Below are 57,671 nucleotides of genomic sequence, written 5' to 3' on the forward strand. Positions count from 1 at the left end.
AGCTATATCGTATACTTTGACTAAAATAAAAGAAGATGATAAAATAGAATTAGAAAAAATACTTAAATCACATTTAAATCCTAAATTAGGAGCAAATATTATGGGAAGTTTAGCACATCACTGGGAGCAACAAGGTATTGAAAAAGAAAGAGCCAAAAGTAAAATAAAGTTAGAAGCTAAATTAAAAAAAGAAAAATTTACTATAGCTAAAAAGATGCTAATAGATAAAGAACCTATAGCAAAAATTATAAAATACACTGATTTAAAAAAAGAAGAAATTGAGAAGTTAAAGTAAATTTAAAAGTCAATGATATGGTGCGGTCGAGAAGACTTGAACTTCCAATCTTTTTACAGAACAGCACCCTCAATGCTGCGCGTCTACCAATTTCGCCACGACCGCTTAAAGCTTCTTATATAACAGATTATTAGTATAACATCAATAGTATTTGTTATGACCGTCATTGCGAGGAGATTCGCAGAATCGACTTGGCAATCTCAGGAGTATCATACTATTTTACGAGATTGCCGCACTCGCTTTGCTCGCTCGCAATGACGTCATCAAGACAAACTTACTACAAAACTTGGCATAACCGATTGTTTTTCAGCTGCTTTTCTTAAATTAGATAGCTTATCATCAATATTATCAAACTCGAGGTGATAATCTCTAGAATTACCTGTTAAAACTAAACATGAATCTATGCCAAGCCAATTAGCTGCAAGTATATCAGTATAAAAAGTATCGCCTATCATTAATATACGATTCTTAGTTACACTAGGACATTCTTGTAAAACTTTGCTATATATCTCTTCGTAAGGTTTACCGCTATAGATTACTTTACCGCCTAGCTGTATTATTTTCTGAGCATAATAACCGCTACAATATCTATAAATTCCGTGTTGATTTATCCCAAGGTCAGGATTAGCACAAATATTGACTATCTTGCGTTCTACGACAATTTTAAATAGCTCATCAAATTCGTTTAAATCTAAATTTTTACTTTCATCTCTATAAATTGTCATTAGGAGAATATTAGCTTTTTGAATATCATCAGTGATAGGGCACTGTATGCCGTTTATGATATCATTTTCTAGATGACCTAAATGATATATTATCGGCTTTTCAATACCAAAACGCTCTTTACTCTCTAAAATCATCTGTACAGCTACTTCACCAGAGCTAATAATCATTTCTGGCTTAGCATTTAATCCCCAAGATTTGAGTGTCTGATGTAGAGAGAAAATATTTCGTGGAGCATTAGTAACAAAATATACTTTTTTCTGCTCAATAATTTTATTAATATTCTGCACAACATTAGGGTAGGTGTGACCGCCTTCGACTATTACGCCCCAAAGATCAAACAAAAATACGTCATAATCATCCATCACATCAAAAATATTTTTTAACTTTAATTTATCCATTGTTATCTCATCATATTTACATTTACTAATCTGATAAGTTCCGTTATAGTTATTTTTATTGTCTCTAGCAACAAATAAAAGTATACTCGTTTTATTTGAAAAATTGGCTACGTTGTCTTTTGCTGATAATCCTCACGTATTAAGTATACGCTGCGGTTATCAGCTTCAAGCCGCCTTGCTCTTTTCCAAATAAAACTTCGTCTACTAGCTTTTTATTTATCTTAATAATATAATATGTCGGAATTTGAAGAAAAGTTGAATGAATCATCATATGGTGCTGATTCTATTAAGGTTTTAAAGGGTCTTGAAGCTGTAAGAAAAAGACCAGGAATGTATATCGGTGATGTCGGTGACGGATCTGGTTTACATCATATGATTTATGAGGTAGTCGATAATGCTATCGATGAAGCATTAGCCGGTTATTGTGATTTAGTAAGAGTCGTTTTAAATAAAAACGGCTCGGTAACCGTATCTGATAATGGGCGAGGTATACCTGTTGAGATTCATGAGGAAGAAGGTATATCGGCAGCTGAAGTAATTATGACGCAGCTACATGCCGGTGGTAAGTTTGATCAGAATTCTTATAAGGTTTCTGGTGGTTTGCACGGTGTTGGTGTGTCGGTCGTAAATGCTCTTTCTGATTGGCTTGAGCTACGTATTTGGCGTAATAATACAGAGCATCTTATTAGATTTAATAACGGGATAACAGAAGCACCGCTTGCAGTTATTAAAGAAAATGTAGACAAAAAAGGTACAGAAGTTACTTTCTTCCCATCAGTAGAAACCTTTACTAATATAGAATTCGATTTCAATATAATAGAACATCGTCTTCGTGAGCTTGCTTTCCTAAATTCTGGAGTAAAGATTTTACTAACAGATAATAGATTTGAAGAGGTAAAAGAAGTAGAATTTTATTATACAGGCGGAATTGAAGCTTACGTAAAATATTTAGATCGTGCAAAACACGCTGTTCATTCATGTATCGTAGTTAATGCAGATAATACTGAATCTGGTATAAGCCTTGAGCTTGCTATGCATTGGAATGATTCTTATCATGAGAATATATTGTGTTTTACCAATAATATTAGACAACGTGATGGCGGAACTCACCTTAGTGCATTTAAATCAGGGATAACACGTGTTATTACCGCTTATCTTGAAAATACCGGTCTTAATAAAAAAGCGAAAAATGCTTTTAGTGGAGAAGATACTAGGGAAGGGTTATGCTGCATACTTTCTGTTAAAGTGCCTGATCCTAAATTTTCCTCCCAAACTAAAGATAAGCTGGTAAGTTCTGAAGTAAGACCGATTGTTGAAAATGCTGTTTATACGAAAGTTCTTGAGTGGTTTGAAGAACATCCAGCCGACGCAAAGCTCATTATAAACAAAATTATGGAGGCAGCTAATGCTCGTGAAGCTGCTAGAAAAGCAAGAGAATTAACTAGAAGAAAATCAGTATTAGAAGTATCGAACTTGCCAGGTAAGCTTGCAGATTGTCATGCCAAAGATCCGGCAGTTTCTGAATTATTTATAGTAGAGGGAGACTCAGCGGGTGGTACAGCAAAGCAGGGTAGGGATAGCAAAATTCAAGCTATATTGCCTCTGCGTGGTAAAATCCTAAACGTTGAACGTGCAAGGTTTGATAAAATGCTTGGCTCGGATCAAATTGGTACATTAATTACAGCTCTTGGAACAGGTGTTGATAACCGAGAATTCTCTCTTGAAAAACTAAGATATCATAAAGTTATTATTATGACTGATGCTGACGTTGACGGGTCACATATTAGAACTTTATTACTTACGTTCTTTTACCGCCATATGCCAGAGCTAATAAATAAGGGATATTTATACATAGCACAGCCACCTCTTTATAAGGTAAAGAAAGGAGCAAGTGAGCTTTACTTAAAAAATGAGCAAGCACTGCAAGATTATTTAGTAAAATCAGCAATTAGCGATGCTACTTTAACTTTAGATAATAAAGAGCAGCTGGCAAACGAAAATCTAGAAGAACTAATGAGTAAAGTCATAAAGTTCAATAGCTTACTTGATCATGCTAGCAAAAAATTTAACCGCTCTATCACTGAAATTTTGGCAATTAATGATCTACTTAACAATAAAATATTTAATGATGAAAGTGATTCAAGACTTAAAAAAGCTTTAAATGCATTAAATAGTTTAGAGCAATCACCCGATAAAACAGATTGGGAAGTTTTAAAACATGAAAATAAAATAGAATTTTTCCGTTTTAGTAGAGGCTTAAAAGAGCGTAAAATTTTGCTAAGAGAGCAGTTAGAATCATTCGAATTTATAAATATATCAAAACTTGCTCTAACAATTTTTGATATATTTAATAAGCAATTAAAGCTAGTAGTAAAAAACCAAGAATTTGATATTTTAACTCCTAGCATATTGCTAAATACTATTATAGATTGCGGAAAAAAAGGCATCAGCGTTCAACGCTTTAAAGGACTCGGTGAGATGAATTCAGATCAGTTATGGGATACTACCCTTAACCCTGAAAGAAGAACTTTATTGCAAGTAAGAGTTGCAGAAATCGATGAAGCTGAAGGTATATTCTCCACGCTAATGGGTGATGTAGTCGAACCTCGTAGGCAGTTCATACAATCGAATGCATTGAACGTTGTAAACCTGGACGTATAGTATACTCGTTTTATTTGAAAAGTTGGCTACGTTGTCTTTTGCTGATAATCCTCACGTATTAAGTATACGCTGCGGTTATCAGCTTCAAGACGCCTTGCTCTTTTCCAAATAAAACTTCGTCTACTTACTCTTCATGTTAAGAATATGTATATTTTTCTTGCGGTTTACTATGTCATTCCCGCGGAGGCGGGAATCCAGAAAAAAGTCTGTCATACCGCGGCTTGACCGCAGTATCTCAGGACACATTCTATGGCACAAGATCCCGTGATCAAGTCACGGGATGACAATATAATTGACTGGACTCCTGCCTCCGCGGGAATGACATTATAAATATTTATGCAAAAATTAATTATTCACGGCGGTAAACCTCTCAAAGGTATTATCAATATTAGCGGTGCTAAAAACGCTGTGCTTCCTATTATGGCAGCTTCTATACTGACTGATAAACTACATATTACTAATGTTCCAAAATTAACGGATGTTAGTACTATGAAAGAATTACTAAAAAGTCATGGAGCAGGCATTGAAATAATAGAACATGAAAATGAGTTCGAATTAGTAATTAATGCTGCAAATATCAACAACTTAACGGCAGATTACGAGATAGTTCGTAAGATGAGAGCATCTATTTGGGTGCTTGGTCCTCTGCTTAGCCGTTATGGTAAAGCAAAAGTATCTCTACCTGGTGGTTGTGCCATTGGAGCTAGACAAGTAGATCTGCATATTGCAGTTTTAAAGGCTATGGGAGCTGAAATTACAATTGAAGATGGTTATATTAACGCTTCAACGGCAGGGCGTTTAAAAGGTACTCATTTCATTTTTGATAAAATTTCGGTTGGAGCTACTATCAATGCCGTACTTGCAGCTGTTCTAGCAGATGGTGAAACATTGCTATTTAACTGTGCTAGAGAGCCTGAAATAGTGGATTTATGTAACTGTCTTAATAAGATGGGTGCAGATATTTCCGGAATTGGTACAAGCAAAATAAGAATAAACGGCAAAGATTCTTTAAGTGAAGCAAGTTACAGAGTTCTACCTGATCGTATAGAGGCAGGGACTTATATGTTTGCCGCAGCTATTACTAAAGGTGATTTAAAACTTTACGGCATTGATTATCATATCATAGAAAATATTGCTTTAAAACTCATTGAAACAGGTATAAAAGTTATGCCTATAGATAATGGAGTGCAGGTAACTTATGCAGATAAGTTAAATGCCGTAAATTTAGAAACTAATCCATATCCAGGCTTTGCTACAGATTTACAAGCACAATTTATGAGTCTTATGACTATTAGCCAAGGTTCTTCAATAATTACTGAAAATATTTTTGAAAATCGTTTTATGCACGTACCTGAATTATGTAGAATGGGTGCGGATATAACAGTACGGGGTAATCAAGCAATAGTACAAGGCGTTAAAAGCTTAAAAGGTGCGGAAGTTATGGCAAGTGACCTTAGAGCTTCGGTATCGCTGATACTAGCAGGTCTAAGTACTGATAGTGAAACAGTATTGCACCGTATATATCATTTAGATCGCGGATTTCAAAATTTAGAGAAGAAATTAAATAATTGCGGTGCGGATATAAAAAGAGTATAATACAAATTATTTATTGTTATAGGTTAATGTAATGCCGTGACTTATGCTTAGGTTGTTGCATGGCTTGAAAAATTGTATTTTTATTACTGGATGCCGCAGGTACAAGCAACTAAATGACACAAGAACTTAATAACATAAAAAATTTATTATTTTAACGGAGAGAATAATGGCAAGAATTACAACAGAAGATTGTAGTAAAGTTATACCTGATAGGTTTCAGCTAGTTATTTATGCAACTAGATATGCTAAGTTATTAAACTATAAAGTAGAAACTAATCAAAGCAAGAAAGAAAAGCGTGATAAACCTCCGGTTATCGCATTACGCAGAATTGCTTCTGGAAAAGTATCAGTAGCTCAGTTAGAACAAGATTTTATTAATAGCCTACGTACAAGAAGTAGAATAGAGCCTATTGTTAAACAAGACGAATCAGAAGATTTAGAAGAAAAATTTGAATATTTACCAGAAGTTTATATTGGAGAAGATTATTCTGATTTAGACGATCAAATTTTTACTGAAGAAACCGGTGAAGACTTTGAAGATAAATAAATGATTATAGGTGTTGGTACGGATATAGTACAGATTCCTAGAATTGAAAAGATAATAAAATTATATCCAGAAATTTTTCCTAAAAGAATTTTAAATACCGAAGAATTAAAAAAATTTGCTTTGCTAAAGAAAGAAAGTCATGCTACTTTTTTGGCAAAGCGTTTTGCTGCTAAAGAAGCAATTAGTAAAGCTTTCAGTGTTGGTATAGGGCGTGGTATTAATTTTAAAGATGTCACGGTGCTTAATGATGAATTAGGCAAGCCAATAGTAAAGATAGATTCAGTTTATACTCAAAAACTTCCTCCTTTTAATATCCATCTTTCCCTCTCTGATGATTACCCCATTTGTGTAGCTTTTGTAGTTATTGAGAAAATTATTTTATAAGTACAGCACATTCCATAAAGGTCGATACAAGCGAATTTTGTAGGATTTGCCTGTGCTCACGTAGTTTATCTACGCTGTGCAGGCTCACCTTTAAATTCATCTTGTCTAGACCTTTTTGAAACATGCTGTACCAACATCCATAATATAAGTCAATAAGAATTAAGTTTAATAATAGCATGAATAAAAGCTAAGAATGACAGCTAAAGCAAGTTTAGGCAGTTTACGATGATTTTTAATTTATTTATTATCAATCATATTAAGATTTGATATTTTTTTGTTCATAATTATGAAATTTATATATTAATTAGTTCAGAATGTAATTTTAAGACGTGTTTGTCATTATCTCCTTTAATATAATAAGCTGGATTTTGCTCACTAGCGTTACGTTTAATTTCTTTATCCTTAATCTTTTTAATTATAGGATCATAATAAACTTTTTGAACTGTACCCTTGAGCTTTTTTCCGTACCATTTCCAAAAAACTATAGAACCTTCTTTATGAAAATTTGACATCGTATTATTTATAATATGTTTTTTGCATGTATGTATTATAATAGTATTGGACAGTTTTTATTCTATGTCATTCCTGCGGAGGTGCAGTAGTGTCCGGAAAAAAATAAACGTTGTTATTATTAGGTTTTTTCGTCATTGCGAGAAGAATTACAAAGTAATTCGACGAAGCAAGGAAGTAAAAAAATGCTAAAATTAGTTATTTTTTACTATTTTTCTGGATTGCCACGCGGTCTACGACCGCTCGCAATGACGGTTTTAATAATACTCCAATTTTCTCCGGACACTACTGTAGCAACGGCGGGAATCCAGCATAAATCGAGCTTTTATATTCTAAAAAATTGCTGTATTTAGACTTTTTTTCCTGGATTCCCGCTTCCGCGGGAAAGTATTGTTGCGTGGATCGAAAAACGCCCTAAGGTATTCATCTAGTTGCTTGGGAACTAGATCCAGAAAATAAAAAGAATACTAATTTTATTAGTATTTTTAACTGGATCCCGTGATTTATTCACGGGATGACAGGGGGGAGAATGATCCACGCAGGTAATGCCGCCACGGGATGACACTGATGGTGCTTTTTAATCCATGCAACAGAATGAAAATGTTTTTAACGTTTTACTAGCTTGTTATAATATTCTGCTAAGACTTTTACGCCATATAGCCATATTAAACATACTATAATAAAACTGAACATTAATAAGCCTGCTATATCATTATGCACAGCATTTGGGAAGATGCTAAAGGATACGAATTGAATAATAGCACCTATCGATTTACCGATCTTAGTTCCCATAACATCAACGGCAGCTTTACCTTTGGTTTTCATTTCGCTATCTAGCGGAATATACACCATTTCTTTAGTAGCGTCAAAAAGTGAGTATTTTACTGATTTAGCAAGCACATGCCACAAACCGCCAATAAAAACTATTACAATAAGCGGTGAGCTATAACCCAGCGTATCTATAATATTTTTTAAGTGATTTTCGAACACTGTAAAGGAGAAAAACATCACGCCCGCTCCAAACATCATAATAGGTGTAATAATTGCTCCCCAGAACCAACCGCATAATCTAATTAAACTGCTTCCTAAAAATGCACTAACTAAAGTAAGTACCCCTGTCCAAAAAAATACCTTACCGTGATATGAAATAAAATCTTTTGTATCAGGATATAGTTGTTTTACTTTGGACATCCATAATCCTTCAATTAAGCTAATGCTCATCGAATAAGAGATTAAAAGAATACAAATAAAACCAAGATATTTAGAAGTTAATATTATTTTTGTACTTTCAATTAAGCTTAATTTTAATATATCTGTTCTTTGATTTTTAAATTTGATGTTTTTATCGGCTTCTACAATTTTTTTATCGATAAATTTATGCAGAGCTAAACAAATTAATCCTGAGACTAAAATAACGCTAACAAATGATTTTAAAAGAATTTCATTGGTGTCGCTTAAATGAGAAAATAATGGCAATAGGAAATGTTCGCTTTTAGCAAAATAGATAATTATTGTTCCGGAAATTAGTAGATTGGTTTGTCCAAATAAAGTAAAAAATGAGTAAAACCTAGGTGCTTCTTCGACCTTAGTAATTTTATTTGCTAGCTGCCAATATAAGAGAGTAAAAACTATTACAGGCCATAACTCGCCCATTATATAAAATAATACTAAGCTCCATTGTCCCCAAATTATTATAAACCATTTTAAATGTGGAAGTAATGTTATGTAATGTTTGACTAATTCAGGATCAGGATGAAAAAATTCTCTATATGGAAATAGAACAAAACCGAAAATAGCAAAAAAAAGCAAAAAAGTACCGGTAATTATTCTAAAAACCTGTTCCGTGGTCATTATATTACAGAGTTTAAAATAGAGAATAACGAATAAAACACCCATTGGCATTTCACCCCAAAGCTTGATAAAACTAAGTACCTCCGTACTAATTAAAGTAACAACAAAACTATCCTTAATACTGCGAACTAAGTTCTGATTAAGTAAAATAAAAAACATTAATAAAGCCATAGGTATGAATTTGGTTAATTCATATGATCTAATCGGCCAAACTATATGCCTAAATTTACTATTTCTTGCTCTATTCCAAAAGGTGAAGTTAGAATTCACGGCGTTCATTAATTTACCTATGAGCTTATTTTATAGAGTGTTAAAGAACTCTAATGCAACCTAGACTATAATAAAAATTATGTCAAGATTTTTAAATAAGGTCATAGTATATTGTTATATTTAATCGCTGCTTCAACAAATCCAATAAATAAAGGATGAGCTTCAAAAGGTTTTGATTTAAACTCCGGATGAAATTGTACTCCCACAAACCATAATAATTTTGGTAATTCAATTGCTTCCACAATCTTTTTATCTTCTGAAAATCCGCTAAACTTTACGCCATTTTTTTCAAAAATATCTTGAAAATCATTGTTGAATTTGTATCTATGACGATGTCGTTCACTTATTTTAAGTTCTCCATATGCATTAGCAGTAATACTATCCGATACTAAATTACATGTATAAGAACCAAGACGCATAGTCTTTTTTACATTTTCTATTGTGATATCTGATGGATTAAAATCCTCATCATTTTTGCTTATTCTTTCAATAATTTTTGTACCAGCTGTTTTAAACTCTTCCGTTACAGCATCTTTAAGACCTACTAAATTACAAGCTATTTCAATAGCAGCAAGCTGCATCCCAAGACATATGCCAAAAAAAGGTATATTATTAGTTCGAGCATAATTTACTGCTAAGATCTTTCCTTCTGTTGCTCGCTCACTAAATCCACCTGGAACTAATATTCCGTCAACACCTAATAATTTTTTAGAAATATTTTCATTGGTTACATTTTCTGCATTTATCCATACTAAATTAACTTTATATTTATGATATATGCCAGCATGGTCAAGAGCTTCGATTACTGATTTATAAGCATCTTTTAATTTATGATATTTAGCTATAATAGCGATTCGTACTTTTGAATGAGATTCTTTTAATCTTTCAATTATCTCATGCCATCTATTTAATTTAGAAGGTGCAATAGTAAGATTAAAAAATTTTAATACTTTATTGTCAAGCCCATAATCATGGTAAGCAAGAGGTACTAAATATATATTTTTCTGATCTATTGCCGGAATAACATACTCAGAGTCTACATTACAAAATAGAGCTATTTTTTCTATTTCGCTTTTAGCAATTTTGCGTTCTGCTCGGCACACTAAAATATTCGGCGAAATACCGATAGTGCGGAGTTCTTTTACAGAATGTTGAGTAGGTTTAGTTTTTAGCTCACGAGCAGTTTTAACATATGGTAATAAAGTTAGATGAATAAATAAACATTGTTTGCTTTTTAATTCATTTCCGATTTGTCTTATAGCTTCAAAAAAAGGCAACCCTTCAATATCACCTACTGTACCGCCTATTTCGCAAAGTACAAAATCAAAACCTTTGGTATTAGAAAGTATAAAATCTTTTATTATATTTGTAACATGTGGAATAACCTGTACAGTAAGACCGGTATAATTTCCTAATCTTTCCTCCTTAAGTAGTTTTGAGTATACAGCACCTGTTGTGATATTATCAAACTTACAAGCAGGCACCCCTGTAAAACGCTCATAATGCCCAAGATCAAGATCAGTTTCAGCCCCGTCATCGGTAACATATACTTCACCATGTTGATGAGGATTCATTGTTCCAGGGTCGACATTTAAATAAGGATCTAGTTTCCGTAAACAAACTTTAAAACCTTTTGCTTGCAAAAGCATTGCAAGAGAGGCGGCAGTTAGACCTTTACCTAAAGATGAAACTACTCCGCCTGTAATAAAGATAAAACGCACCATTCTTTAAACTAATTGATTCTTTTCATAAAATTTTACTGCTTTACTTAAATCTTCAGGTGTATCAACCGAAATAGGGACATTATTAACTAAACATGTGCCGATTGTCATGCCATTTTCAAGAAGTCGTAATTGCTCTAAGCGTTCTGTTTTCTCTAAAAATGTTGGTTCAAGAGCCACAAATTTTTCCAAAGCACTTTTACGAAATCCGTACATCCCCACGTGATATAAAAATTCTTCCGCACCATTTGGAATAAGACTACGTGAAAAATATATGGCTTTTCCCTGAGAGTCAATAGCTACAGTAACATTACTTGCAGCTTCTACTGAATCTTTCTCTACTTTTACTACAGGAGTTACAATATCATATTTGCTATTTTTTAAATCTTCTATTACTTTTAAAATTGATTCCGGTTCAATGAAAGGCATATCACCTTGCACATTAACTATATAATTAATATTTTGATTATTTGGAATTAACTTAAAAGCTTCATAAGTACGATCAGTACCAGTTGGAATATTACTATCGGTAAATATAACTTTCCCTCCGAGCTTTTCAATTACGCTTGCTATCTCCTGTGAATCAGTCGCAACATAAATATGTTCAAGATTAGTTTGATTTACTTGTTTAAATACACGTTCGATTAGAGTAGATGTGCCGATTAGCTGTAGAGGTTTACGTGTAAGTCTAGTTGAGCTAAGACGGGAAGGGATGATTATAGCAACGTCTTGATGCTTCATGAATTTACCTTATTTAAATTAAATCCGAAAATAATTGTTGACAGATTAGCCTTTTTCAGCGATAAAGTAAAACATAATTTTAAATATTATTTATTATACTAAGTATAAAACTTTAACGTATAAATTTAAAAAGTAATATAGACGAAGTTTTATTTGGAAAAGAGCAAGGAGTTCATAAGACGAGGAACGAAGCGTATACTTAATATAGTTTCGTACCGCAGTACTTATAGAACATTGTCGCCAATTTTTCAAATAAAGCGAGTATATAAATATATTTAAGAGCTCGTAGCTCAGTTGGTAGAGCATTTGACTTTTAATCAAAGGGTCCCGGGTTCGAATCCCGGCGAGCTCACCATATTATTTAACCGTTTTACCGAAGTTAAAATAATTTCTTATCCTAACTTCGCATTCTATAGTTAATTCAGCCCTATTTGGTGACAATTGTGAGAAAAACCTAATAAGTAATAGGTAAAAAGATAAACAGCAAAACACCAAAAATATTAATTAACTATGGGTTTGTAGCTCAGCTGGTTAGAGCACACGCCTGATAAGCGTGAGGTCGGAAGTTCAAGTCTTCTCAAACCCACCATTCTCCAGTTCTTGGTATTTTTTTATAACACATCAAACGTCAAACATAGCTTAAAATCAAGCTTTTTGGTATTTAAAGAAAAGTTAAAGAATACTAGGTTTACTAAATTCCTTTTTTCTGCAATTTTCGAACTACTTTAAAAATCATGAATGTATTCCGGATAAATCTGATATTTAAGCGTTATATTCCTAATATAACTTTATAATTTCCATCCTATCACACTTTAAAGATATAAGAACCTAAGTACTTAAAACATTGTAACAGTTTATTATTCAGGGTGATTATCAAGGAAATTATTAATATCCCCTATCAAAATGTTTATAACAGATAATTTTAGTTGGGCTTCTGAATCTTGTTCATACTTATTATCAGCTTTATGTAATAATCCTGTGTGAATACTATAAAGCTCTAAAAGAACGTTGCTAAGTCCCTCACGCTTAGCGTTTTCAAATCCAAATATTTTTTTAACCCCTCTAAAGTTTTAAGAGTCATATTATTACTTTCTATCTTATTTTCGATGTTTTTTAAAATTTGTTTATACATAGCAATACTCTTATCAAATAATTAATCCGCATATAAATAATTTAAGAGCTTAAAACAATCAATATATTATGGAATAATATAGAAGTTAATTTATAGTTGCAATGAGAATCAATTAGAAATGTCCACAAAACCTAATATTTTAGTATTTTCTTTTTCTTTATAATTATGCCAGTCTAAGGTTATATCGAGAGTATCTTTATTATAGTTTATATCTAATAAGTTAATATCAGGGTCATAGGTTAAAATGTTATTTAACATGTAAATAGTATAAGTTTTATTAAAGCTATTTAATATTATATAATTAAAATCTACTAAATGCCTCAAGGTTTTTATTTCTTTTAAATTAGCAAATCTCATATCTAGGTAACCTGCTTCATTTAATTCTAGCTTATCTGAATTTAAATAAATATTTTCATTTGTAGTTTTGCCCATTTGAAATAAGTATAAACATAGATATTTACCACCCATTATATGAGGAAAAAATCTATCACCCAATAGTCCAAATACAAATTCATTATTAAATATATTGTCTCTGTTTTTGCCATAATAAAAGCTTTTAGGCTTAAGTGCTACAATTGCACCCATAAATACTTCTGCATCTTCAGCTTTTTCTATCCTTAGCATATGTATAAGCTAGTTTGTTTTAAATCCTTATAACAAATTTCATAAAAAAATCTATAAATTTTTAATACTTTATTTAAGCTTAAATTCTAAGTAGAAAATCTTATATTAATATTATTGCAAATAAAACACAAAAAGGTTACGCAATAAGATAAAATAAATTATAATATCGCCAATCTAAAGTTTAATTATCAAAAACATGAAAACAATATATAAAACTGCTTTCTTAAGTAATTAATGTAAATCATTAATTAAATTTCTGTTGCATTTTCAAACTTATTTTTATAACCTTAATTATTACCAATTTTTAATAAAGAAATAGTTATGGTTAAAACACTTGTTCAAACAATGATAGAATTATGGTACGGACCATATGAAAATTTTATAAACGCAATAAAAGAACAAAATGAAGAAAAAGCACTTAGATATATTAACGAAATAGACCCCAAAGAATTTAACAAAGCTAGTGATAATGGCTACACAATTTTAATGTCGGTTGCTAATAAGGGGTTATATACAGTTTGTGAAAGGCTTGCTTTTAAAATGACATATGAAGCTATCAATCAAGTTAATAATAGGGGTGATACGGCATTAAGTTTAGCTGAAAATAAAAAATTTAAAGATATATGTAATTTATTATGTGAAATAAGTTTTCAAAAACTTAAAGATAAATTAAATGATAAAATTAAGAAAATAGCTATAGATCAGGAGCAAATAAAAGAAGCTGCGGATAATATATGGGATGCTGCTAATTCTATTAGTTGCAGCGAAGATAAAAGAGAAATAGAAAATCTTATAAAACCACTCTTAAATAATTTTACCAAAAAAGATATTTTTGGTGTGGAGATAAAAGTCAAAAGAGTGATAGAGCAGCAGAAGATAGAACATAATCAATTAAAAGAGCAATTAAAAGCACAAGAGGTTATTGGTAAACAAGTATTATCAGCAAAAATTGCAACATTTGAAGAATTAATAAATAAGCTAAATTGTGAAATAAGTAATAAGGAGAGCTCTTCAATAAAAACAATGTTAGGGGGTATATCAACTAACATTAATAAACTTAATAATATTGTCACTAAAAAAACAGCCAATACGGAGGAAATAACTGATGATGCAAGAAATGCAAATAATAACCTGCAAGCTCTTGTAAAAGATATAAATGAAATAACTGAACTTATAGAAACAGTAAATAAATATTTAAAATTTCTTCCAGCTAATGAAATTACCAAATATAATATTGCAACCTTGGAAGAAAAATTTCTAAAAGAAATAGAACACTTTAAGATAGATAATGATTCAAAAGTTTTAGGTGTTACCATTGAGGGATATTAGAATGAGATAAAGCTTAGTCGTCATTACGAGGAGATTTGTAGAAGAGGGCGAAAGCAATCTCGTTAAGCCCCCTGAGATTGCTTCGCCGAAACTTAAAGTTTCTTCTCGCAATGACGATTCTTAAGTCTTGTATGCATTGCTGCGTGGATCATTCCCTCCTGTCATCCCGTGATTTATTCTATAGTATCGGACAGTTATTATTCTATGTCATTCCTGCGTAGGCACAGTAGTGTCCGGAAAAAAATAAACGTTGTTATTATTGGGTTTTTTCGTCATTGCCACGCGGTCTACGACCGCTCGCAATGACGGTTTTAATAATACTCCAATTTTCTCCGGACACTACTGCACTTTCGTGGGAATGACATACAAAGTCACCTACATCTGAATAAAATATAACATTTTTTTAATAATTGTCCGGTACTATAGGCTTGTCCACGGGATCCAGCTAAAAAATACTAATAAAATTAGTATTTTTTATTATTTTCTGGATGCCGCAGGTACAAGCAACTAGATGACACCGAGGGCGTTTTTCGATCCACGCAACAATGCCGCCACGGGAACAACATAGAATAAAAAATGTACTTAGATACATATCTTAAATGCTTGCACTGTGTTTTTGAGCAAAAAAGCAATAGTCATAGGTCCGATGCCGCCCGGGACAGGGGTAATATATTTGACTTTAGATTTAACATTTTCAAAATCGACGTCGCCAATAATTTTATTACCGCCGATTCTATTAATTCCTACGTCAATTACTATCGCATTTGGCTTAAAATATTCAGAAGTTAATTTTAGAGGTGAGCCGATAGCTGCAACAACAATATCGGCTTTGGAGGTAATAGAACTTAAATTCTGTGATTTAGAGTGGCAAATAGTTACACTGTAATCCTCTTTTAAGAGTAATGCACTCAAAGGTTTGCCAACGATATTTGAGCGGCCAACAATTACGGCATTTTTACCGCTTAAATTTGGTTCATGTTTCTTAATTACTTCAAGGCAGCCAAGAGCAGTGCAGGGTACAAATCCGTTATCAATCCCGCTATGTAAATAACCAACATTTAAAGGATGAAAACCATCAACATCTTTAGAAGGCGAGATAGCAGATAAGATTTTATTTTTATCTATAGAGTCGGGTAAAGGAAGCTGAACTATGATTCCTGAAACATTTTGATCAAGATTTAATTCACTGATTTTTGCTATTAAATCTTCTGTTTTTATAGTAATAGGAAGATTTAATAACAGCGTATCAATACCTATTTTATTGGCATGTTTTATTTTATTTTTGACATAAATAATACTTGCAGGATTGTCACCAACTAAGACTATTGCTAGTTTTGGTGATTCTCCTGTTTTGTCTTTAAGTTTTTGAATTTCATGCTTTAACTCATTTAATATTTCACTTGCTAAAGCTTTACCGTCAATTACGTTATTCACTCTTATTTGCTTCTCCGAATTTGGTGGTTGAGTACTCAAAATGTAAAGCTTTGCCATCAAATACTTTACCATAAGCGTGATGAAGGCTGCTTGCTGCTTCAGCAAAACCGGTAAGAATTAGTTTAAGCTTACCGCTATAATGAGCAACGTCACCAATAGCATATATACCTGAAATATTAGTTTGGTAATGTACAGGATCAACTTCAATATGATGAAGTTTTATATCAAGTCCCCAATTTACTAAATTACCTAACTCCTGCTTTAAACCAAAAAACGGTAATAATATATTAGCATCTAGCTTTCGTGTGTTATTTTGTAAGTCTCTAACTATAACAGTTTGAAGTTTGCTATTATTTCCATCTAATGAATCTAGTTGATAGCCGGTAACTAACTCAATTTTTCCACTTTCTGCTATATCTTTTAATTGTCTTAAACTCTCATTTGCTGCTCTAAATTTATCACGTCTGTGAACTAGATATATTTTATTAGCAATTTCAGAAAGAGAAATAGCCCAATCAACAGCAGAATCACCGCCACCTGCTATAACTATATTTTTACCTGTAAACTTACTGCGGTTATTAATAAAGTAAAAAACTGATTCATTCTCAAATTCTTCAATATTTGCAAGAGGAGGCTTATTAGGACCAAATGAGCCAGATCCAGCTGCAATAATGATTACTTTGCTTTTAATAACAATATCTTTTGAGGTTTTTACTTCAAAAAATTCACCTTCTTTTTTTAATTCTACCGCTTGTTGGTTTAAGTGATAAACCGGATTAAACGGAGCTGCTTGTAATTCCAGTTGTTTTATTAGCTCTGCTGCGGCAATTTTAGGGTAGGCTGGTATATCGTAAATAGGCTTTTCAGGATAAAGTGTAATACACTGACCACCTATAACCTCTTGTGCATCGATTAAATGGCACTTCATTCCTAACATTCCTGCTTGAAAAATGGCAAATAACCCACTAGGTCCTGCACCTATTATTAAAACATCAGTATTGTGCATTATTATTTTATATTTGATTTTAAAACAGGATTTTATTGGATATTAGGGAAATAATCAATTGTTATTAATTACAATGTTTAAATAGATATTGATTTAATATGCCCTAACTTAGCCCAAGTAAGAATTTTTTGATCTCTAGTAAGTAATGTAGCCCCAAGACATTTTGCTGTTGCTACAATAATTCTATCGGCTGGATCGCCATGAAAATCATCCATAAGGGAAATGCTTTCTGCTGCAATCTCTGAAGAAATATCTTTAATAGCTAATCCATTAATATCTGTTATAGAGTTCAGAAAATCTTTTATAGGTTCATAGATATTAATACGCTTTTTAAAACTAAGCATGGCTATTTCCCATAAAGAAATAGAACTTAAAAATAATTGTGAATTTTCTTGAGCTAGATTAATCTTATGTTTTATATCATCTGATAATTCTTTAGGTTGTAATAATGACCACAGTAGAACATGTGTATCTAATACTAAAGTATTATTCATGTTCCACGTTCCATTTTTCTTCTATTGGTTCTAATATATTACCCTTTATCTCAGCTTTATTTTTTAGCATACCAAATAATGAGATTTTTTTATTATCCATAGGTAATATTTGAGCTACAGCTTTATCTCTTTTAGTAATTATAATAGATTCTTTATCGGTTTGTAATTTATCTATTATTTCAAGACAATGAGATTTAAAGTAACTAATTGCTATTTTAGTAGACATTTTATATCGCACAAAAAGTAAAATTATCTTTATATTATAATGGTCAGATGTAATAGTCAATTATATTTTTATCTAGTCATAATTACTTGTATCATTTTGGCTTTTAAATCTTTTTCTTATATCTTACATTAACTTCTCAACTTCTTCTTTGGTTAAACCTGTAAAATATATTATTCCACCCAAAGGTTTATTCTTTTCTAGCATTTTTTTTACCATAGTAGCTTTTTCTTCTTCTCTTGCTTCTGCTTTTCCTTGTTGCATCCAGTGGTAAGCTATACTTTTCATAATATTTATTTTTCTAAATCTTCTTTAGATAATTTGGTAATTTTTATAACAGAATCTAATGATATACCTTCTTTTAGCATCTTCTTTGCCATAATCACTTTTTCTTTTTGTATTTTCTTTGCCATAATAGCTTTTTCTTCTTCTCTACCTTGTTGCATCCAATGGTGAGCTATACTTTTCATAACGTTTTCTCTTTTTTTGGAGTTTAATTTTGACTAATATAAAACGCACTATATACATTTTCTACTAATAGTACAACAATAATATTATTTTTTTAATTAATAATAAAAATAGATATAAAATAAAACAAGTTTATTCCTTTAAAAACTCTGTGAGAAAAATATCATAAAAATCATTTAAAATGTAATTGTTTTTTAAACTATCCTTGTAAAATCGTTAAGATTTGTAAAAGATTAATAATAGAAATTAATTATTTTTAATTTAATACAGGATATTTATGAAGAATAACCTTAAGGTCCTACGTAATATTATTGTTGTTAGTATTTTAATATTAAACAGCAATAAAATTTTTGCTACTTCTGTAAATTTTTCAGTTACTGCAACAGTTCAGCCTTATTGCTCAATTGCAGCAACTAATTTAAGTTTTGATCCCTATACCTCTCAAAATAATAGCGATAAAACATCCGTTATTACCGTAACTTGTACTGCTGGCACAGGTTATCATGTAAAATTAGATTCGGGTCAAAACAGTAGCTCTACTAGTACTCGTAAGATGAAAGGTGCTGCAAGTGCTAGTAATTTACTTCAGTATTTTCTCTATTCTGATTCTGCTAGAACTGTTATTTGGGGAAATAACGCAAATAATAGTGATTCACCACCAGGAGCAGGTACTGGTCTTGCTCAAACCTATACTGTTTATGGTCGTATACCATCAGGTCAGACTACTGTACCGGTAGATAATTATAGCGATCAAATTGCAGCAAGCATAACAATCCCATAAATATCTAAACTTAATAATTATAAGGTTATATGTTAAAAAAATATTTTAATTTAGTGATATTTTCACTGGTATTATTTTCAAATCTATCCTCTGCTGCTAATTTTACTATTATGCCGGTAAAAATAAATATTAATAAAAATGATAAAATAGCAACCATAAAATTACAAAATAATGATCTAATGGAAAGAAGTTTTCAGTTAACAGTATTAAAAAGAGAATATGAAAACGGCAAAGAAGAATATAAAGAAAAAAAAGATTTGATAGCAACACCTTTAATGTTCCCTGTACAGGGTGGTAAAATCCAGATAATCACGATTGCTGTAAAGGATAAAAAAAATGTTTCCACAGCAGAAAATGCTTATAGAATTTCTGTAAAAGAATTAGCACATAAAATAAAAATAGATAATACTATCACTTCAACAGTAGATTTTATTGTCGAATTTAACGTACCCATAACAATTTCCAGCTAAAAATTTTTTAATTTAATAAATCAAAGCCATGTGCTTTTTATATAAAATAATATCATTATTTATAGGTATTATTTAATTCATTAAGCTATGCAGAAATTACAGATGATAGTGAATTAATTGTTTCATTAAAAGTAAATTATGTAGAGACGGATATATTCCCGACAATTATGCAAAATAAACAAGGGAATTATCTAATCCCCCTTGAAGATATTGAGCATTTTAACGTGCAGGAAGAATATCTAAAACAAGGCTTAGTGACTTATCATGATATACAATATGTTAATTTAGATTTATTAACAGGCACTAAATATAGTTTAAATCATGAAAATTTAGATTTAGATATTATTTTTCCTACCGAAAAAATGCAAGGTCAATCATTTAATGCTACTGATATACCTATTAAGGAAGTTGACAATAAGCTAATTAATGGAGCATATTTCAATTATAATCTTACCCTTACTCAAGATGATCATAGTAATTATCTAGCAGGGGTAGAGGAATTGGATTATGCCACTGAAAACGGCGTATATAGTTATAGCTTTTTATTTCAAAGCAAAGCCGTTAATTCAAATTTTTCCAAAGTAAGGAGTGCTCAAAAAAACTATAATAAGTTCACTCGTTTAGAAACTAATTGGACATATGAAAATGAAAATAAAATGACCAATTGGCGAGTGGGTGATAGTTTTACAAAACCGGCTATTTGGTCTAATTCAACTAGATTTGCTGGAATTCAATATGCTACTAATTTTTCTGTGCGACCAAATTTAATCATTTATCCTTTACTTGATTTCAGGGGAAAATCAGAGCTTCCTAGTAGTGTTGAATTATTTTCGAATAATATTCCTATATATAATGCAAAAGCTAGAATGGGCGATTTTGATATAAGCAATATTCCGGTTATTACGGGTAGGGGGGATTTAATAGTTAAAACGCAGGATATAACTGGTAAAATCGAAACAATTACCATTCCTTATTATGCAGCACCGAGCTTACTACGTCCTGGACTTTCTGATTTTTCGTATGAAACAGGTTTTCAAAGGCAAAATTTTACTATTAAGAGTAATGATTATAAATATTTAATTCTTAATACTGATTATATGCTTGGTATAAATGATTATTTAACAAGTGGTGGACATTTTGAATTTTTGAAAAATAATGGAACTGTTGGTACAACCAGTAATTTTAAAATTGGTAATTATGGAGTTGCTGGAATTTCATTAGCAAGTAATATCAAAAACTTTGGACATTCTCAAAGAGTTAACTGCAGATATACTTATGAATCAGAATATTTTGATTTTAATAGTAATTTAGATTGGAATAATAAAAATTATAGAGACGTGTATAACTATCCTAATAAAACTTATTCAAATTTAAGATATCAAATCTCAGCAAGTTACGGTGATGGCGATATTGGTAATATAAGCGTAAATTTTTTAACTTATGCTATAAAAGGTACACTCAAAAATAAAAGATCAAATATTATATCAGTAACTTACCAAAAAAATATTACCAAAAGAGGCGTCTTAAACTTTACTATAGGTACAGATTTAAAGAATAGGCATACAGGTAATTTTGCTTATCTTTCCTTTAATTTAAATATTCATATCAAAATAATTACCATATCAAACAGCTTGGCTTTTCATCACCGATTAGCTCAAATATGGGCTGGGGGTATAGTGCTAACTTAAATTAAAGCTAAATCTACAAATTATAATGTACAAGTTAATCGTAATGGTGAACATAATGATATGGACTCTATTTGTATAAAAATGATGCATCAACAACTAAACAGTTCAATATTCAAGGTAGCGTGGTCTCTATTGATAAGAATTATTATATGACAAGACCAATTACCGGAGGTATTGCCTTAGTTAAGGTAAGCGATATGAAAGATGTTGGAGTGTACAATAATAATCAACTAGTTGGTTATACAGATGATAAAGGTAAAATACTTATTCCAAACGTAACCCCTTATATTCCATCTGAAATAAGATTAGATGATGAAAAACTACCTCTTAATGCAGAGTTTTCCGATATTGCATTAAATATTGCACCAAAAACGAAATCGGCAGTAAAATTAGACTTTGGTATTAAAATTGTTAGAAGTGTGGAAATGACAGTATTTGATAGCAATAAACATTTCATGCCTCTTGATAGCACTGTCACTATTGAAGGAGTAGATGAGCAATTATTTGTTGGTTACAATGGAAAAGTTTATATAAATGATATAAAAAATCTTGAAGTATTAAATGGTTCTATCTGTAATGAAAATGTAGAAAATAGTAAATGTTGCCATTTTAGTTTACCCGTTAATAAAGATTTAAATGATCCGATAATTGATTTAGGTGAGATAGTATGCGAATAAGATATTTGGTTGAAGTGTGTTTAATTAGTTTAGCTTTATCAGGTCAAACCATGGCAACGTGTAGCGTATCTGTACCAACTGTGGGATTTGGTAATGTTAGTACGTCGTCTAGCAAAACTACTTCAGTTACGGCTTCAGTCACTTGTAGTGCTTTAATTTCATTAATTGTGAGCTATACCTTAAAATTTAGTACCGGTTCAGCAAATATTTATAATCCGAGAAATATGCTTAACGGCAGTAATAAGCTAACCTATAATTTATATAAATATGCTGCTCATAGTCAAATACTTGGTAATGGAACAAGTAGTACAGTAACAATTCAAGATAGCTATTTGCTTGCCCTTGGACCGGTTACTAGAAATTATACTATATATGCAAGCCTGCCTGCTCAACCTCTTGCTAATGTTGGTAATTATCAAGATACTATTACTGTAACTTTAACCCAGCCATAATTTCGAAAGATCATTGTAAGGAAAAACTGGCGTTGTTGCGTGGATCAATTTTTCCGTCATTGCCACGCTCATTTCATTCGCTCGCAATGACGATTTGGTATCCACGTAACAATGTCGTATAAACCACGGGATGATGGGAGGAAAATCGTGCTGTGCAACAACGCTTTTAATTGTTTGCAATGTCTATTGTATTAATGATTCAAATTCTTTAACTACTGCTTGATAAAGCTTACGTTTGAATGGAATAATAATTGATAGTAATTCATCAAGTGATGCCCAACGCCATTCGTCAAATTCTGGATTAAGAGTGTTTATATTAATATCTTCATTAGTGCCGGTGAATCTAATTAAAAACCAGCGTTGTTTCTGTCCGCGAAAATTACCGTCCCATAATTTAGGAATTAAAAAACTTGGTACATCGTAACTATACCAGCATTTACTTTCGGCAATTATATATCCTTTGCTGCTTCCTATTTCTTCTAACATTTCACGCATAGCTGCAATACTTGGGGTTTCGCCAGGTACTATTCCACCTTGCGGCATTTGCCATGCAGAGATTTTAGTATCTATTCGCTTACCAACAAATATTTTATTATCGGCGTTTAATATCATCATACCAACGCCTGGTCTATAAGGTAATGCTAGATGTTTTTTAGAAGTTTTATTCATAATTATAGTTTTACAACTTTATTTTTACCAGTTGTTTTAGCTTCATACATAGCTTTGTCCGAGCGTTCAATAAATTCTTCAATTGACTCACCTTTTTTATACTCTGTAACTCCTATAGACACAGTCTTTTTTAAAGGTTCTTCTTGCTCGTCTATTTGAAAGTTCATGCTTTCTATTTTAACTCTAACTTGCTCTGCTGTATATATTGCTTGGTCAATATTTATATCATTTAAAAGTATAGTAAATTCTTCGCCACCAAATCTTGCTATTAAATCAGTTACTCTAAAGGTATTTTTTAAAATACGAGAAGTGGTTATTAAAACTTTATCTCCTGCTTGATGTCCATAAGTATCATTTACATGCTTAAAATTATCGATATCACACATAAGCAAATATAATTTCATGCCTTCTTTATTAGCCTTTTCGACCATTTGCTTAATGTGTACATCAAAATAACGGCGATTAAATAAACCTGTTAATCCGTCTTTAGCTGCTAAATTTACGCTTTGTTCTAAATCGTTACGTAAATTATCTTGATATTGTTTGCGTCTTAGCTGGGTTTTAATTCTTGCAGCTAGCTCACTTTCATCAATAGGATAAACAAAATAATCATTAATGCCAAGCTCAAATCCTTTCATAACTAATTGCATTTGATTTTCGTTTCCGTTTTCATCTTCATAAATTTGTAAAATTAATATTACTCCACTTATTTCCGGTTTGCCTCTTAAAATAGCTCCTACTCTTAAAGGATCTTCATTTTCAAGAGTACTACTAATTACTATAAGATCAGGTTTATATTCATTTATAGTATCTGTCTCTTCAGAATTACTTATTACTTTTACGTTAGATGTAATTTTAAGCAACATTTGTTTTATGTTTTTAGCTTGTACTACATCATCGTTAATTAGCAATATTTTCTTATCTGCAAAATCATCATGTATTTCAACATTAATACCACCAAGTAATGCATTAGTACTATTACGAATTTTTAACTCATCAATTAAGCTTTTCATTCTTGATAATGATTTAATTCTTATAAAAAGAGCATTATCATTAATTGGCTTTGTCAAAAACTCATCTGCACCAGCCTCTAGCCCTTTAACACGATCATCAACATCAGAAAGAGCAGTTACCATTACTACCGGTATGTGGGTAGTTTCAGGATCAGATTTAATTTTTTTACATACTTCAAATCCATCCATCTCAGGCATCATAACATCAAGAAGTACTATATCTACTTTTTCTTTTTTTAAAATGTTTAATGCTTCTTTGCCGCTGCTCGCTTTAAAAACAGTATAATACTCATTTAAAAGCTTTGCTTCTAGTAATTTAATATTCGTTTCTATATCGTCTACTATTAATATGTTTGCACTCATAAGATTAAATTCTTGTTTTTAAAGGAAATAATTTGTATATTTATATTTTTTTAAAGTAAGTTTAAGTGTAATAATATATGAAAATTTCAGCGAATTCAATTAGAACAGGCAATATATTAGTTTATAATAACGATTTATGGGTGGTAAGCAAACAACCTGAGCATACTCAGCCTGGAAAAGGCGGTGCTTATGTGCAAGTTGAGATGAAAAATCTAAAAACTGGTACAAAGCGTAACGAAAGATTTAGTTCTTCAGATCATTTAGAAAAAGCTGAACTTGAACAAAAAGACTGTCAATTTTTATATTTTGAAGATAATAATATAGTATTGATGGATAATCAGACTTTTGAGCAAATAAGTGTAAACAAAGAAATTTTAGATGAAAAATTACCTTTTTTAACTGAAAATATGATTGTTAAAGTCGAATTTTATAATGAAAAACCTCTAAGTATTGAACTCCCTGCAACAGTTATATTAGAAATTATTGAAACTGATCCAGTAATAAAAGGAGCAACCGCAACCGCTTCGTACAAGCCAGCAATCCTTGCAAATGGTGTTAAGGTAAAAGTACCTCAATATTTAGAGATAGGCGAAAAAATTGTTGTTAAGACTGAGGATCTAACCTATGTTGAAAGGTCTAAGTAACATTGTCATACCGTGGCTTGACCACGGTATCTAGAAAAATAAATAAAAATACTAATATTATAATTACTAAATGCAACCTATAACTAATTTGTTAATTAATTCACTGCGTAAAGCAGTTAAGTTTGTACATAGAGATTTTTTAGAGCTTGAAATGCTTCAAAAAAATCCTATTAGAAATGAAGAGTTTTGTAAGCGATCTTATTTAAGATTAAAAACTTTATTATGTGAAGAATTACAAAAACATACGAAATATTTATTTTTTCCTGAAGATCAATTTGATCCCAACAATAATTATGAAACTGTTTTTTTAGTCAATCCTATAGATAGTCCAAATAATTTTGCTAGAAGTCTTCCTTTTTTTGCTGTATCAATAACTTGTTTGAAGCAAAATCAAGATGTTCTAACGCCTGTTTCTACTGTTATATATTTTCCGGTTCTTAATGAGGTATATTACGCTGAAAGGGGTAGAGGGGCTTGGGTAGAAAAAAATGATTTAGGCTCTAATCATAAAGGTTTAAGGTTAAGGGTTTCTGATAATGATAATTTGGAAAATTGTCTAACAATTATTGAAGATTTAAAAAACAATAATTTTCAAGAGATTAATAACAGTAGAACTTTTGGTTCTTCTTGTTATGCAGCGATGCTTTTAGCATCAGGTAAGGCTGACTTAATATATTTACCATTATTAAATTTTACGCTATATTATTCTTTTGATCTTTTTATTAAAGAAGCAGGTGGTATAGTTGTAGATTCTAGTGATAAATTTATATATTCAAATCGTTACATTACTAGAGAATTAAAAAAATCTTAAGCAAAACATTATTTTAAATTTGCATTTTTAGCATTAAGATATAATAATTAAGCATGTTAATTGTATCTGTAAGTGTATTATGAAAAAGTTTGACATTGATTGCGATTTTGGAGGACAAAAGTCTAAATTTACCATTTATATAGGTACACCGCAAGATGGACATCACCCATTGCAGTTCCAATCAAAATGGTTATCAGATGAGAGAGGCGGTACTATTCCTGATGCTGTTATGGATGCAGTAAAACAGCTATATGATCTTTCGAAAAAAAATAATGTATCGTTTGAAGATTTGTGTGTTTATGCTCTTGGTACTGCTCAAGAAGCTCAAACCACAAGTAACGATGAAGATGAGACAGAAAGAGAGGATAATGATGATGAAGATAATAAAGCAGAACAAGCATAAATTATCAGCTTGTGGGTACTCAATGTCATCCCGTGGCAGCATTGCTTGCGTGGATACCAAGTCATCTGAGCTACGCAAATGAAATGAGCGTGGCAATTCAGAAAAAATAATAACTATAGAGATTAAAATGAAACAATATAACGACTTATTTAAAATTATTCACCGTGAAGGTTACATATTTATTGCTAGTTTTGCATTAGTAAGCTTCTTACTTGCTTCTTTCAACGAGAAGCTTGGTTGTATGGGATTTATTGCTACTGCTTGGTGTATTTATTTTTTCCGGAATCCCGATCGTTTCGTACCGATAGGTAATGATTTGGTAATAAGCCCTGCGGATGGGGTAATTCAAGAAATCAAAGAAGCCTTACCACCGGCAGAGCTAGGGCTTGGTGATGTCGAAATGATTAGAGTTAGTATTTTCCTAAATATCTTTAACGTGCATGTGAATAGAATTCCAGCAAATGGTAAAATTTTAGCATTGCATTATAACCCTGGAAAGTTTTTTAATGCTTCTCTTGATAAAGCAAGTGTTTATAACGAACATCAATCTGTATTAATGGAAACAGAGCAAGGGCAAAAAATTGCTTTTGTTCAAATTGCAGGATTAATAGCAAGACGTATAGTTTGTGATTTAGAGGAAAGTAATGAAGTTAAAGCAGGCGAGCGATATGGTATAATTCGTTTCGGTAGTAGAGTTGATGTATATCTACCACTAAAAACTGCTTTATTAGTAAGTAAAGGACAAACTGCTATTGGTGGCGAAACTATTATTGCAGATTTTGGACGCAAAAAGACAGCTGAATTACAGTTTGAAAGAAAGTAGAAGCAACCGTCATTGCGAGGAGTGGCAAAGCCTAGGGCGAAGGCAATCTCAGGAATTCTACTTTATGAGATTGCCGCACTCGCTCCGCTCGCTCGCAATGACGTTATAATATCATAAACCATATTTTCTTGAGTATCTGCATTGTTAAAAATTCGTAAAACTATAATATCTAAACCTGTACCTATAATAAAATTAATACCAAACTTTGTAACTCTGCTTGGCTTAGTAACTGGTATGAGTTCAGTGAAATTTGCATTAGATAGTAAATGGGAAATTGCCGTATATTGCATTATAGTAGCAGCAATTATTGATGGCATTGATGGAAGAATTGCAAGGATGCTAAATGCTACTAGCCCCTTTGGTGCTGAACTTGATTCTTTATGTGATTTTGCTAATTTCGGTATAGCACCTGCTTATTTAATATATTTATGGTCTTTCCAGCAATATGAGTATAAAGTATTTTCTTCAGCAGTAATGTTACTATTCATAGTATGTATGGCTCTACGTCTTGCTAGGTTTAATGTTGGTATTTATCAGCCAAAACAAGATAAAAAACCTGAGCATTTCTTTACAGGTGTACCTGCCCCTTGCGGTGCTTTACTTGCCTTAGTTCCTGTAATGATAGATTTTGAAATCGGTACATTATTAAATATAAATGTTCGTATTCATACTATAACAATTAATATATATTTAGCTATAATAGCTTTTCTCCTTGCTAGCAGACTTCCTACAATTTCAACAAAAAATCTAAGTATCAAGCCTGAATATTTATCGCTTGCAATGATTTTATTTGCTGTTGTTATCATAAATCTTATAATATATCCATGGTATGCACTGCCATTTATTGCAGTTATATATATTCTTTCTATCCCGTTTTGTTATTTCTTAAAACATAAATTTAATAACAATTAATTATGCTTGATGTATTAAAACAAAATATTCAAAAATATAGAAATCACCCATTTGCTAAATATATCCTCATTATAGCCCTTATAGTAATAACTTATTTAGGTTATAAAATTTATGTTTGGGTAAATACAGAATCAACAGATAATGCTTATATTGATGCTGATATTTCAGATGTTAGTGCTGAAATTAATGGGGTTTTAACTAATCTATTAGTGACTAATAATACAAAAGTTAGTAAAGGCGATTTAATCGGCGAAATCGATGATAGAGACTATAAAGCCAAGCTTGCAGCACTTGAGGCGTCTATTGGAGCTTCAGAAAAAAATATAGAGATTATTGATCAAAAAATATCTATAGGGCAGAACCAATTAGAACAGTCAGGCGAAAAACTAAAACTTGCCGCAACAAGTTTTAATATTGTTTCAACTGATTTTACTAGAGTACAAGAGTTAAATAAGGCAAAATTTGCCAGTATTAAAGCGTTGGACGATTCTAAAAATGCTTATCAAAAAGCAAAAACTGATTATAAACAAGCACAGCTAGATATAGATATCTCTAAGCAAAACTTACAGCTACTTGGGCTTGAAAAAGCAGCAGAACAAGAAAAGCTAAAAGAATTAGAAGCAAATAAAAAAATTATCTTACGGAGCTTGCAGAACACTAAGCTTATTGCTGCGGTATCTGGTGTATTTGGTAATAGTAGTTTAGAAGTAGGAAATTATATAACGCCCGGTAGAGCTTTATTCTCTATAGTACAAGATAATTCAATGTATATTCAGGCTAATTTTAAGGAAACACAAATTAAGAAATTTCAGCCAGGCATGAAAGTAAAAATCCAATTTGATGCTATTCCTAAAAAAACATTTTATGGAAAAATTCGTAATATTTCCCCTGCTACCGGTTCTAAATTTACCTTAATCCCACCTGACAACGCTACCGGTAATTTTACTAAAATAGTGCAGCGTGTACCTGTTTTAATTGATTTTGATGCCCCTGTTGCTAATTTAATCCCAGGTATGTCAGTAGTTGTATATATTAGAACTGATCAAAAGATGTCTACTCGATGAACTTCAAAAATTAGCTATGAATAGTACCGGACAGTTTTAAAAAAATGTTATATTTTATTCAGGTATAGGTGACCTTATATGTCATTCTTAGCTAGAGGCGGGAATCCAGAAAAATAAATATAAAAGCAGCAAGTTTTTAAAATTAAAAGCTTAGGTATCTTGCTTTATGCTGGATTCCCGCTTCCGTGCAGTAGTGTCCGGAGAAAATTGGAGTATTATTAAAACCGTCATTGCGAGCGGTCGTAGACCGCGTGGCAATCCAGAAAAATAGTAAAAAATAACTAATTTTAGCATTTTTTTACTTCCTTGCTTCGTCGAATTACTTTGTAATTCTTCTCGCAATGACGAAAAAACCTAATAATAACAACGTTTATTTTTTTCCGGACACTACTGCACTTCCGCGGGAATGACACATAATAAAAACTGTCCGGTACTATCATTAAGTATACGTTCCGCTCTTCGGCTTACAGACCACATGTTCTTTTTCAAATAAAACTTCGTCTACCCAACTTTTCATTTATTAGGAGTATAATTATCTTTTCATATCCGTTATTTCTTTCTTCAATTTTATTACTAGGGTTTGTAATTTTTCAAATTCTTCCCTAGTAACATAATTACCTTTAAGTATTTTATCCTCAATCACGTCGCAACTTTTATCTTTTATATTATTTATTGCTTTATGTAAGACGCTGCTAGCACCTGTCGCTACTTTTAATAAATCATTTGTTTTCATTTAAAATACCTCAAGTGATAGAGCATGCAAGCCATTTTGGAATTCATCGGCAAGTAGGTTATTAATAGTGCGATGATTGGCAATTAGGCTTTTGCCTTGTAAAATTTCTGCCGAAATTTTTATTTTAATATGGCTGTGAATTCCATCATAATGACTAGCATGTTTATGACTTTCGTCTATTATTTCGCAAAAATGTGGTTTTAAGACACTTAAGCTTTTAGTTATCCTGTCTATTCTGCTCATATTTTTATTTTATTTATAGAAAAAATACCTTAGTATTCTTAGAATATATAATTTTATTATCAAAATGGCAATGTCAGAATTAATCACAGAATATAAAGTTTTACAAGCTGAAATGGATAAAATAGGGATGGGAGTATGTTTTGCTTGTAAATTATTGAATTATGATGAAATTGCATTCATAGAACCAAATAAGAATTTCATAATTCAGGATTTAGAAAAAATTATTGAAAATGTAAGCAAGGAGCTTGATATTCCTCTAAAATTTAGAAAAACAAAAAAAGACATAATATTATTTGTACTAGATATTACCGATTCTGATCTAATTAAAAGTTTTGCTAGAAAATTATATTTATCTTCCCAGCTTTATATAAATGAGGAGCGACCGGAAATCTATATAAATTGTTGTATTGCGAGTAGTGAGTTCCCAAAAGTAAGTGCTAATGCAGAAGAGATTGAGAAAATACTAAATATGTTACTTTCACAGAATAATAATTATTATTATCGTGAATATAACTCTGATGATCATGATTTAGAGAATATAAAAAAGTCTAATTTACAACTCAATTTGCTTAGACAAGCTTTAGCTAAAAAAACTATGCGATTTGCTTATCAGCCTATAATTGATCGCAAGACTTTGAAAGTACATTATTATGAATGTCTACTTCGAATACCGGATGAGAATGGTGTTTATATTTCTGTCGGTCCTATAATTCCCATTGCTGAAAATAAAGGATTAATTTTTATAATTGATCAGATCGTTTTAGAGATGAGTATTCACGAGCTTGTAAACAATCCTAATTTAATGCTATCTGTTAATATTTCAAATATTGGTACGACTGATGAAGCTTTATGGGAGATAGCAGAAAGTTTATTAAAAACTTATGATGTTCGAGATCGTTTAATTGTCGAAATTACTGAAACTTCTTTTAACGAGAATTATAATAAAATAAACGTATTTATCAATAAGTTACGTAAATTTGGTTGTAAATTTGCTTTAGATGATTTCGGCTCAGGCTTTACATCCTTTAAACAACTTCAAAGCTTGCCTATTGATATTATAAAAATTGATGGCAAATATGTCCGTAGTATTACAAGTGATGTACAAAGTAGATATTTTGTCGAAAGATTAATTAAAATCTCAGAAGATTTAAATATTGAAACAGTAGCTGAATTTGTCGAAAACGGTGAAATAGCTAAGTTTTTAATAGATCTAAAAGTAGGCGGCTTGCAAGGCAATTACTACTCCGAAGCAAAATTTGATAGGGCGGAGTAGTGTCATTGCGAGGAGAAACGCAGTTTCGACGCGGCAATCTAGTATTAACATTCTGAGATTGCTTCGGCGATGCTATGCATCTTCTCGCAATGACGTTTTATAGTACTTGACAAAACCCCTAAAACCATATATGCACAACTCAATTTTAAAAATTAACTTAAATGCTGTTACTTGAATTAAAAAAAACTAATCAAACTTTAGAAACTATACATTTTATTGGCATTGGCGGCGTTGGAATGAGCGGAATTGCTGAGATATTACATAATCTTGGTTATAAGGTGCAAGGTTCTGATTTATCAGAAAATTATAATACCAAACGTTTAGAAGCATATGGCATTAAAATATTTGTTGGTCATACACCACAAAATATTACAAATGTCTCATATGTTGTTGTTTCTTCGGCAATTAATCGAAATAATCCGGAAGTAAAAGAAGCTTTGGAGCGTAAAATCCCAATTATCAGACGTGCAGAAATGCTTGCTGAACTTATGAGGTTAAAATGCTCGGTAGCGGTATCTGGTTCACATGGTAAGACTACTACCACTTCTTTAGTTGCTTGCTTATTTGAGGCAGCTGGTTTACACCCTACAGTCATTAATGGTGGTATTATTAATAATAGATCCACAAATGCCTATCTCGGTTCAAGTAATTATTTAATTGCTGAAGCTGATGAGTCAGATGCAACTTTTATAAGTATTCCGTCGACCATTGCAATAATAACTAATATTGATCCAGAACATTTAGATTATTACAAAGATTTTGATACGCTAATTAATGCCTTTAGGAGTTTTATCACAAATTTACCTTTTTATGGTTTTGCTGTTTGTTGTATTGACCATAAAATAGTACGTGAGTTAGTAAATAATATTACCGAGCGGAAAGTTATCACTTATGGTATTGATTCCGATGATGCTCATATTATCGCATTTAATATTAGTACAGATATTACTTCATCTACCTTTGATGTAAAAATTAGTTTGCCAAATGTAAGTGGTGTTACAATTATAGAGAAAATTACTATTCCAACCCCAGGAAGGCATAATATTTTAAATAGTTTAGCCGCAATCAGTGTAGGGGTGGAGTTAGATTTCGGTATTAAGGCTATTAAAAACGGCTTTAATAGCTTTAAAGGAGTAAAAAGAAGATTTACTAAAGTAGCTGAATATAATCAAGCTTCGGTTATTGATGACTATGCTCATCACCCTGAAGAAATTAAGGCAACATTATCTACTGCCAAAAATATAGCTAATAAACAACATGGTAAGGTTATTGCTATTTTCCAGCCACATAGATATTCGAGAATGCAGCATTTATTCGAGGATTTTATGCGTTGCTTTAATGATGCGGATTTACTTTATATTACAGATGTATATGCGGCAGGTGAAAGCCCTATAGAGGGTATTAGCGGGCAAAGTTTAATTGATAACATTATTAAGCTCAAATATCATAATCAAGCGAATTTCTTAGCAAAATTAGATGACACTGTAGAAGTTATAATGAATAAAGCATCCCCTGGTGATATGATTGTTATGATGGGAGCAGGTAATATTTCAAACTTTGCTAATGAATTACCACAAAAATTTGGTAATTTGTCATGAATCTCCCTATAGTAAAAGGTGAATATAGGAAAGATTATAACTTAAAACATTTAACATGGTTTAAAGTAGGCGGTAATGCTGAAATATTTTTTAAGCCTATAGATAACGAAGATTTAGCAAGCTTCTTAGTACAAAATAAACAAAAATTACCCATAACTACTTTTGGTGCTGGTTCGAATATTATTATACGAGATGGCGGTATAGAGGGAGTCGTTATAAAGCTTGGTCAAAATTTTAGCAATATCGATTTTACGGATGATAGTCATTTAATAGTCGGCAGCAGTTGCCTTAATTTTAGTTTAGCTAAATTTTGTCAGGTAAATGCTATTAGCGGCTTTGAGTTTTTAGTCGGCATTCCTGGCACTATTGGCGGCGGCGTTGCGATGAATGCCGGAGCTTATGGTTGTGAGTTTAAAGATATTTTAGTTAGGATTGAAGCAATCGACTTTGCAGGAAACTTTCTAACATTTACAAATGAAGAAATAGACTTTAAATATCGTGGTAATAATTTACCAAAGGATTTAATTATTCTTAAAGCTGTTTTTGAAATTACCAAAGGCAATAGTGAAGAAATATTAGCACGGATGAATGAAATAAATGCTGCAAGATCATCTACTCAGCCTATTAAGGAGCGTACTGGCGGCAGTACTTTTGCAAATCCGGAAGGATTTAAATCGTGGCAACTTATTGACAAAGCAGGACTTAGAGGCTATAGAATAGGCGATGCTTCTATCTCAGAACTTCACTGTAACTTTATGATAAATAATGGAAATGCTACCGCTAAGGACTTAGAAGATCTTGGTAATTTCGTCCAGCAGAAAGTATTTGAAGATAGTGGGATTAAATTAAATTGGGAGATAAAGAGAGTTGGGAAATTCTAACTTCGTCATTGCGAGCCACTGAAAGTGGCGTGGCAATCTTATAAGAATGTTCCGAGATTGCTTCGTCGCTATGCTCCTCGCAATGACGTTTACCTAGTAACAAAAAATGAAAATATGCATAAATATCAAACACATTGGGTTGAAAGCTCAGAAATCAAAATATTAAGCGATAGAGGCAAGAAGCATATAGCGTTAGTAGCGGGCGGTATGTCTGCTGAACTTGAAGTGTCGCTAATATCAGCTGAAGGGGTAGGCAAAGCTTTAATAGAAGCAGGCTATAAAGTTACTTTTATAGATATGGGAGCTGATATTGCTGTTAAGCTGCATGAAATAAAGCCTGATATTGTTTTTAATTGTCTGCATGGCACATATGGTGAAGATGGTTGCCTGCCTGGACTTCTTAATATTATGCGAATTCCTTATACTCATAGCGGGGTTTTAGCATCAAGCCTTGCTTTTGATAAAGTACATTCTAGAAGCTGGTTTTTGACTAACAATATTAATATGGCAGAAAGTATTGTCATAAGTAAAGGTGATAATGTTAAAACTGATCCTATAAAACGCCCATACGTGATTAAGCCGCTTACACAAGGCTCAAGTATTGGTGTTGAGGTAATATTTGAGGAAGATGATTTTAACTTTGCTAACTATGATTTTCCTTATGGTGATGAGGTAATAATAGAGAAATATATAAAAGGGCGTGAATTACAAGTAGCAATATTAAATGGCAAAGCCTTGGGAGCTTTAGAAATTAAGCTATTAAAAAATCGTTTCTATGATTATGAAACTAAATATACTGAAGGATTTGCCGAGCATCTATGTCCTGCTCCTTTGCCTACCGATATATATGATAAGCTACTTAAAGAGTCAGAAAAAATTTTTAAAATAATGAACTGCAAAGGGGTAGCTAGAGCTGAATTTATTTTAGAAGAAAGAACAAATAAGTTATATGCTTTAGAAATAAATACGCATCCTGGTATGACTCCTTTATCTATAGTTCCTGAAATAGCTGCTTATCATGGTATAGATTTTGTTAATTTAATTGAAGAAATTTTAAAGACGGCAAGCTTTGAATCATGAGAAAAAAAACAAGCTCAAATAAAAAAAATACCGCTAAAAAAAACAATAACATTTCATTGCGTCGGAAGTTAGGATTAATCTATAAGAAAACAATATTAATACTTAAAATCGTTTTAATTATCTTTATATGTTTGTTTGCTTTCACAAAATATTTTGCTTCGTTAAAAAGCTATTTAAAAACAAATATATATCAAACAACTACAGAATTTGGCTTTAAACTTGAGAATGTAATAATTGAGGGACAACAAAATGTTGATGAACCTACAATATTAAAAGTTTTAAATGCTAAAAAAGGTAGTTCTATTTTTGCTCTTAATTTAGATGAAATTAGGAATAATTTAAAGAATAATAGATGGATTAAGGAAGTATATGTTTCAAGAAGATTACCAAACACAATATATATAAAACTGTTTGAAAGAGAACATATTGCCATTTGGCAGATCAATAACCAACTCTTCTTAATTGATGAAGAGGGTTATGAAATCAGTAAGAACATAGAGCCTTTTCCTCATTTATTACATGTTGTAGGAGAGGGGGCAAATATATATGCTAGCAAGCTAGTAAATGAGCTACAAAAATATCCGGCATTAATAAATAAAACTTCATCTGCTATTAGATGTGGGGATAGAAGGTGGGATTTAAATCTTAAGGGTGGAATAAATATTAAATTACCGGCAAAGAATTTTGAAGAAGCCTTAAAATATATAGATGCACTCAATAAAGCAAATAAACTATTTAATCAAAACTATAAACAGTTAGATTTGAGGGACAAGAATAAATATTATATAGAGAAGTATTAATTAGATTCGTCATTGCGAGGAGATGCATAGCAGAGGGCGAAAGCAAGCTCAGGACATTTAACTAGATTGCTTCGTCGCTATGCTCCTCGCAATGACGTTTTTGGAATTACAACAAACATAAAAAATGAAAGAGAAAATATCGAATTTTGTAGCACTTGATTTTGGCAGTAGTAAAATTGCTGCCATTGCTGCCTATATTAGTAAAAAAGGTGAGATTAAGGTAGCAAGTCAAAATTTACATCATTCTAAAGGCATAAAATCAGGGGTTATAACAGACTTAAAAAATGCTGAAAGTAGTATTATTTCAGCAATTTATGCGTTAGAAAAAGATTGTAATAAAAATATCAAGAAAGTTATATTATCGCTATCAGGAGCTGCTACTAAATCTTATTATATAAATTATACTATTAAAATTAGTACAGCAACTATAACCGAGCAAGATATAAAAAAGCTTTTACAAAAAGCATTACAGGAGTTTAAATTTAAGGATCAAGAAATTATTCATTACTTTCCTCTTGAGTTTATTCTTGATAATAATAGGGTTGAAAACCCTGTAGGTATGTATGGAAAAGAACTTGGTTGTGAATTACATGTTATTGCAGCTGAGTCAAATATGCTATCAAATATCGTGCAGTGTTTTGCCAAATGCCATATTGAAGTTACCAATATTACTCTAGCGATTTATGCTTCTGCAATCAGCTGTCTTACAAATGATGAAAAAAACCTCGGTTCACTAATTATAGATATAGGTGATAAAACCACTTCTTTTGGTATTTTCTTTGCCGGTAAATTGATATATACAGGACACGTAAATATAGGTAGTTTTCATATTAGCTCTGATATTGCAAAAGTTTTCGGTACTGATCTTGCTACGGCTGAAAAATTAAAAATTTTATATGGTAACGCAATTTTATCCTCTTTTGATAAAGACAGTATTATTAATATGGAGGATTTTAATGTTGATGCTCACCATAGCCCTGCAGGAGCAGTAACGGTTTATAAACTTGCTGAAGTAATAAAAGCAAGAGCAGAAGAGATATTATTAATGGTAAAATCTGAATATGATAAGGCAATAAAAGGACAAATATCAGTGTACCGCACTGTTATTACTGGAGGCGGATCGCAGCTTAGAGGTTTAAAGGAGCTTTCAAGTAAAGTTTTTGAGAAGCAAACTAGAATAGGTAAGCCAGAGCTTATTGATGGCTTTACTGAAGATTATAATCCAGCTGCTTATTCGGCAGTTATAGGTATGCTAAAAATTCATGCTCTAAAACAGCAAAAAGAATTTTCCCATATGAAACTTGATGAAAATAGCAGCTGGATTAACAAAGTTTTCGATTGGCTAAGAGAGAATATTTAATATTTCTTTGCTTACTAACACTATCAATAATAACTGTCCGGTACTATTGGTCAAGCCACGGCATCGAGAAAAATAATAAAAAATGCTATGCATTTTACTGGATTGTTTCGTCAATTACTTTGTATTTCCTCGCAATGACAATCCTCGATCTATGCGGCAATCCTTAAGTATTGTTTTTTATTAGATTACTATTTAGGTCTGTGTTTAGAGCAGATTAATATATTACCTTTAACCTTGGTAATATATACTTTATCTCCTGATTTAGCTTTCTCGTTTGGTACAAGGTAAGCATTCATAATGACACCAGACCATTTTACTTGCCCAAGGTTTTCTTCTGAAATTACATCGCTATAAACTTCAGCTTCTTTACCTATCATATCGGAATAGTTTTCATTAGAAGTAGTTTTGCTATATACATATTTTTTGAGAGGATAATATAATATACAAAACCATATAAGGGATAATAAACCAAAAAGTGTTATTTGATTTGTTAAGTTAATTAGAGGATAATGATAAATTATAAGAGCGTTTGACAATGCTCCAAATCCAAAAAATAAGAACCCAATATTTGGAATTGCAAAAAATTCTGCAATTATACAAATTACCCCGATTATTAACCATAATTCAGTCACTGAGATATACTCCAAAATAAAATGAAAATTGAGCATTTTATTACAAACAAAAAATAAATTTATTTGTATATAAGATGGGAACCGCTTTCCATCTTATATACTCATTATTCTAATTATTCTTTCAAAAAGAGTATGAAATACTATTTTTGAAAGAAAAGAAATTACTTATCATGAACATAAGTTTTTAAAAATAATATAACATCTGCGATGTCTTGCGGTTTTGATATACCGGCAAAAGACATTTTAGTACCAGGAGCATAGCTACTTGGTTTATGTAAGAAAGCAAATAAACTATCATCATCCCAACTACCTCCAAGAGCTGATAGAGCAGGGGAATATTTATAATCCGTTATGCTTGCTTTAGGACGACCTGCTACATCCCATAAATGAGGTCCTATCTTATTTGGACCATCTTTATCAAGAGAGTGGCACATTAAACATTTTTTAGCTATTTCACGACCATTATCAGCATTTGCTGTTTTCATCAATTCCGGTATGTTGATTGGGGCTTGTGCTTGCGTGGTAGGTGCTTCTGAAACTTCTTGCACTGCAATACTATAACCTCGATGTTTTGGTTCTAAAACCGGTTTATATAATATATTTGCAATAAATCCAACCATCATGGCAATTAAACTTGCAAACAATATAGCTGCAACAATTTTATTTATTTCTTTTCCGTTCATATAAAATGTTATAATATGATAATGAAATCTTTTAATTTTTTATAATTTAAACTATAGAGTCGATTAATTCAATGAATAAAGAAAAAAATATTAAAAAAAATTTTTCTTTTGATGATTTGGAAATAGAAAAACTAAAAAGTAATTTTGATAAAACTTATCAACAAGAATCTGAAAAGAAAATTTTAGAAAAGCCTTTGGAAAAAAAATCTAAAATAGCTCAGTTTTTTGGAAATGTATGGGGTAAATTTAAAAATAGCAAAGTTGGTAAATTTTTAGGGAAGACATTTAAAATAATTGAGTTCTTTAAAAATAAATGGGATAAATTTACTCAAAGCAAAGTCGGTAAAATATTACTTAGTAATTCCTTAAATTATGCTATTTCGTTAACAGGTGCAGTAATTGCGGTTTCAGGGCTTTTTACACCTGTGTCGCCTATAGTTATAACAGTAGCTGCTATTACTGCGGTAGGTGTAGGAATTCAGGCTATAAATGAAACTGTTAAAATACGAAATTTGTGTAAACTTCATAAAGAAAATAATTTATTAGTACAAAATAGAAATGCTAAAGCCCAGCAAGATTATATATTATCGTTAGAACCTAGGTTAAAAGATAGTCTAAAAAGTGAATTATTTACACCACCTAAAAAAGAAAAAGATTTTAATAGTGATAAATATAAAATAAGTAGCAAAAATCTTAAAAGTATTGGTATAGTATTTTCAAATAATATAGCTGCTATATCTACTGCTATTATTCAAGGAGCAAGCGGTAATGTACTTGGAATTTTAAAAGCGACAGGTTATGGCATAATGACTTCTGTTTCGTTAATTACTGGTGGACTTAGTGAAAAAGAAAAAAAAGGAATAAAAACAATATTTAAGTTAAACATAAATGAAGAATGTAAAAAGCACGACACGCCAGATTATAAAAATTTAGATCAACTAGAAAAATACACTAAAGAACAAATTCTGCAAACAGCGGTGTTAAAGAAGTTAATCACTGATAAGAATTATTGGAAGATGAAAGATAATGATAAGAGAGAGAAATTTCATGAAATAAGAAATACATTTATTGGTGAAATAAGAAATAATGGGTTTAATGATTTTTGTAATAAAAATAAAGTATCATTAAATATTGAAAAAGAAAGTTATGCCAAAGATATTGGAAGAGTAATGAATCCATTCTATGAGAAGCCTAATAAAGCTCAAGAATATAGTAACTTAGCAAATGTTATGAATAAAAGAAGAAGATCTGCTATATCTCGCTAGCAGTAACAAATTTATGTGAGGTATTATCACTAAATATTCGTTGTAATAACTCGTTATTAAGAGCATGACTAGTTTTATAGCCATTAATCGAGCTTATAATGTTATTACCAGAAGTATATAAATCGCCAAATAGGTCTAATAATTTATGACGCACAAATTCATCTTGATAACGTAATCCATCAGGATTTAAGACTTTATCTTGATCATCTATAGCTATTGTATTCTCGAATGAAACACCTAGAGCAAGTCCCTTACTCTGTAAATAATCACCATCTTTTGTAAAGCCAAAAGTACGAGCATCAGCAATATTATTATTAAAAGATTCTTGCTTTGAAAAGACTAAATTTTGTCTTCCTATAGCTTTACTATTAAAATCAATAGTCAAATCTATTTTCATATGATCAGAAGGTGTACAAGTTAACTCGCAATCTTTATGAGTAGCTGTTACTTCTTTCAAAATTTTTAAATATTTTTTAGGAGCATTTTGTAGCTTTTTCCCAGCACACTCAATCATAAAGACAAAAGGTTTGCTACTGCCATCCATTATAGGAACTTCAGGACCATCTATTTTGATAACAGCATTATCAATTCCGCATCCCCATAATGCAGCCATTATATGTTCAATTGTTGAGACTTGTATTTTGTTGCTATTGCTTATAGTAGTAGAAAGTAAAGTGTCAGAAACGTTAAAATATTTTGCTTCAATATAATTATTTTCTGAAGATATATCTGTTCTTATGAAAATAATACCTGTATTTTCTTTAGCAGGCTCAATAGTTAACTGAGTACGTTTCCCAGAGTGAACACCTATTCCGTAACAGCTTACGGGCTTTGATAATGTAACTTGCTGCATTTATAAATACTAATAATATATACTTAAAATATTAATATTCAATGCTGAATGGTGCAAGTTATATTATATTACAAATTATTACATATTCAAATTATATATCTTAAGGGTACGGCAAGGAATTTGTCAGAAAAGCTAATTATTTCATTGCCGTTATAAAGTATAATGCCATGCATAATTCGCGAGGTTAGTGCTTCGGATAAATCTTTCAGTCCTGCAAAATGTTGACTTTGAATAGTTTCCGTACTTTTACACTCTAAACCACAAAATATATCACCTTTATGTAGAAGAAAATCAACTTCTTTTCCTAAATGTGTGCGATAAAACGTTTGTTCTATTCCCGTAGTTAAAGTTAATAACTTCCTTAATTCTGCCCATAACCATGTTTCAAATATTGCTCCGTAATAAGGACTTTTTGGTAATAGATCAGGAGTTGTTATGCCATGTAAATATGATGCATAACCTGAATCATTCATATAAATCTTGGAAGTTTTAATTAATCTTTTACGGGTATTACTAAACCAAGGTGTTAACTGATTTACCTGAAAAGTTGTTTCTAAAATCTCTAAATATCTTGATATTGTTCTCTGGTCTAATCCTATCTCGTTACCTAAATTCTTTTGATTTAATAAATTACTGCTTTGTAAACCAATCAGACGAAAAAGCTTAGCAAAAGAAACGACATCCAAAAATTTATTTATATTTCGTACATCTCGTTCAATATAAGCTGATTGATAAGAAGAGAACCAACGTTCACGAAATCTTTTTTGCTTTTTTAGTGCGATTTCTGGAAATCCACCATAAAAAATATATTCATTGAGAAATTGAGTATTTATTTCCGGTTTATGTTTTAGCTCTTCAGTCCATTTATCCTTTAATTCATGGATAGTGCTGCCGGAAAAAATATCTGATATAAAAGAAGAGGGATTATTTTGATTTAAAATTTCTCCTAAACTTAACCCCTCAAGATGTATTACATCAATGCGTCCCGCTAGACTTTCAGATATTCCGGGGTAAGAAAAAATATTAGCTGATCCGGTTAAAAGAAAACGCCCTGGTTTCTTATCTTCATCTATTGATTTTTTTATAGCTTTTAAAAGATCGGGAGCTCTTTGAATTTCATCAATAGCAAGAGGATAGCTTGCGTTTTTTATAAATCCGTGAGGGTCTGCGGTTGCTGCTTCTAATTGCGAAATATCATCTAAAGTGATATAGGATTTAAAAATTCCCTCATCACACAACTGCTTTACTAATGTAGACTTACCAACTTGCCTAGCTCCAATGATAAGAACGGCAGAAAAATCTTTTAAAGATTGTTTTACAAATGATGTTATATGTCTATTTATCATGTTGTAAATTATAACATACCAATGCTATTATTTGCAACATTTATTTTTTTATAACTCTTAACCAAGCATCCCAGTCACGTTTGCCTAGATCTTCTTCAAATGATAATAAATCTTTTACAGTTTGTTTACATATTTCTTCGGATGGTATTATAAGATCTTGTTTATTAGCTGAATTTAGTAAACATTGTGTTTTGCAAGCTTGTTCCAAATGATAAGCATAAAACATAGCTTCATGTATTGTTCTCCCGCAAGTAATAACGCCATGGTTACGAAGTAACATCACATAATTTTTGAGGTCATCAACTAGCCTATCGCTTTGTTTATCGGCATCTAATATCAAAGAATTATATTCATGATAAGAAATTCTGTTGTAAAAATGTAACGCCCATTGGCTGATCGGCAGTAATCCGCATTTTAAAGCAGAGACTGCAATACTTGCTGGAGTGTGATAATGAAAAATAGCTGAAATATCAGGACGTGTTCGATAAATACTTCCGTGAATAAAGTAGCCAGTCTTATTATATTGATATTCCTCTCCCTCTAAAATTCTGCCATCTAAACTAACTTTTAGGAAATTATGTTCTGTTACTTCTTCAAATCTAAGCCCGAAAGGGTAAATATAATAAAAATCAGCATCTTTAGGTCTTGCAGATAGATGGGTATAGGTATGGTCATCCATCGACAAATATGCCATTATTTTATAAGCAGCTGCTAGGTTATATTTTATATCATTCATGAGTTAGTATTTTTTATTATTTTCTGGATGCCTTAGGTACAAGCAACTAGATGACTACCTTAGGGTGTTTTCCGAGCCATGTCACAAGACTAGACAAGCAACTAGATGACACAGAGGATATTTATAAAAAAGGTATATATATATTTTCTCTTTCTATATCTATAACCGCTCCTTTAGGAGTTTGTAAACATTCTTGTAAATGTTTTTTATTTAAATATGGTGCTAAATTATAATTCAATATATGACATTGTAGATTATCTTTTTTATTACTAAAATTAAATGTAACTTCATTTCTTTGTTCTAGCAATTTTTTAATATTTGTTGTTTGCTCTATGAAATTCTTTTGTTCTAAACTTAAGTGCTTGATTCTTAGAATATTTTTTACTACTGAAAATGAAAAAACAGCTAATAATAATATAAGAACAAATAATTCTTTTCTACTCTGTTTTTCATTTAAGAAAATACTACTTTTTACATATGCAGCAGCAATCATACCTATGCCTAGAACGTAACAACCAAGATATCGAAGTAACGAGGCTCCTCTAATTGCTTCTTCATAGCTAAAAGTAAAGAAATATAGATATAGTCGCCATAAAGCAAAAATTATACCGCAAATAAATGTAGCTATTAGAAAAAATTTATATTCTGCTAACAGTTTCGGTTTATATTTACGAATTCCATACCAAGCAATAAAACAAATAGTATATACAACTAAACTTCCTTCTTTTACTAAAAATTTTAAAAGAAACTTACCATAATTTAGTAATAATAATTTATGCTGTTCATTAAAATTTTCTACAATATATATTAAATTACTAAAACTATGCTCTTTTCTATCTAAGAAATCGTGAGTATTCCTAAAATAATCCATCAAGATAAGATTGTACAATATTGGTAAAGTTAATAAAATTACATAGGTAATATAATCATGTGATGTTTTAGGTTTTTTATCAAAAACTGTATAGTGTAATATAAGAATTATAGAAGCGAAACTTGCTAGCCACGCTCCAATTTCTCTAAATAAAGGAAGTAATATAGCGATAGGTATAATGAGCTTTAAAGCTTTTTTCTTATCTTCTTCAAGGATATAAATAGCAAGAATAGCCCCGAACATTAGCCCTATAGTACTATCATTATATATAGAGCGAAGCCCTGTTGTATATAATACTACCGCACAAAGTATAGCAGAAAATAGTAAACCGGTTTGCCAAATTTTCTTATTGGAGGCTAAAGGAGCTAAGAACATTAAATGTAGTAAGAAATGAGCAAATAGCACATTTCCATCGGAATAACCTGAAAGCATTAACATAAAGTAATGATAAACAGCGGCACCTCTTGGATAATGTGCATGCGTAGAAATAATAGAGGTAAGTGAAGTTTGGTTTTCAAAAACTCCTGAATATAATAGTTCTTTAGTAAATATTCCCCAATGAGAAAAATCATCATAAGCGTGCAGTGATGCTTCTCTGGTATAGAGAAAAAAAGCAAGGATCAATAAAGTAAAAAAGAGAGATTCATAAGAAAATTTATGCCAATTTTTCAAATAAAACGAGTATACTAATAATATACCGATGAAGTAAAGTAAATAGGTAGCAGCCATTAACAGATTTAGTATAGCACAGCAATATAGAATCGTGATTAATATGCTAATTGTTATAGGTATCGCATGGTTTAATTTTACTTTGAAATATTTTGAGAAAAAGCATGAAAAGCCAAGAAAACTTAATATTGGTATAATAATCATTTTATTTCTAGCATTAATTGTAATTTAGATGTCATATAATAAAGATCAAAAGTTTAAATGTAAACTTTTCTATTGTTTTTAGCGTGCAATTGACTATATTTAATAGACATTAGTAATTTATTTTAATAAAGAATAATTATTTATATGGCAACAGCAGATACATCCAAGCGTAGCGATAAGTTACGGAAAAGTTTAGAAAAAACTTTATCTTCCTCTAAGGCTAACAAGTTAGTTAATAGTGCAATTAAAGATTTATCCTCTTCAAATGGGTTAAGTTTTAAAACAATCTTACTTGGAGCAAAATTTGCTTTAACTAATCCTGTAAATACTTATAACCTTGTTAAACTTGCAAGATCTTCTGATACGTATCTTGATCTGGAATTTCAAAAATCACTTCTCGAGGAAAAACCAATATGGGAGTTTTTAAAAAAGAATGCCAGTAATTTACCTAAAATAGGGCAAATACTTGCTAAAGCTGGATTTAAAGAATTTCAAGAAGGTAATTTCTTAGATCAGAAAGGTTTGGATATATTAAAAGAAAGTTTTAAAAATGATAATGTGCTTCATCAGCTCAAAGAAGTTGCAATTGAAGTAAAGAAAGAAGAACCTGATTGGAACAAAGTAACTTCTAACACTTTAGATATGCTTACTAAAGATAAAAACTTCGAAAAGTTTTTTAATGAAAAAGGAAAAGATATTACAAGCTATATAAAAATCGGGGCAACTGAAATATTACCAAGCGATTATGTCAAAAGTTTTGATGATATATTACAAAAACCGGAAAGTAAGCAAAGCTATGCAGAAGTGCAAAAAATCTTTGATAAAAATCCTGCTTTAAAGCAAGAAGTTGCTGAAAATATAGATAGCTTCACTTCTTTAAAGGAATTTAATAAGCTAAGTCCTGAAAAACAGACAGTACTAAATAGCTTTGTAGCAGATGCTAAACAGCAAGCTAAACCTGAATTAAAAGAGTATTTTGAGAGTTATAGAATTGACCCCGAAGTTTTAAGTACTCTACCTAGTTTGCTAAACCAAATCCCCAAAATGAAAGAAGTGTTTGATACTCTTAATGATCCAAATCAAGGAGTAATGATAGCTATTGAAAAAACTTTAGAAATGACTAAAGACAATAAAGAATTAAGAGATTTTTTTGCCAATAATAAAGAATTTTTACCAAATGCAGCTTTAGGCATTATTGAAAATAATCCTGATTTGCAAAAAATGACCAAAGACTATAATTTTGATAAGCAAATGCTTAATATAGTCGGGGAAATGATGTCAAAGCCTGAAATGGCACATGATATTATGTCAGATGTAAATAAAGGCGATTATATGAGCGTGACAAATAGTTTAATCTCAGCTCTTAATGATCCATCATTTAAGTTAAAAGATACGTTAGTGCAACAAAGTAAAGATGGCTTATTTGATAATTTATTCAAAGGTATAGTTGAAGTAGATGCAAAAGGTAGCGGTGATATTAAAAAACAGCTTGAAAATTATGGTCTACAAACCGAAGATGTTGTAAAGCTTAGCAAAGTGATGCCTTTATTGCTTGATAAGCCTGAGTCATTACAAAAAGTTTTTGGTAGTTTTATTAAAGGTGACTATACGGGAATTGCAAAAGAGCTATTTACTTTAACTAAAGATAGTCCTGAAATTCAGCAATATTTAAATGATAATAAAGGAATATTCGCAAAAGTAGGAGTTAAGGTAGGGTTAGACTATGTAACTCAAGCAGTAACAAATATGTTTAGTGGTGTAACACAACCGGTAGAAGATAAAATTACAGACAAAAATATTCTTATTGATCAAGCAGTTGATAAAATATTTTTACAAGCCAAATCAGAAAGTAAGCAAAACTTGCCTAATAAAAAAGAATTTGCCAACGAAGTAAAAACATTATGTAAAGAAAATCCGGAATTTGAGAATTATATTGTAGAAAAATTAAGTTCAAAACCTATTAGTAGTGTAGGCGATGTTTCTACCCCTAAAACAAATCAATACAAACATGCTTCAGATTATACAAATTCTCCTTTGCAAGTTCTAAATTCTTTATATGAAAATTTAGTAAATAAACAAGATATAAAGGCAGGACTATTAGCAAATATGCTAAGTGAACAAGTTTCACAAAAGCTATTTGATAAAGGGGATAATAGGGGAGAAGATTTTCATATGATTAATCAGACCTTAAAACAAGTAATTTCTGAGCATATTAAAGAAAATCCAAACATTGTAGATCATTTTTCAAAACCTAAAAATCAAGAAAAGCTGATAAACAATATTGCAAATACTTTAAACGCTAAATCTAAATATACGTGGGCTGGTCTTGCTACTGGTGGGATTTATCTCCCAAAAGAGATTTTCAATAACGAATTAAAAGATAATTTAAAAGCTGAATTTAAAAATAATTTTCATTCAAATACTTTAGCTGAAGCAAAGAATATGACTTCAAATTTAACTGAACAAATAGTTATAAGCACTAGTCATAAATTAAGTCCTCCCTCCAATACTCCTATTATACATAATAAAAATACGCAAGAAAAACAAAGATAATAATATCTATATAATACTTGACTAATTTACTAGGACATTCTATTGTAATGCCAATATTTATTGGTAAATAATCCCATGATGCTAACGACAAAAGGTAGGTATGCCGTAATGGCGATATTAGAGATGGCTTCAAATGTAGGCGATGAGCCTATAACTTTGAATGAAATTTCTTTAAAACAAAATATATCACTTAATTATTTAGAGCAAATATTTTCTAAACTTAAAAAAGCCAATTTAGTTAAGGCTATTAGAGGACCAAACGGAGGATATATTTTAATAGGAAAATTAGAAGAAATAAAAATTTCTAATATTATGGATGCTGTAAATGAGAACTTCATAATGACCGGCTGTTATAAAAAGTCGATAAAAAATTGTGCCTCGAGTACAATAAAATGTAATTCGCATAAATTATGGAAAGGGCTTGGTAAGCACATTAGAAATTATTTTGAAAATATTTCGGTTAAAGATGCTTTAAACCTGAATTTAAATATATGATATATTTAGATCATAACTCTACTACTTCTATTGCACCAAAGGTTAAGGAATATGTAATAAGCTTGATGGATAAGGAGCTTAATTCTTCATCTGCTCATAGCTCAGGTAGGTTTGCTAAGAATATTATAGAAACAGCACGCTCTCAAATAGCAGCAGCTTTAGTAATATCATCTAGAGAATATGATATTACTTTTACTTCTTCAGGAACTGAAAGTAATAATTTAATAATGAAAAATTTTTATGATGGTGATATTTTCATTTCTGCTATTGAACATTTATCGATCTATAACCATATAAAGCATGCTCCGAATATTAAAATTATTAGAGTTGATAAGCAAGGGGTAGTTGATCTTGAACATTTGGAGAAGCTATTAGCCCAAAGTATGGCTTCTAAGAAGTTAGTTTCTGTAATGATGGCTAATAATGAAAGCGGAGTGCTACAAGATATAGCTAAAATAAGTGAAATGGCTAAAAAATATGAGACAAAATTTCATAGCGATTTAGTACAAAGTTTTGGTAAAATACCAACAAATATCAAAGAGTTAGGGTTAGATTTTGCTACAATTTCAGGGCATAAAATAGGAGGTGGACTAGGTGGTGCTGCTTTAATTTCTACTTCTCGCTTTCCGCTTACTCCAATAATTATAGGAGGTGGACAGGAAAAGTCAGTACGTTCAGGCACTGAAAATGTTTTAGCAATTGCAGGATTCAGCTTAGCAGCTGAATTAATGAAAGAAAATATCGTAGAGAACCATGTAAAACTCAAAAGCTTACAAGAAGTTTTAGAGAAAAAACTAAAGAAGTATCAAGGCGTAAATATTATTAGCGAAAACGCAAAGAGATTACCTAATACTACCTTGTTTACTGTGCCAGGTACAGACGCTCAGACAAAACTGATCGGTTTTGATTTGCGTTATATTTGTGTTAGTTCTGGCTCTGCTTGCTCATCAGGTAAAATATCTAAATCGCATGTGCTAACTAATATGGGGCTAGATGAAGAAGAAGTAAAATCATCTATTAGGGTATCGTTTGGGCATAATAATACAATTTATGATATAAAGGCATTTATGATGGCTTTTAGAGAGATATATGGATGTCATTAAACCGTCATTGCGAGCGAATGAAGTGAGCGCGGCAATCCAGAAAAAATAATAAAAAATGCTATAAATTAGCATTTTTTAACTGGATTGCTTCGTCGAATTACTATGTAATTCTTCTCGCAATGACAGAAAAACCGATCCACGCTGGCAATGCCGCCACGGTATGACACAAAAATAAAAAACAAATTTTTAATACTCACAATTATATGAACACACAATTAAACAATTTAATCCTGCCGATATATATGGATTATCAGGCAACGACCCCGCTAGATCCACGTGTGATGGAAGCGATGTTGCCATATTTTACTACCAAATTTGGCAATCCTCATTCACGTAGTCATTCTTTTGGTTGGGAAGCTGAAAACGCTGTAGAAGAGGCAAGAGGTAATATTGCAAAGCTAATAGGGGCTGAGGCTAAGGAAATAATCTTTACATCCGGTGCGACTGAGTCCAATAACCTTGCTATAAAAGGTATAGCAAAATTCTATGGCAATAAAAAGAACCATATTATTACAGTAGTTAGTGAACATAAATGCGTCCTTGATGCTTGCAGGCATTTAGAGCAGGAAGTGGTAAAAGTCACCTACTTACCAATCAAACCTAACGGAATAATCGATTTAGAGGTTTTAAAAAATGCTATAACCGATCAGACTATGCTTGTATCAGTTATGGCGGTGAATAACGAAATAGGTGTGATTCAGCCCTTAAAGGAAATTGGAAAAATTTGTCGTGAGAAAGGTGTTTTCTTTCATTCTGATATTGCTCAAGGGTTTGGTAAAGTTCCAATTGATGTTAATGAGTGCAATATTGACCTTGCAAGTATCTCAGGGCATAAAATTTATGGTCCAAAAGGCATAGGTGCTTTGTATGTTAGAAAAAAACCTCGTGTGCGTATTACTCCGCTAATAAATGGTGGTGGTCAAGAGCGTGGTATGCGTTCCGGTACGCTGCCAACCCCACTAATAGTAGGGCTTGGCACGGCTGCTAATATCGCTTATAATGAGATGGAAAAAGATACTAAGCATGTAAATCACTTATTTGATAAGTTTTTAGGTGCTATAAATAGTCAAATTTCGGAAGTTTACCTAAATGGTGATAAAGATCAAAGATATAAAGGCAACTTGAATTTAAGCTTTGCAGGTGTCGAGGGAGAATCAATTATCCTTGCTATTAAAGATTTAGCTGTTTCTTCTGGTTCGGCTTGTACTTCAGCCTCGCTTGAACCATCTTACGTGTTACGTTCTATGGGAGTTGATGAGGAACTTGCTCATACTTCGATTAGATTTGGCATAGGTAGATTCACTACTGAGCAGGAAATAGATTATGCAGTAAAGTTAATATGCTCAAAAATCAATAAGCTACGGGACTTAAGCCCGCTTTGGGAAATAATGCAAGAGGGGATTGATCTAAAGAAAATTAAATGGGCTGTGCATTGAAAATCGTCATTGCGAGGAGCGAAGCGACGCGGCAATCTTGTCAAATATCCTAAGATTGCTTCGTCAAAACTTGTAGTTTTTCCTCGCAATGACGTTGAAACAATTAAAACAAAATTTTAGAGAATAACAATGGCTTATAGCAAAAAAGTAATAGATCATTATGAGAATCCTCGTAATGTCGGATCGCTTGATAAAGAGAAAAAAAATGTCGGTACGGGCTTAGTCGGAGCTCCAGCATGCGGTGACGTGATGAAGTTACAAATCGAGGTTGACGATAACGGCATTATTACGGATGCAAAATTTAAAACATTTGGCTGTGGTTCAGCTATTGCCTCAAGTTCTTTAGTAACAGAATGGGTAAAAGGTAGATCAATAGACGATGCTGAAGAGATTAAAAACACTGAAATTGCAAAAGAATTATCATTGCCACCGGTAAAACTTCATTGTTCACTTCTTGCTGAAGATGCTATAAAAGCAGCTATAGCTGATTACAAGCTTAAAAAAGAAAATAAAAAAGACTCCTAGAACATGAAGAAAAACGTTATTTCATTAACTGATTCGGCTGCAAAACAAGTGCAATTGCTGATAGAAAAACGTAATAAACCTACATATGGAATTAGAGTAGGGGTTAAGTCAGGCGGTTGTGCTGGTCAAACTTATTATGTTGAATATGCCGATAATAAAAACCAATTTGATGAGGTAGTTGAAGAAAAAGGCGTGCGAATCCTAATCGATCCAAAAGCATTGATGTATATATTAGGCTCTGAAATGGATTATGTAGAAACTAAATTCAAATCCCAATTCACTTTTACCAATCCTAACGAAAAAGCTAATTGTGGTTGCGGTAAGTCTTTTAGCGTATAATCCCACTTGATTAATTACCCACTATGTATTATTATATAAGTTATAAAAAAGAATATTAATTTATATGACACAAGCATGTATATTAAAGCCTGATACGAAAGGAAGGATAACACTTGGTAAACTCGCTAAAGGAGTAAGTAGCTTCCATGTTATTATTAATAGTAAAAAGGGACAAATTATTTTAGAGCCCTATACCGAAATCCCTTTAAAAGAAAGTTGGCTATTTAATAATAAAAAAGCTTTAGAACAGCTAAATAATGGGATTAAAGAGTCAGCTAAGGGGCAAGTAAAATATATAGAAGACTTCAGTAAATATTTAAATGATGACCTTTAAAATTCTTTTTACTATTCAGGCTAGTAAAGATTTGGAAGAACTTGAAAATAATAAAAGTTTAGAAAAGCGTTTAAAAGCAGTAAGAAAAACATTAGCATATTTACAAACAAATCCGTGTCATTTAAATACTCATAAATATAAATCTACTAAAGGCGATAACGGAGAAGAAATATTTGAAGCTTATGCTGAGAATAATACTCCTGCGGCTTATAGGATTTTTTGGCACTATGGACCTAAAAAAGATAATATTACCATTCTAACAATTATAGCACATCCATAACTATAGTAATTTTCTAGAAAAAACGATTGCGGTTGCGGCAAATCCTTTAGAGTGTAATAGTTTTGCGTAAAGCTAACACCGCACCGGTTAGTATTATAAGTAGGAAAGTAAAGAAGCTAAATGTTACCCATAATGATTTAAAGTTTTGCCATAGTAGCATACTGAAGAAAGGCGTGCTTGAGGATAATATAATACCACCAAGTGAGTGAGATAAGCTATAAAGCCTCATTCTAACAGCTGTTTTAAATAAAGACTGGACGATAATTTGTAGCGGAACAGCGTAAAATGCGGCAAGCCCAATTAGTATAATAGGACATATAACAGTAAATATTTGCTGATATAATAAAGTTTGCATAGTAAAAGCTGTGACAAGACTAAGTAGCAAGGCAAATATAATTTGTTTTAAAGGATTTATTTTATCAGCAAGCATTCCTGCGAAAATAGCCGCTATCCCGTAAGTAATAATTAGGCTTATGTTCATAAACTCAGTTTCTATAGGGTTTATAAAAGCTATTTTTGCTAAAAATACTCCCAAGAAATATACTAAAAAATGGTATATACCGCCGATTGTACCATTTATTAGTAGTGCCAAAATAAAAGACTTTTTAGAGTTTTTTAGAGATTGAAAGATAGGAATATTATCAGATTGTTTATTTTTATGATGTAAAAATTCGTTGCTTTCTTTGAAATAATCTCTCATTAAAATAGCAAATAATCCAAATATAGCACCGATCAGGAAATTAATTCGCCACAAATAATAAATATTAAGGTTAGTCGCACAATAATAAGCCATAGCAGCAAGTAATGCTCCTATTTGAGTGCAGCTTGCAACTACTCCTAGCCCTAAATTTTTTCGGTTATTTTTTGTTTTTTCTGCCACATAAACTTTTATGCCGTCAACTTCGCCAGCTAAACTTGCAAGGAAAATCATCCGACAAAATGTAAGCATAATTGTAGCAAGAATACCTATTTTATCAAAGGAAGGGGTAACAGCGATTAGCAAGGTAGAAATGCTGCTGATAAACATTGATATTTTGATGGATTTAGTGCGTCCGTATCTATCACCGATAAAGCCGAAAATTATAGAGCCTAAAGGACGGATCACAACAGCCGCACTAAGTAGTGCAAAAAAGCCAAGTAGCTGTATTTCATGCGTACTTCTAGGTAAAAAATTTTGTGCTAAAATGTGAGCTGATAAGCCAAATAATGCATAATCGTAGTAACGAATTATAGATACAAAAAACGCAATCAAAAAAGCTGAATTGGACATAAAATATATTTCTTTCTATACCATGATAGTATCATATGATACTATTATAATGTAATTTGTCGATAAAATATCTAAGGTATACTCGGTGTAATATTATTTATAAAGGATCAATATGAAAAAATTTATGAAATACTTATTTTTTGCTTTTCTATATATAGCAGTAACAATAATAGTTGCCTATATGGTTTTGGCTCAGACGATTCCAGATGATGGGCAGTGTCATATGGTGGATAGACCACTTGTTATTCATTATATTTTAGCTGCTATTATTACCGCTTTACCAACGTTAGTTTTAATATATAGTAAGAAAAAATAATATGATTGGTAAATTAAGCGGTAGAATCGACTCAAGCTATGATGATTACGTCATAATTGATGTAAACGGGGTGGGGTATCGAGTTTTTGCTTCCGCTAAAACTTTAAGCAAACTTTCAGAAGGAGAGTCTTATAAACTATTTATCGAGACTCATGTTAGAGAAGATCACATTCATTTATATGGTTTTTTGAGTTTAGAAGAACAAAGCTTTTTTAACTTGCTGCAATCCGTAAATGGTATAGGCACAAGGATGGCTTTGTCTATTTTGTCAGCCCTTACGCCTACTGATATACAAATTGCTATTAATAATGAAGACAAGAATATTTTTAAAGCAATCTCAGGAGTGGGAGCTAAACTAGCCGAACGTATAGTACGTGAATTGAGCGATAAAGTGGCAAAAATATCAAGCTCATCTGCTGTTATTGGAATTAAGGGCATCACGCCGGTAGCAAGTAGTGACGTGATAAAAGCTTTAATAAATATGGGATTCTCAAGATTTGAAGCACAAAATACCGTACAAGAAATTATTACCAAAAATCCTGAAATCTCTATCGATGAATTAATCAGAACCGCACTAAAGAATCGTAACAGTAATTTTTAGTTGATTAGTTAATATATAATATGTCAAAGCTAAAAATTTTTCTGAGTAATATAAATGCTACTGAAATTCTTGAAGCATTGGATTATGATTCTTCTACTTTATATTTAAATTATCAACATAGTGTTTGGGGTTCAGAAGATAATTTAATTAGTTTATTTAATATCTTAAAAGATGCTGAAATTAAAAATTTAGTATTTATAGGTTTATTTGCAATTAATAAATGTCCGGAATTACTGGCTGAATTTTTAAAGAATCCTCAGTGTCATATTACCGGCATTAACATAGATAGTGAGTTTGTAGATTATATAGGTTACGAAAAGTTTGGAATTCTTTTAGAAGCTTTTAAAGTAAATAATTCTCTTCAAGAAATTAATTTAGGTAATGCTAGAGTAGCCCCCGTACAATTTTTTTCCTTTATAGATATTATTTGTTGCAAACCTAATTTAAAAGTTTTATATCTTCCTCATTTAAATTTTATAAATTTTTTTTTCGATTTATCATTAATACCCAAAATCACTTGTTTTCTTGAGACTAGTAATGTTAATTCGCTTATATTAAATATTTTATTTGGTCAAGAAGAGATAATAAAACTACTTCCAATAATAAAAGAAAAAATTTCCAAAAATTATCCTATTTATACTTTAGATATGTCGGACACTTATTTTGATGGTGTAGGAGTAGAAGCTATAGCTTCTTTTTTAGAAAGAAATAATGAAATTATATCTTTAAGTTTTACTTTATGTGGAAAAACAAGTGAAGAATCAACAGCAAAATTGCTAGCCTCGATGAAGAGTGGCAAAAATATTATTAATTGTTCAATTGAAGAAAATAGTGAAATATCAAAAGAAATAGCAAAAGAGGCAGCAAAGGAAATAATACCTGTATTAAAAGATTTTTATACAAGTAAAAAAATTTTGCCTGATAATAAAACTTATAAATATTTACAATTATATCATAACCTAAATATTAAAGATTATTTAGAAGAATTAAGAATAAGCTATAGTGATTTAGATAATATAACCCAAAATGCAGATAAATGTATTAAAGAACATTTTTTTGAAATGATCGGTGTCGCAAAAAATTCAGGAACAGGCTATTTTCCTGTAGAGGTAATAGGACATATAGCCTCGTATCTAAAATTTTCAGATATAGTATTCATTCATCCAATAAGTATAGACTGGGTATTTCTAGCTGAAGATTCGTCGACAGAAGAAGAATGGACTGTTTTAGGCTAAAATTTATAAATTAAGATATAGCAAAAAACTATTTTTCCGCTATTATTAGTCATTATATATATTTAAAATATGACTAATATATTATCTCCTGAAAAAAATCAGAATGATCAAGAGTTGCCGCTAAGACCGTCATATTTGCAAGAATTTGTTGGACAGCAACAGATTAAGGAAAACCTTTCTGTATTTATTAGGGCAGCTAAATCACGTGGCGAGCATCTTGATCATACTTTATTTTACGGTCCGCCTGGGCTTGGTAAGACTACGCTTGCCAAGATTATTTCTAATGAGATAGGTGGTAATTTCAAATCTACTTCCGGTCCTGCCATACTTAAAGCAGCAGATTTAGCTGCTATTCTCACCAACCTTGAAAAAAATGATGTATTATTTATTGATGAGATTCATCGTTTAAATACTTCGGTTGAAGAGGTTTTATATCCGGCTATGGAAGATTTTGAGCTTGATATAATTATTGGAGAAGGTCCTGCTGCAAGATCGGTAAAAATAAACCTACCACAATTTACGCTTATAGGTGCTACTACCCGTCTTGGTTTGCTTAGTAACCCCTTGCGTGATAGGTTTGGTATTCCTATGCGTTTGAATTTCTATAATACCGAAGAGCTGAAAAAGGTTTTAAACAGAGCAAGTAAATTGCTTGATATTGATTTGACTGATTCAGGTTCAGAAGAAATAGCAAGAAGAAGTAGAGGAACGCCAAGAATCGCCTTAAGGTTGCTACGCCGTATAAGAGATTTCGCGGCGGTTAACAATCAGTTAGAAATAGATAAAGAAATAGCTAATTTTGGTTTAAACCGCTTGGAGGTTGATATTATTGGGCTTGATAGCAATGATTATCGTTATCTCAAATTTATAGCAGATAATTATAATGGTGGACCTGTCGGGATTGAGACAATTGCCGCCGCTCTTTCCGAGCAGCGTGATGCACTTGAGGAAACCATAGAGCCTTATCTAATACAGATAGGTTTACTACAAAGAACACCACGGGGCAGGGTGATAACAGCTGCTGCTTTTGAGCATTTAAAAATTCCACTGCCAACTAGCTCTACTTACCAATTTAATATTTTTAACGACAATGAACAATAATTTAGATAATGACTACCAAGCTTTTTATATAATTAAAAGGTTGATAAAAAATCATATTAAACCTTATGCAACTAAGATATATGTAGCAATATTTTGTATGGCTGTCGCAGCAATTTGTACGGCAATTATAGTACATGCGGTTAGACCTATTATTGATAAGATTTTTTTAACGCATGATAGAAGAATGCTTGTTATAATGCCGATAGTGCTTATCGTAACTTTCTTTGTCAAAGGAATTTCGGAATATTATCAGAATTATCTAATAAAATTTGTCGGGCAGAGAGTATTAAACGATTTGCAGATAAAAATGTATGAGCATTTGTTATTTGCCGATATTTCTTTTATTCAAAAGCAATCTTCAGGGCGTCTTATATCCCGCTTTACTAACGATATTTCTTTAATGCGTGGTGCTGTTTCTAATTTACTCGTCGGATGTGCTAAACATTTTCTAACTGTAGTATGTTTAATAATAACGATGTTTAATTTAGAACCGCTATTATCTTGTGTGGTTTTCCTTGTTTTTCCGCTTGCTGTTTATCCGGTACAAAAGATGGGTAGAAGGATAAGGAGAATATTTGCACGATCACAAGAGGAGCTTGGGCATTATACCTCTAAACTTGATGAAGCCTTTCAATCAATTAAAATTATTAAATCTTTTGTCGGCGAAAAAATAGAAAGTAAAAGAGCAGCATTGATTATTAACAATATTTTAGAATATTATAAAAAAACATCTAAATTAGATGCGTTAGTTTCACCTATTATGGAGGGGTTAAGCGGTCTTGCAGTTGGTGGTATAGTATGGTATGGAGGTAGTTTGGTACTTGATGGAAAGACTACTCCAGGTGCATTATTTGCTTTTTTAGCTTCTTTTGCTGCAGCTTATAGACCATTTAAAAGTTTAGTATCATTGAATATTAACCTACAAGAGGGGATTGCAGCAGCTAAAAGGGTGTTTAGTGTTTTAGATACCGAACCTTTAATTAAAGATCATAGTAATTCTAAGGAAATCGATTTATCTGATGCACAAATTACTTTTGAGAAATTAGCTTTAAGTTTTGAAAGTAAGGTAGCTATAAAACATATAGATTTAAAGTTAAAACCTAATAAAATGATTGCGTTTGTTGGGCGTTCTGGTAGTGGTAAAACTTCACTCAGCAATTTATTAGCACGTTTTTATGATCCCACAGAAGGAAGAATTTTAATTAATACTCATGATATTAAAGATATTAAGCTTACTTCTCTACGCAGCCAAATTGCTTTAGTTACACAAGATACGCATTTATTTGATACTAGCGTTGCCGAGAATATAGCATATAGTCAACCTAATGCTACACAGGAAGAAATAATTAAGGCAGCACAATATGCTGATGCACATGAGTTTATCATGCAGCTACCAAATGGTTATGATACACAAATAGGTGTGCAAGGGACAACTCTTTCAGGGGGTCAGCGTCAACGTTTATCGATTGCCAGAGCTTTCTTAAAAGATGCACCTATTCTAATTTGGGATGAAGCAACAAGCAGCTTAGATCAATCTTCTGAGCAGAAAATTCTAGAATCTCTAAAGAAATTACGCAAAGGAAAAACTACTTTAATTATTACCCATCGCTTAAGTAGCATTACTGACCTTGATAATATAATTGTGATGAAAAACGGTGCGGTTTGTGAACAAGGAA

The 57,671-nt window shown here is 31.5% G+C and carries 60 protein-coding genes and 3 tRNA genes (2 of these 63 cut by a window edge); 39 read left to right on the forward strand and 24 right to left on the reverse strand.

Annotated features, from left to right (window positions below):
- Positions 1–295, forward strand: partial view of an Rpn family recombination-promoting nuclease/putative transposase gene (locus AAGD49_RS03420; protein ID WP_341789141.1) — the 3' portion only. 635 nt of this gene lie to the left of the window's left edge; the window shows 295 of its 930 coding nt (coding positions 636–930); the start codon falls outside the window, past its left edge; the stop codon is at positions 293–295.
- Positions 296–313: 18 nt separating this feature from the next.
- Here AAGD49_RS03420 and AAGD49_RS03425 read toward each other — a convergent pair.
- Together AAGD49_RS03425 and AAGD49_RS03430 are read right to left on the reverse strand one after the other, a co-directional pair.
- Positions 314–400 (reverse strand) — tRNA-Leu (locus AAGD49_RS03425).
- Between the two features lie 158 nt (positions 401–558).
- Positions 559–1,419 carry a TIGR01459 family HAD-type hydrolase gene (locus tag AAGD49_RS03430; RefSeq protein WP_341789142.1) on the reverse strand — a complete coding sequence of 287 codons (861 nt, stop codon included), beginning with the start codon at positions 1,417–1,419 and terminating at the stop codon, positions 559–561.
- A gap of 234 nt (positions 1,420–1,653) precedes the next feature.
- On the opposite strand from AAGD49_RS03430, the gene gyrB reads away from it, so the two are divergent.
- From gyrB to acpS, 4 genes are all read left to right on the forward strand, one after another.
- Positions 1,654–4,080: a DNA topoisomerase (ATP-hydrolyzing) subunit B gene (gyrB, locus tag AAGD49_RS03435; protein WP_341789143.1), complete on the forward strand. Its 2,427-nt coding sequence runs from the start codon at positions 1,654–1,656 to the stop codon at positions 4,078–4,080.
- Between the two features lie 336 nt (positions 4,081–4,416).
- A complete protein-coding gene (gene murA / locus AAGD49_RS03440; RefSeq protein WP_341789144.1) occupies positions 4,417–5,676 on the forward strand; it encodes a UDP-N-acetylglucosamine 1-carboxyvinyltransferase in 1,260 nt (419 codons plus the stop codon).
- Between the two features lie 166 nt (positions 5,677–5,842).
- Positions 5,843–6,223: a DNA-directed RNA polymerase subunit omega gene (gene rpoZ / locus AAGD49_RS03445; RefSeq protein WP_341789145.1), complete on the forward strand. Its 381-nt coding sequence runs from the start codon at positions 5,843–5,845 to the stop codon at positions 6,221–6,223.
- Positions 6,224–6,607: a holo-ACP synthase gene (acpS, locus tag AAGD49_RS03450; RefSeq protein WP_341789146.1), complete on the forward strand. Its 384-nt coding sequence runs from the start codon at positions 6,224–6,226 to the stop codon at positions 6,605–6,607. It abuts the gene before it with no gap.
- A gap of 293 nt (positions 6,608–6,900) precedes the next feature.
- Here acpS and AAGD49_RS03455 read toward each other — a convergent pair whose 3' ends face one another.
- The 4 genes from AAGD49_RS03455 to AAGD49_RS03470 form a co-directional block, all read right to left on the reverse strand.
- Entirely contained in the window at positions 6,901–7,119 is a 219-nt protein-coding gene (locus AAGD49_RS03455) for a DUF2945 domain-containing protein (RefSeq protein WP_341789147.1), read from the reverse strand.
- A 604-nt stretch (positions 7,120–7,723) separates the two neighbouring features.
- On the reverse strand, positions 7,724–9,247 hold the full coding sequence (gene tlc2 / locus AAGD49_RS03460) for a nucleotide exchange transporter Tlc2 (RefSeq protein WP_341789148.1): 1,524 nt from the start codon (positions 9,245–9,247) through the stop codon (positions 7,724–7,726).
- Between the two features lie 92 nt (positions 9,248–9,339).
- On the reverse strand, positions 9,340–10,962 hold the full coding sequence (locus AAGD49_RS03465) for a CTP synthase (RefSeq protein ID WP_341789149.1): 1,623 nt from the start codon (positions 10,960–10,962) through the stop codon (positions 9,340–9,342).
- A 3-nt stretch (positions 10,963–10,965) separates the two neighbouring features.
- A complete protein-coding gene (locus tag AAGD49_RS03470) occupies positions 10,966–11,700 on the reverse strand; it encodes a 3-deoxy-manno-octulosonate cytidylyltransferase (protein WP_341789150.1) in 735 nt (244 codons plus the stop codon).
- 279 nt (positions 11,701–11,979) lie between these two features.
- Between AAGD49_RS03470 and AAGD49_RS03475 the strand changes: the two genes are divergently transcribed.
- A tRNA-Lys gene (locus AAGD49_RS03475) sits at positions 11,980–12,055 on the forward strand.
- A gap of 157 nt (positions 12,056–12,212) precedes the next feature.
- Positions 12,213–12,289: transfer RNA gene (locus tag AAGD49_RS03480), tRNA-Ile, on the forward strand.
- A 651-nt stretch (positions 12,290–12,940) separates the two neighbouring features.
- Here the strand turns inward: AAGD49_RS03480 and AAGD49_RS03485 are convergent.
- Positions 12,941–13,456 (reverse strand): hypothetical protein, encoded by a 516-nt coding sequence (locus tag AAGD49_RS03485; RefSeq protein WP_341789151.1) that lies wholly within the window; start codon positions 13,454–13,456, stop codon positions 12,941–12,943.
- A 321-nt stretch (positions 13,457–13,777) separates the two neighbouring features.
- On the opposite strand from AAGD49_RS03485, the gene AAGD49_RS03490 reads away from it, so the two are divergent.
- Positions 13,778–14,785 carry a hypothetical protein gene (locus tag AAGD49_RS03490; RefSeq protein ID WP_341789152.1) on the forward strand — a complete coding sequence of 336 codons (1,008 nt, stop codon included), beginning with the start codon at positions 13,778–13,780 and terminating at the stop codon, positions 14,783–14,785.
- Between the two features lie 582 nt (positions 14,786–15,367).
- Here AAGD49_RS03490 and folD read toward each other — a convergent pair.
- The 6 genes from folD to AAGD49_RS03520 all read right to left on the reverse strand — a co-directional run bounded on the left by folD (position 15,368) and on the right by AAGD49_RS03520 (position 18,412).
- The gene (gene folD / locus AAGD49_RS03495) at positions 15,368–16,219 is read right to left on the reverse strand and encodes a bifunctional methylenetetrahydrofolate dehydrogenase/methenyltetrahydrofolate cyclohydrolase FolD (RefSeq protein ID WP_341789153.1); all 852 of its coding nucleotides are present in this window, start codon (positions 16,217–16,219) and stop codon (positions 15,368–15,370) included.
- Complete coding sequence (locus AAGD49_RS03500; protein ID WP_341789154.1) at positions 16,212–17,225, reverse strand: NAD(P)/FAD-dependent oxidoreductase; 1,014 nt, start codon at positions 17,223–17,225, stop codon at positions 16,212–16,214. Before AAGD49_RS03500 ends, folD begins: the two co-directional genes overlap by 8 nt.
- Positions 17,226–17,302: 77 nt before the next feature.
- Complete coding sequence (locus tag AAGD49_RS03505; RefSeq protein WP_341789155.1) at positions 17,303–17,719, reverse strand: type II toxin-antitoxin system VapC family toxin; 417 nt, start codon at positions 17,717–17,719, stop codon at positions 17,303–17,305.
- Entirely contained in the window at positions 17,712–17,945 is a 234-nt protein-coding gene (locus AAGD49_RS03510; protein ID WP_341789156.1) for a type II toxin-antitoxin system Phd/YefM family antitoxin, read from the reverse strand. Before AAGD49_RS03510 ends, AAGD49_RS03505 begins: the two co-directional genes overlap by 8 nt.
- A 123-nt stretch (positions 17,946–18,068) precedes the next feature.
- A complete protein-coding gene (locus tag AAGD49_RS03515; protein ID WP_341789157.1) occupies positions 18,069–18,230 on the reverse strand; it encodes a hypothetical protein in 162 nt (53 codons plus the stop codon).
- 5 nt (positions 18,231–18,235) lie between these two features.
- On the reverse strand, positions 18,236–18,412 hold the full coding sequence (locus tag AAGD49_RS03520) for a transposase (RefSeq protein WP_341789158.1): 177 nt from the start codon (positions 18,410–18,412) through the stop codon (positions 18,236–18,238).
- A 275-nt stretch (positions 18,413–18,687) separates the two neighbouring features.
- Between AAGD49_RS03520 and AAGD49_RS03525 the strand changes: the two genes are divergently transcribed.
- From AAGD49_RS03525 to AAGD49_RS03545, 5 genes are all read left to right on the forward strand, one after another.
- The gene (locus AAGD49_RS03525; RefSeq protein WP_341789159.1) at positions 18,688–19,191 is read left to right on the forward strand and encodes a spore coat U domain-containing protein; all 504 of its coding nucleotides are present in this window, start codon (positions 18,688–18,690) and stop codon (positions 19,189–19,191) included.
- A 29-nt stretch (positions 19,192–19,220) separates the two neighbouring features.
- Complete coding sequence (locus tag AAGD49_RS03530) at positions 19,221–19,661, forward strand: molecular chaperone (RefSeq protein WP_341789160.1); 441 nt, start codon at positions 19,221–19,223, stop codon at positions 19,659–19,661.
- A 167-nt stretch (positions 19,662–19,828) separates the two neighbouring features.
- Complete coding sequence (locus AAGD49_RS03535) at positions 19,829–21,349, forward strand: fimbria/pilus outer membrane usher protein (protein WP_341789161.1); 1,521 nt, start codon at positions 19,829–19,831, stop codon at positions 21,347–21,349.
- A 71-nt stretch (positions 21,350–21,420) separates the two neighbouring features.
- Positions 21,421–22,026, forward strand: coding sequence for a fimbria/pilus outer membrane usher protein (locus AAGD49_RS03540; protein ID WP_341789162.1), 606 nt, complete (start codon positions 21,421–21,423; stop codon positions 22,024–22,026).
- Positions 22,017–22,478, forward strand: coding sequence for a spore coat protein U domain-containing protein (locus tag AAGD49_RS03545; protein WP_341789163.1), 462 nt, complete (start codon positions 22,017–22,019; stop codon positions 22,476–22,478). Before AAGD49_RS03540 ends, AAGD49_RS03545 begins: the two co-directional genes overlap by 10 nt.
- A gap of 183 nt (positions 22,479–22,661) precedes the next feature.
- On the opposite strand, the gene AAGD49_RS03550 is transcribed toward AAGD49_RS03545, so the two are convergent.
- Entirely contained in the window at positions 22,662–23,147 is a 486-nt protein-coding gene (locus AAGD49_RS03550) for an RNA pyrophosphohydrolase (protein WP_011477635.1), read from the reverse strand.
- A 2-nt stretch (positions 23,148–23,149) separates the two neighbouring features.
- On the reverse strand, positions 23,150–24,523 hold the full coding sequence (locus AAGD49_RS03555) for a PleD family two-component system response regulator (protein ID WP_341789164.1): 1,374 nt from the start codon (positions 24,521–24,523) through the stop codon (positions 23,150–23,152).
- A gap of 77 nt (positions 24,524–24,600) precedes the next feature.
- Between AAGD49_RS03555 and efp the strand changes: the two genes are divergently transcribed.
- From efp to AAGD49_RS03585, 6 genes are all read left to right on the forward strand, one after another.
- Positions 24,601–25,167: an elongation factor P gene (efp, locus tag AAGD49_RS03560; RefSeq protein ID WP_341789165.1), complete on the forward strand. Its 567-nt coding sequence runs from the start codon at positions 24,601–24,603 to the stop codon at positions 25,165–25,167.
- Positions 25,168–25,237: 70 nt separating this feature from the next.
- Positions 25,238–25,978 carry an inositol monophosphatase gene (locus AAGD49_RS03565; protein WP_341789166.1) on the forward strand — a complete coding sequence of 247 codons (741 nt, stop codon included), beginning with the start codon at positions 25,238–25,240 and terminating at the stop codon, positions 25,976–25,978.
- A 79-nt stretch (positions 25,979–26,057) separates the two neighbouring features.
- Positions 26,058–26,381 carry a DUF2610 domain-containing protein gene (locus AAGD49_RS03570; RefSeq protein WP_016948351.1) on the forward strand — a complete coding sequence of 108 codons (324 nt, stop codon included), beginning with the start codon at positions 26,058–26,060 and terminating at the stop codon, positions 26,379–26,381.
- A gap of 127 nt (positions 26,382–26,508) precedes the next feature.
- Entirely contained in the window at positions 26,509–27,204 is a 696-nt protein-coding gene (locus tag AAGD49_RS03575) for a phosphatidylserine decarboxylase (protein WP_341789167.1), read from the forward strand.
- A 141-nt stretch (positions 27,205–27,345) separates the two neighbouring features.
- Positions 27,346–28,116: a CDP-diacylglycerol--serine O-phosphatidyltransferase gene (gene pssA / locus AAGD49_RS03580; RefSeq protein ID WP_011477629.1), complete on the forward strand. Its 771-nt coding sequence runs from the start codon at positions 27,346–27,348 to the stop codon at positions 28,114–28,116.
- 2 nt (positions 28,117–28,118) lie between these two features.
- Positions 28,119–29,180, forward strand: a complete 1,062-nt coding sequence (locus AAGD49_RS03585; protein ID WP_341789168.1) for an HlyD family secretion protein — start codon at positions 28,119–28,121, stop codon at positions 29,178–29,180.
- A 532-nt stretch (positions 29,181–29,712) separates the two neighbouring features.
- On the opposite strand, the gene AAGD49_RS03590 is transcribed toward AAGD49_RS03585, so the two are convergent.
- Both AAGD49_RS03590 and AAGD49_RS03595 read right to left on the reverse strand, forming a co-directional pair.
- Complete coding sequence (locus AAGD49_RS03590; RefSeq protein ID WP_341789169.1) at positions 29,713–29,913, reverse strand: hypothetical protein; 201 nt, start codon at positions 29,911–29,913, stop codon at positions 29,713–29,715.
- Entirely contained in the window at positions 29,914–30,156 is a 243-nt protein-coding gene (locus tag AAGD49_RS03595) for a BolA family transcriptional regulator (protein WP_341789170.1), read from the reverse strand.
- Between the two features lie 55 nt (positions 30,157–30,211).
- Between AAGD49_RS03595 and AAGD49_RS03600 the strand changes: the two genes are divergently transcribed.
- From AAGD49_RS03600 to ftsA, 6 genes are all read left to right on the forward strand, one after another.
- Entirely contained in the window at positions 30,212–31,429 is a 1,218-nt protein-coding gene (locus tag AAGD49_RS03600) for an EAL domain-containing protein (RefSeq protein WP_341789220.1), read from the forward strand.
- Between the two features lie 161 nt (positions 31,430–31,590).
- A complete protein-coding gene (murC, locus tag AAGD49_RS03605; RefSeq protein ID WP_341789171.1) occupies positions 31,591–33,027 on the forward strand; it encodes a UDP-N-acetylmuramate--L-alanine ligase in 1,437 nt (478 codons plus the stop codon).
- Positions 33,024–33,908 carry a UDP-N-acetylmuramate dehydrogenase gene (gene murB, locus AAGD49_RS03610; RefSeq protein WP_341789172.1) on the forward strand — a complete coding sequence of 295 codons (885 nt, stop codon included), beginning with the start codon at positions 33,024–33,026 and terminating at the stop codon, positions 33,906–33,908. Before murC ends, murB begins: the two co-directional genes overlap by 4 nt.
- Before the next feature lie 114 nt (positions 33,909–34,022).
- Complete coding sequence (locus tag AAGD49_RS03615) at positions 34,023–34,988, forward strand: D-alanine--D-alanine ligase (protein WP_341789173.1); 966 nt, start codon at positions 34,023–34,025, stop codon at positions 34,986–34,988.
- Entirely contained in the window at positions 34,985–35,788 is an 804-nt protein-coding gene (locus tag AAGD49_RS03620; protein WP_341789174.1) for a cell division protein FtsQ/DivIB, read from the forward strand. The genes AAGD49_RS03615 and AAGD49_RS03620 overlap by 4 nt, the downstream gene beginning before the upstream one ends.
- A gap of 124 nt (positions 35,789–35,912) precedes the next feature.
- Positions 35,913–37,148 carry a cell division protein FtsA gene (ftsA, locus tag AAGD49_RS03625; protein ID WP_341789175.1) on the forward strand — a complete coding sequence of 412 codons (1,236 nt, stop codon included), beginning with the start codon at positions 35,913–35,915 and terminating at the stop codon, positions 37,146–37,148.
- Positions 37,149–37,336: 188 nt separating this feature from the next.
- Here ftsA and AAGD49_RS03630 read toward each other — a convergent pair whose 3' ends face one another.
- Both AAGD49_RS03630 and AAGD49_RS03635 read right to left on the reverse strand, forming a co-directional pair.
- Entirely contained in the window at positions 37,337–37,816 is a 480-nt protein-coding gene (locus tag AAGD49_RS03630; protein ID WP_341789176.1) for an NfeD family protein, read from the reverse strand.
- A gap of 125 nt (positions 37,817–37,941) precedes the next feature.
- A complete protein-coding gene (locus AAGD49_RS03635; protein WP_341789177.1) occupies positions 37,942–38,463 on the reverse strand; it encodes a cytochrome c family protein in 522 nt (173 codons plus the stop codon).
- Between the two features lie 71 nt (positions 38,464–38,534).
- Here AAGD49_RS03635 and AAGD49_RS03640 point away from each other — a divergent pair, with 71 nt between their 5' ends.
- Positions 38,535–39,728: a hypothetical protein gene (locus AAGD49_RS03640; protein ID WP_341789178.1), complete on the forward strand. Its 1,194-nt coding sequence runs from the start codon at positions 38,535–38,537 to the stop codon at positions 39,726–39,728.
- Here the strand turns inward: AAGD49_RS03640 and lpxC are convergent.
- The 4 genes from lpxC to AAGD49_RS03660 all read right to left on the reverse strand — a co-directional run bounded on the left by lpxC (position 39,715) and on the right by AAGD49_RS03660 (position 44,407).
- Positions 39,715–40,581 (reverse strand): UDP-3-O-acyl-N-acetylglucosamine deacetylase, encoded by an 867-nt coding sequence (gene lpxC, locus AAGD49_RS03645; RefSeq protein WP_341789179.1) that lies wholly within the window; start codon positions 40,579–40,581, stop codon positions 39,715–39,717. The genes AAGD49_RS03640 and lpxC overlap by 14 nt on opposite strands.
- A gap of 86 nt (positions 40,582–40,667) precedes the next feature.
- On the reverse strand, positions 40,668–41,927 hold the full coding sequence (locus tag AAGD49_RS03650; protein ID WP_341789180.1) for an ATP-binding protein: 1,260 nt from the start codon (positions 41,925–41,927) through the stop codon (positions 40,668–40,670).
- Positions 41,928–41,967: 40 nt separating this feature from the next.
- Positions 41,968–42,663: a class II aldolase/adducin family protein gene (locus tag AAGD49_RS03655; protein WP_341789181.1), complete on the reverse strand. Its 696-nt coding sequence runs from the start codon at positions 42,661–42,663 to the stop codon at positions 41,968–41,970.
- Between the two features lie 121 nt (positions 42,664–42,784).
- Positions 42,785–44,407, reverse strand: coding sequence for a hypothetical protein (locus AAGD49_RS03660; RefSeq protein WP_341789182.1), 1,623 nt, complete (start codon positions 44,405–44,407; stop codon positions 42,785–42,787).
- Between the two features lie 144 nt (positions 44,408–44,551).
- Between AAGD49_RS03660 and AAGD49_RS03665 the strand changes: the two genes are divergently transcribed.
- The 8 genes from AAGD49_RS03665 to AAGD49_RS03700 all read left to right on the forward strand — a co-directional run bounded on the left by AAGD49_RS03665 (position 44,552) and on the right by AAGD49_RS03700 (position 51,472).
- Positions 44,552–46,960 carry a hypothetical protein gene (locus AAGD49_RS03665; RefSeq protein WP_341789183.1) on the forward strand — a complete coding sequence of 803 codons (2,409 nt, stop codon included), beginning with the start codon at positions 44,552–44,554 and terminating at the stop codon, positions 46,958–46,960.
- A 75-nt stretch (positions 46,961–47,035) separates the two neighbouring features.
- Entirely contained in the window at positions 47,036–47,455 is a 420-nt protein-coding gene (locus tag AAGD49_RS03670; protein ID WP_341789184.1) for an Rrf2 family transcriptional regulator, read from the forward strand.
- Positions 47,452–48,558 (forward strand): cysteine desulfurase family protein, encoded by a 1,107-nt coding sequence (locus AAGD49_RS03675; RefSeq protein WP_341789185.1) that lies wholly within the window; start codon positions 47,452–47,454, stop codon positions 48,556–48,558. The genes AAGD49_RS03670 and AAGD49_RS03675 overlap by 4 nt, the downstream gene beginning before the upstream one ends.
- A gap of 203 nt (positions 48,559–48,761) precedes the next feature.
- A complete protein-coding gene (locus tag AAGD49_RS03680) occupies positions 48,762–49,994 on the forward strand; it encodes an IscS subfamily cysteine desulfurase (protein WP_341789186.1) in 1,233 nt (410 codons plus the stop codon).
- Positions 49,995–50,123: 129 nt separating this feature from the next.
- Positions 50,124–50,519 carry a Fe-S cluster assembly scaffold IscU gene (iscU, locus tag AAGD49_RS03685; protein ID WP_011477608.1) on the forward strand — a complete coding sequence of 132 codons (396 nt, stop codon included), beginning with the start codon at positions 50,124–50,126 and terminating at the stop codon, positions 50,517–50,519.
- A gap of 3 nt (positions 50,520–50,522) precedes the next feature.
- Positions 50,523–50,858: an iron-sulfur cluster assembly accessory protein gene (locus AAGD49_RS03690; RefSeq protein ID WP_341789187.1), complete on the forward strand. Its 336-nt coding sequence runs from the start codon at positions 50,523–50,525 to the stop codon at positions 50,856–50,858.
- A gap of 64 nt (positions 50,859–50,922) precedes the next feature.
- Entirely contained in the window at positions 50,923–51,192 is a 270-nt protein-coding gene (locus AAGD49_RS03695; RefSeq protein ID WP_341789188.1) for a hypothetical protein, read from the forward strand.
- Positions 51,182–51,472, forward strand: a complete 291-nt coding sequence (locus AAGD49_RS03700; RefSeq protein ID WP_341789271.1) for a hypothetical protein — start codon at positions 51,182–51,184, stop codon at positions 51,470–51,472. The genes AAGD49_RS03695 and AAGD49_RS03700 overlap by 11 nt, the downstream gene beginning before the upstream one ends.
- A 46-nt stretch (positions 51,473–51,518) precedes the next feature.
- Here the strand turns inward: AAGD49_RS03700 and AAGD49_RS03705 are convergent, their stop codons facing one another.
- Positions 51,519–52,742 (reverse strand): MFS transporter, encoded by a 1,224-nt coding sequence (locus tag AAGD49_RS03705; RefSeq protein ID WP_341789189.1) that lies wholly within the window; start codon positions 52,740–52,742, stop codon positions 51,519–51,521.
- A 112-nt stretch (positions 52,743–52,854) separates the two neighbouring features.
- On the opposite strand from AAGD49_RS03705, the gene AAGD49_RS03710 reads away from it, so the two are divergent.
- The 5 genes from AAGD49_RS03710 to AAGD49_RS03730 form a co-directional block, all read left to right on the forward strand.
- Positions 52,855–53,058 carry a Holliday junction ATP-dependent DNA helicase RuvA gene (locus AAGD49_RS03710; protein ID WP_341789190.1) on the forward strand — a complete coding sequence of 68 codons (204 nt, stop codon included), beginning with the start codon at positions 52,855–52,857 and terminating at the stop codon, positions 53,056–53,058.
- Position 53,059: 1 nt separating this feature from the next.
- Entirely contained in the window at positions 53,060–53,659 is a 600-nt protein-coding gene (ruvA, locus tag AAGD49_RS03715) for a Holliday junction branch migration protein RuvA (protein ID WP_341789191.1), read from the forward strand.
- Between the two features lie 20 nt (positions 53,660–53,679).
- Positions 53,680–54,894 carry a hypothetical protein gene (locus AAGD49_RS03720; RefSeq protein WP_341789192.1) on the forward strand — a complete coding sequence of 405 codons (1,215 nt, stop codon included), beginning with the start codon at positions 53,680–53,682 and terminating at the stop codon, positions 54,892–54,894.
- A gap of 69 nt (positions 54,895–54,963) precedes the next feature.
- Positions 54,964–55,995: a Holliday junction branch migration DNA helicase RuvB gene (ruvB, locus tag AAGD49_RS03725; protein ID WP_341789193.1), complete on the forward strand. Its 1,032-nt coding sequence runs from the start codon at positions 54,964–54,966 to the stop codon at positions 55,993–55,995.
- Positions 55,985–57,671, forward strand: partial view of an ABC transporter ATP-binding protein gene (locus AAGD49_RS03730; protein ID WP_341789194.1) — the 5' portion only. Its footprint extends 92 nt past the window's final position; the window shows 1,687 of its 1,779 coding nt (coding positions 1–1,687); its start codon is at positions 55,985–55,987; its stop codon lies off the right edge, out of view. Before ruvB ends, AAGD49_RS03730 begins: the two co-directional genes overlap by 11 nt.

It is taken from the genome of Rickettsia endosymbiont of Lasioglossum villosulum (assembly GCF_964026455.1).
Lineage (GTDB): Bacteria > Pseudomonadota > Alphaproteobacteria > Rickettsiales > Rickettsiaceae > Rickettsia.

What these genes read in the sequence shown, in the direction of transcription:
- AAGD49_RS03615 (WP_341789173.1), top strand. Translation starts at nt 34,023, where the DNA reads ATGCATAAATATCAAACACATTGGGTTGAAAGCTCAGAAATCAAAATA.
- AAGD49_RS03670 (WP_341789184.1), top strand. Translation starts at nt 47,036, where the DNA reads ATGATGCTAACGACAAAAGGTAGGTATGCCGTAATGGCGATATTAGAG.
- AAGD49_RS03565 (WP_341789166.1), top strand. Translation starts at nt 25,238, where the DNA reads ATGCAACCTATAACTAATTTGTTAATTAATTCACTGCGTAAAGCAGTT.
- murC (WP_341789171.1), top strand. Translation starts at nt 31,591, where the DNA reads ATGCTGTTACTTGAATTAAAAAAAACTAATCAAACTTTAGAAACTATA.
- ruvA (WP_341789191.1), top strand. Translation starts at nt 53,060, where the DNA reads ATGATTGGTAAATTAAGCGGTAGAATCGACTCAAGCTATGATGATTAC.
- AAGD49_RS03430 (WP_341789142.1), bottom strand. Translation starts at nt 1,419, where the DNA reads ATGGATAAATTAAAGTTAAAAAATATTTTTGATGTGATGGATGATTAT.
- efp (WP_341789165.1), top strand. Translation starts at nt 24,601, where the DNA reads ATGAAAATTTCAGCGAATTCAATTAGAACAGGCAATATATTAGTTTAT.
- AAGD49_RS03700 (WP_341789271.1), top strand. Translation starts at nt 51,182, where the DNA reads ATGACCTTTAAAATTCTTTTTACTATTCAGGCTAGTAAAGATTTGGAA.
- AAGD49_RS03470 (WP_341789150.1), bottom strand. Translation starts at nt 11,700, where the DNA reads ATGAAGCATCAAGACGTTGCTATAATCATCCCTTCCCGTCTTAGCTCA.
- AAGD49_RS03655 (WP_341789181.1), bottom strand. Translation starts at nt 42,663, where the DNA reads ATGAATGATATAAAATATAACCTAGCAGCTGCTTATAAAATAATGGCA.
- AAGD49_RS03705 (WP_341789189.1), bottom strand. Translation starts at nt 52,742, where the DNA reads ATGTCCAATTCAGCTTTTTTGATTGCGTTTTTTGTATCTATAATTCGT.
- AAGD49_RS03455 (WP_341789147.1), bottom strand. Translation starts at nt 7,119, where the DNA reads ATGTCAAATTTTCATAAAGAAGGTTCTATAGTTTTTTGGAAATGGTAC.
- AAGD49_RS03485 (WP_341789151.1), bottom strand. Translation starts at nt 13,456, where the DNA reads ATGCTAAGGATAGAAAAAGCTGAAGATGCAGAAGTATTTATGGGTGCA.
- AAGD49_RS03680 (WP_341789186.1), top strand. Translation starts at nt 48,762, where the DNA reads ATGAACACACAATTAAACAATTTAATCCTGCCGATATATATGGATTAT.
- AAGD49_RS03620 (WP_341789174.1), top strand. Translation starts at nt 34,985, where the DNA reads ATGAGAAAAAAAACAAGCTCAAATAAAAAAAATACCGCTAAAAAAAAC.
- acpS (WP_341789146.1), top strand. Translation starts at nt 6,224, where the DNA reads ATGATTATAGGTGTTGGTACGGATATAGTACAGATTCCTAGAATTGAA.
- AAGD49_RS03490 (WP_341789152.1), top strand. Translation starts at nt 13,778, where the DNA reads ATGGTTAAAACACTTGTTCAAACAATGATAGAATTATGGTACGGACCA.
- AAGD49_RS03505 (WP_341789155.1), bottom strand. Translation starts at nt 17,719, where the DNA reads ATGAATAATACTTTAGTATTAGATACACATGTTCTACTGTGGTCATTA.
- tlc2 (WP_341789148.1), bottom strand. Translation starts at nt 9,247, where the DNA reads ATGAACGCCGTGAATTCTAACTTCACCTTTTGGAATAGAGCAAGAAAT.
- AAGD49_RS03595 (WP_341789170.1), bottom strand. Translation starts at nt 30,156, where the DNA reads ATGAGCAGAATAGACAGGATAACTAAAAGCTTAAGTGTCTTAAAACCA.
- AAGD49_RS03550 (WP_011477635.1), bottom strand. Translation starts at nt 23,147, where the DNA reads ATGAATAAAACTTCTAAAAAACATCTAGCATTACCTTATAGACCAGGC.
- AAGD49_RS03465 (WP_341789149.1), bottom strand. Translation starts at nt 10,962, where the DNA reads ATGGTGCGTTTTATCTTTATTACAGGCGGAGTAGTTTCATCTTTAGGT.
- murB (WP_341789172.1), top strand. Translation starts at nt 33,024, where the DNA reads ATGAATCTCCCTATAGTAAAAGGTGAATATAGGAAAGATTATAACTTA.
- AAGD49_RS03635 (WP_341789177.1), bottom strand. Translation starts at nt 38,463, where the DNA reads ATGAACGGAAAAGAAATAAATAAAATTGTTGCAGCTATATTGTTTGCA.
- ftsA (WP_341789175.1), top strand. Translation starts at nt 35,913, where the DNA reads ATGAAAGAGAAAATATCGAATTTTGTAGCACTTGATTTTGGCAGTAGT.
- AAGD49_RS03575 (WP_341789167.1), top strand. Translation starts at nt 26,509, where the DNA reads ATGAAACAATATAACGACTTATTTAAAATTATTCACCGTGAAGGTTAC.
- AAGD49_RS03630 (WP_341789176.1), bottom strand. Translation starts at nt 37,816, where the DNA reads ATGCTCAATTTTCATTTTATTTTGGAGTATATCTCAGTGACTGAATTA.
- AAGD49_RS03500 (WP_341789154.1), bottom strand. Translation starts at nt 17,225, where the DNA reads ATGCACAATACTGATGTTTTAATAATAGGTGCAGGACCTAGTGGGTTA.
- AAGD49_RS03690 (WP_341789187.1), top strand. Translation starts at nt 50,523, where the DNA reads ATGAAGAAAAACGTTATTTCATTAACTGATTCGGCTGCAAAACAAGTG.
- AAGD49_RS03720 (WP_341789192.1), top strand. Translation starts at nt 53,680, where the DNA reads ATGTCAAAGCTAAAAATTTTTCTGAGTAATATAAATGCTACTGAAATT.
- AAGD49_RS03585 (WP_341789168.1), top strand. Translation starts at nt 28,119, where the DNA reads ATGCTTGATGTATTAAAACAAAATATTCAAAAATATAGAAATCACCCA.
- AAGD49_RS03710 (WP_341789190.1), top strand. Translation starts at nt 52,855, where the DNA reads ATGAAAAAATTTATGAAATACTTATTTTTTGCTTTTCTATATATAGCA.
- AAGD49_RS03510 (WP_341789156.1), bottom strand. Translation starts at nt 17,945, where the DNA reads ATGTCTACTAAAATAGCAATTAGTTACTTTAAATCTCATTGTCTTGAA.
- AAGD49_RS03555 (WP_341789164.1), bottom strand. Translation starts at nt 24,523, where the DNA reads ATGAGTGCAAACATATTAATAGTAGACGATATAGAAACGAATATTAAA.
- AAGD49_RS03535 (WP_341789161.1), top strand. Translation starts at nt 19,829, where the DNA reads ATGCAAAATAAACAAGGGAATTATCTAATCCCCCTTGAAGATATTGAG.
- AAGD49_RS03675 (WP_341789185.1), top strand. Translation starts at nt 47,452, where the DNA reads ATGATATATTTAGATCATAACTCTACTACTTCTATTGCACCAAAGGTT.
- AAGD49_RS03570 (WP_016948351.1), top strand. Translation starts at nt 26,058, where the DNA reads ATGAAAAAGTTTGACATTGATTGCGATTTTGGAGGACAAAAGTCTAAA.
- lpxC (WP_341789179.1), bottom strand. Translation starts at nt 40,581, where the DNA reads ATGCAGCAAGTTACATTATCAAAGCCCGTAAGCTGTTACGGAATAGGT.
- murA (WP_341789144.1), top strand. Translation starts at nt 4,417, where the DNA reads ATGCAAAAATTAATTATTCACGGCGGTAAACCTCTCAAAGGTATTATC.
- gyrB (WP_341789143.1), top strand. Translation starts at nt 1,654, where the DNA reads ATGTCGGAATTTGAAGAAAAGTTGAATGAATCATCATATGGTGCTGAT.
- ruvB (WP_341789193.1), top strand. Translation starts at nt 54,964, where the DNA reads ATGACTAATATATTATCTCCTGAAAAAAATCAGAATGATCAAGAGTTG.
- AAGD49_RS03665 (WP_341789183.1), top strand. Translation starts at nt 44,552, where the DNA reads ATGGCAACAGCAGATACATCCAAGCGTAGCGATAAGTTACGGAAAAGT.
- AAGD49_RS03530 (WP_341789160.1), top strand. Translation starts at nt 19,221, where the DNA reads ATGTTAAAAAAATATTTTAATTTAGTGATATTTTCACTGGTATTATTT.
- AAGD49_RS03515 (WP_341789157.1), bottom strand. Translation starts at nt 18,230, where the DNA reads ATGAAAAGTATAGCTTACCACTGGATGCAACAAGGAAAAGCAGAAGCA.
- AAGD49_RS03590 (WP_341789169.1), bottom strand. Translation starts at nt 29,913, where the DNA reads ATGAAAACAAATGATTTATTAAAAGTAGCGACAGGTGCTAGCAGCGTC.
- AAGD49_RS03525 (WP_341789159.1), top strand. Translation starts at nt 18,688, where the DNA reads ATGAAGAATAACCTTAAGGTCCTACGTAATATTATTGTTGTTAGTATT.
- AAGD49_RS03640 (WP_341789178.1), top strand. Translation starts at nt 38,535, where the DNA reads ATGAATAAAGAAAAAAATATTAAAAAAAATTTTTCTTTTGATGATTTG.
- AAGD49_RS03520 (WP_341789158.1), bottom strand. Translation starts at nt 18,412, where the DNA reads ATGAAAAGTATAGCTCACCATTGGATGCAACAAGGTAGAGAAGAAGAA.
- rpoZ (WP_341789145.1), top strand. Translation starts at nt 5,843, where the DNA reads ATGGCAAGAATTACAACAGAAGATTGTAGTAAAGTTATACCTGATAGG.
- AAGD49_RS03695 (WP_341789188.1), top strand. Translation starts at nt 50,923, where the DNA reads ATGACACAAGCATGTATATTAAAGCCTGATACGAAAGGAAGGATAACA.
- AAGD49_RS03650 (WP_341789180.1), bottom strand. Translation starts at nt 41,927, where the DNA reads ATGATAAATAGACATATAACATCATTTGTAAAACAATCTTTAAAAGAT.
- iscU (WP_011477608.1), top strand. Translation starts at nt 50,124, where the DNA reads ATGGCTTATAGCAAAAAAGTAATAGATCATTATGAGAATCCTCGTAAT.
- AAGD49_RS03660 (WP_341789182.1), bottom strand. Translation starts at nt 44,407, where the DNA reads ATGATTATTATACCAATATTAAGTTTTCTTGGCTTTTCATGCTTTTTC.
- AAGD49_RS03545 (WP_341789163.1), top strand. Translation starts at nt 22,017, where the DNA reads ATGCGAATAAGATATTTGGTTGAAGTGTGTTTAATTAGTTTAGCTTTA.